This is a genomic window from Verrucosispora sp. WMMD1129 (assembly GCF_029581255.1).
GTDB lineage: Bacteria > Actinomycetota > Actinomycetes > Mycobacteriales > Micromonosporaceae > Micromonospora > Micromonospora sediminimaris.
Map to the genome: position 1 here is coordinate 6411705 of NZ_CP120741.1, position 57671 is coordinate 6469375.

56 protein-coding genes (2 of these 56 cut by a window edge) are annotated in these 57671 nt (G+C 71.8%); 33 read left to right on the forward strand and 23 right to left on the reverse strand.

Annotated features, from left to right (window positions below):
* From O7624_RS29630 to O7624_RS29645, 4 genes are all read left to right on the forward strand, one after another.
* Window positions 1–136, forward strand: partial view of a MerR family transcriptional regulator gene (locus O7624_RS29630; RefSeq protein WP_282238229.1) — the end only. The gene continues 311 nt to the left of window position 1, outside the view; the window shows 136 of its 447 coding nt (coding positions 312–447); the start codon falls outside the window, past its left edge; its stop codon occupies window positions 134–136.
* 243 nt (window positions 137–379) lie between these two features.
* A complete protein-coding gene (locus tag O7624_RS29635; RefSeq protein ID WP_282238230.1) occupies window positions 380–2035 on the forward strand; it encodes a hypothetical protein in 1656 nt (551 codons plus the stop codon).
* Entirely contained in the window at window positions 2035–3120 is a 1086-nt protein-coding gene (locus O7624_RS29640) for a hypothetical protein (RefSeq protein ID WP_282238231.1), read from the forward strand. The genes O7624_RS29635 and O7624_RS29640 overlap by 1 nt, the downstream gene beginning before the upstream one ends.
* A complete protein-coding gene (locus O7624_RS29645; protein WP_282238232.1) occupies window positions 3117–4232 on the forward strand; it encodes a hypothetical protein in 1116 nt (371 codons plus the stop codon). Before O7624_RS29640 ends, O7624_RS29645 begins: the two co-directional genes overlap by 4 nt.
* Here the strand turns inward: O7624_RS29645 and O7624_RS29650 are convergent.
* Window positions 4208–4984, reverse strand: coding sequence for an NAD(P)H-binding protein (locus tag O7624_RS29650; protein ID WP_282238233.1), 777 nt, complete (start codon window positions 4982–4984; stop codon window positions 4208–4210). The genes O7624_RS29645 and O7624_RS29650 overlap by 25 nt on opposite strands.
* Window positions 4985–5056: 72 nt before the next feature.
* Complete coding sequence (locus O7624_RS29655; protein ID WP_282238234.1) at window positions 5057–5746, reverse strand: DUF2306 domain-containing protein; 690 nt, start codon at window positions 5744–5746, stop codon at window positions 5057–5059.
* Window positions 5747–5982: 236 nt separating this feature from the next.
* On the opposite strand from O7624_RS29655, the gene O7624_RS29660 reads away from it, so the two are divergent.
* From O7624_RS29660 to O7624_RS29675, 4 genes are all read left to right on the forward strand, one after another.
* Entirely contained in the window at window positions 5983–6657 is a 675-nt protein-coding gene (locus tag O7624_RS29660) for a response regulator transcription factor (protein WP_093406167.1), read from the forward strand.
* 186 nt (window positions 6658–6843) lie between these two features.
* Window positions 6844–7476 (forward strand): HNH endonuclease family protein, encoded by a 633-nt coding sequence (locus tag O7624_RS29665; RefSeq protein WP_282238235.1) that lies wholly within the window; start codon window positions 6844–6846, stop codon window positions 7474–7476.
* Window positions 7477–7624: 148 nt separating this feature from the next.
* Window positions 7625–8632, forward strand: coding sequence for a 1-aminocyclopropane-1-carboxylate deaminase (locus O7624_RS29670; protein WP_282238236.1), 1008 nt, complete (start codon window positions 7625–7627; stop codon window positions 8630–8632).
* Window positions 8633–8715: 83 nt separating this feature from the next.
* Window positions 8716–9576, forward strand: coding sequence for a methyltransferase domain-containing protein (locus O7624_RS29675; protein ID WP_282240784.1), 861 nt, complete (start codon window positions 8716–8718; stop codon window positions 9574–9576).
* A gap of 62 nt (window positions 9577–9638) precedes the next feature.
* On the opposite strand, the gene O7624_RS29680 is transcribed toward O7624_RS29675, so the two are convergent.
* Both O7624_RS29680 and O7624_RS29685 read right to left on the reverse strand, forming a co-directional pair.
* On the reverse strand, window positions 9639–10877 hold the full coding sequence (locus O7624_RS29680; RefSeq protein WP_282238237.1) for a sigma-70 family RNA polymerase sigma factor: 1239 nt from the start codon (window positions 10875–10877) through the stop codon (window positions 9639–9641).
* Complete coding sequence (locus O7624_RS29685; RefSeq protein ID WP_282240785.1) at window positions 10877–11266, reverse strand: YciI family protein; 390 nt, start codon at window positions 11264–11266, stop codon at window positions 10877–10879. The genes O7624_RS29680 and O7624_RS29685 overlap by 1 nt, the downstream gene beginning before the upstream one ends.
* Before the next feature lie 230 nt (window positions 11267–11496).
* On the opposite strand from O7624_RS29685, the gene O7624_RS29690 reads away from it, so the two are divergent.
* The gene (locus O7624_RS29690) at window positions 11497–12267 is read left to right on the forward strand and encodes a neutral zinc metallopeptidase (protein WP_093406018.1); all 771 of its coding nucleotides are present in this window, start codon (window positions 11497–11499) and stop codon (window positions 12265–12267) included.
* Between the two features lie 101 nt (window positions 12268–12368).
* Window positions 12369–13016 (forward strand): HAD family phosphatase, encoded by a 648-nt coding sequence (locus tag O7624_RS29695; RefSeq protein ID WP_282240786.1) that lies wholly within the window; start codon window positions 12369–12371, stop codon window positions 13014–13016.
* 83 nt (window positions 13017–13099) lie between these two features.
* Here the strand turns inward: O7624_RS29695 and O7624_RS29700 are convergent, their stop codons facing one another.
* The 5 genes from O7624_RS29700 to O7624_RS29720 form a co-directional block, all read right to left on the reverse strand.
* Window positions 13100–15649, reverse strand: coding sequence for an ABC transporter permease (locus tag O7624_RS29700; protein WP_282238238.1), 2550 nt, complete (start codon window positions 15647–15649; stop codon window positions 13100–13102).
* A complete protein-coding gene (locus tag O7624_RS29705; protein ID WP_093406160.1) occupies window positions 15649–16416 on the reverse strand; it encodes an ABC transporter ATP-binding protein in 768 nt (255 codons plus the stop codon). Before O7624_RS29705 ends, O7624_RS29700 begins: the two co-directional genes overlap by 1 nt.
* 282 nt (window positions 16417–16698) lie before the next feature.
* Complete coding sequence (locus O7624_RS29710) at window positions 16699–17385, reverse strand: response regulator transcription factor (RefSeq protein ID WP_282238239.1); 687 nt, start codon at window positions 17383–17385, stop codon at window positions 16699–16701.
* A gap of 40 nt (window positions 17386–17425) precedes the next feature.
* Entirely contained in the window at window positions 17426–18622 is a 1197-nt protein-coding gene (locus tag O7624_RS29715) for a sensor histidine kinase (RefSeq protein WP_282238240.1), read from the reverse strand.
* A 79-nt stretch (window positions 18623–18701) separates the two neighbouring features.
* The gene (locus tag O7624_RS29720) at window positions 18702–19616 is read right to left on the reverse strand and encodes a PD-(D/E)XK nuclease family protein (RefSeq protein ID WP_282238241.1); all 915 of its coding nucleotides are present in this window, start codon (window positions 19614–19616) and stop codon (window positions 18702–18704) included.
* Window positions 19617–19699: 83 nt separating this feature from the next.
* Here O7624_RS29720 and O7624_RS29725 point away from each other — a divergent pair, with 83 nt between their 5' ends.
* The 3 genes from O7624_RS29725 to O7624_RS29735 all read left to right on the forward strand — a co-directional run bounded on the left by O7624_RS29725 (window position 19700) and on the right by O7624_RS29735 (window position 22569).
* Window positions 19700–20863 carry a site-2 protease family protein gene (locus tag O7624_RS29725; RefSeq protein ID WP_282238242.1) on the forward strand — a complete coding sequence of 388 codons (1164 nt, stop codon included), beginning with the start codon at window positions 19700–19702 and terminating at the stop codon, window positions 20861–20863.
* Window positions 20864–20895: 32 nt separating this feature from the next.
* Window positions 20896–21882, forward strand: coding sequence for a tRNA (adenine-N1)-methyltransferase (locus tag O7624_RS29730; RefSeq protein WP_232511299.1), 987 nt, complete (start codon window positions 20896–20898; stop codon window positions 21880–21882).
* A 114-nt stretch (window positions 21883–21996) separates the two neighbouring features.
* Window positions 21997–22569 carry a hypothetical protein gene (locus O7624_RS29735; RefSeq protein ID WP_093406003.1) on the forward strand — a complete coding sequence of 191 codons (573 nt, stop codon included), beginning with the start codon at window positions 21997–21999 and terminating at the stop codon, window positions 22567–22569.
* 29 nt (window positions 22570–22598) lie between these two features.
* Here the strand turns inward: O7624_RS29735 and O7624_RS29740 are convergent, their stop codons facing one another.
* Window positions 22599–22892, reverse strand: a complete 294-nt coding sequence (locus tag O7624_RS29740) for a ferredoxin (RefSeq protein WP_093406155.1) — start codon at window positions 22890–22892, stop codon at window positions 22599–22601.
* A 178-nt stretch (window positions 22893–23070) separates the two neighbouring features.
* On the opposite strand from O7624_RS29740, the gene arc reads away from it, so the two are divergent.
* The 6 genes from arc to prcA all read left to right on the forward strand — a co-directional run bounded on the left by arc (window position 23071) and on the right by prcA (window position 29220).
* Window positions 23071–24852 (forward strand): proteasome ATPase, encoded by a 1782-nt coding sequence (arc, locus tag O7624_RS29745; protein WP_093406000.1) that lies wholly within the window; start codon window positions 23071–23073, stop codon window positions 24850–24852.
* A 190-nt stretch (window positions 24853–25042) separates the two neighbouring features.
* A complete protein-coding gene (gene dop / locus O7624_RS29750) occupies window positions 25043–26560 on the forward strand; it encodes a depupylase/deamidase Dop (protein WP_093405997.1) in 1518 nt (505 codons plus the stop codon).
* Between the two features lie 118 nt (window positions 26561–26678).
* The gene (locus O7624_RS29755) at window positions 26679–26894 is read left to right on the forward strand and encodes a ubiquitin-like protein Pup (RefSeq protein WP_092380345.1); all 216 of its coding nucleotides are present in this window, start codon (window positions 26679–26681) and stop codon (window positions 26892–26894) included.
* A 197-nt stretch (window positions 26895–27091) separates the two neighbouring features.
* Complete coding sequence (locus O7624_RS29760) at window positions 27092–27571, forward strand: endonuclease VII domain-containing protein (RefSeq protein ID WP_282238243.1); 480 nt, start codon at window positions 27092–27094, stop codon at window positions 27569–27571.
* A complete protein-coding gene (gene prcB / locus O7624_RS29765) occupies window positions 27490–28329 on the forward strand; it encodes a proteasome subunit beta (protein WP_282238244.1) in 840 nt (279 codons plus the stop codon). Before O7624_RS29760 ends, prcB begins: the two co-directional genes overlap by 82 nt.
* Window positions 28330–28389: 60 nt before the next feature.
* Window positions 28390–29220: a proteasome subunit alpha gene (prcA, locus tag O7624_RS29770; protein ID WP_282238245.1), complete on the forward strand. Its 831-nt coding sequence runs from the start codon at window positions 28390–28392 to the stop codon at window positions 29218–29220.
* 103 nt (window positions 29221–29323) lie between these two features.
* Here the strand turns inward: prcA and O7624_RS29775 are convergent, their stop codons facing one another.
* The 6 genes from O7624_RS29775 to rfbB are packed head-to-tail and all read right to left on the reverse strand — an operon-like array spanning window position 29324 to window position 34618.
* Window positions 29324–30352 (reverse strand): glycosyltransferase family 2 protein, encoded by a 1029-nt coding sequence (locus O7624_RS29775; protein ID WP_282238246.1) that lies wholly within the window; start codon window positions 30350–30352, stop codon window positions 29324–29326.
* On the reverse strand, window positions 30349–31653 hold the full coding sequence (locus O7624_RS29780; RefSeq protein WP_282238247.1) for a polysaccharide biosynthesis protein: 1305 nt from the start codon (window positions 31651–31653) through the stop codon (window positions 30349–30351). The genes O7624_RS29775 and O7624_RS29780 overlap by 4 nt, the downstream gene beginning before the upstream one ends.
* Entirely contained in the window at window positions 31650–32351 is a 702-nt protein-coding gene (locus O7624_RS29785; RefSeq protein WP_282238248.1) for a glycosyltransferase family 2 protein, read from the reverse strand. The genes O7624_RS29780 and O7624_RS29785 overlap by 4 nt, the downstream gene beginning before the upstream one ends.
* Window positions 32344–32742, reverse strand: a complete 399-nt coding sequence (locus tag O7624_RS29790; protein WP_093405975.1) for a DUF2304 domain-containing protein — start codon at window positions 32740–32742, stop codon at window positions 32344–32346. Before O7624_RS29790 ends, O7624_RS29785 begins: the two co-directional genes overlap by 8 nt.
* Entirely contained in the window at window positions 32739–33623 is an 885-nt protein-coding gene (gene rfbD / locus O7624_RS29795; protein WP_282238249.1) for a dTDP-4-dehydrorhamnose reductase, read from the reverse strand. The genes O7624_RS29790 and rfbD overlap by 4 nt, the downstream gene beginning before the upstream one ends.
* Window positions 33620–34618, reverse strand: a complete 999-nt coding sequence (gene rfbB, locus O7624_RS29800; protein WP_093405973.1) for a dTDP-glucose 4,6-dehydratase — start codon at window positions 34616–34618, stop codon at window positions 33620–33622. The genes rfbD and rfbB overlap by 4 nt, the downstream gene beginning before the upstream one ends.
* Window positions 34619–34703: 85 nt before the next feature.
* Here rfbB and rfbA point away from each other — a divergent pair, with 85 nt between their 5' ends.
* Genes rfbA through O7624_RS29820 form a run of 4 tightly spaced genes read left to right on the forward strand, consistent with a single transcriptional unit; the run spans window position 34704 to window position 37886 of the window.
* On the forward strand, window positions 34704–35618 hold the full coding sequence (rfbA, locus tag O7624_RS29805; RefSeq protein WP_282238250.1) for a glucose-1-phosphate thymidylyltransferase RfbA: 915 nt from the start codon (window positions 34704–34706) through the stop codon (window positions 35616–35618).
* A complete protein-coding gene (gene rfbC, locus O7624_RS29810; RefSeq protein WP_282238251.1) occupies window positions 35615–36232 on the forward strand; it encodes a dTDP-4-dehydrorhamnose 3,5-epimerase in 618 nt (205 codons plus the stop codon). The genes rfbA and rfbC overlap by 4 nt, the downstream gene beginning before the upstream one ends.
* A gap of 56 nt (window positions 36233–36288) precedes the next feature.
* Window positions 36289–37647 (forward strand): Pup--protein ligase, encoded by a 1359-nt coding sequence (gene pafA / locus O7624_RS29815; RefSeq protein WP_093405965.1) that lies wholly within the window; start codon window positions 36289–36291, stop codon window positions 37645–37647.
* Window positions 37648–37700: 53 nt separating this feature from the next.
* Complete coding sequence (locus O7624_RS29820) at window positions 37701–37886, forward strand: hypothetical protein (protein WP_093405963.1); 186 nt, start codon at window positions 37701–37703, stop codon at window positions 37884–37886.
* A 42-nt stretch (window positions 37887–37928) separates the two neighbouring features.
* On the opposite strand, the gene O7624_RS29825 is transcribed toward O7624_RS29820, so the two are convergent.
* Window positions 37929–39041: a DUF3866 family protein gene (locus O7624_RS29825; protein ID WP_282238252.1), complete on the reverse strand. Its 1113-nt coding sequence runs from the start codon at window positions 39039–39041 to the stop codon at window positions 37929–37931.
* A 198-nt stretch (window positions 39042–39239) separates the two neighbouring features.
* Between O7624_RS29825 and O7624_RS29830 the strand changes: the two genes are divergently transcribed.
* From O7624_RS29830 to O7624_RS29865, 8 genes are all read left to right on the forward strand, one after another.
* Window positions 39240–40229 (forward strand): WYL domain-containing protein, encoded by a 990-nt coding sequence (locus O7624_RS29830; RefSeq protein WP_282238253.1) that lies wholly within the window; start codon window positions 39240–39242, stop codon window positions 40227–40229.
* On the forward strand, window positions 40226–41248 hold the full coding sequence (locus tag O7624_RS29835; RefSeq protein WP_282238254.1) for a YafY family protein: 1023 nt from the start codon (window positions 40226–40228) through the stop codon (window positions 41246–41248). Before O7624_RS29830 ends, O7624_RS29835 begins: the two co-directional genes overlap by 4 nt.
* A 10-nt stretch (window positions 41249–41258) precedes the next feature.
* Complete coding sequence (locus O7624_RS29840; protein WP_282238255.1) at window positions 41259–41507, forward strand: hypothetical protein; 249 nt, start codon at window positions 41259–41261, stop codon at window positions 41505–41507.
* A gap of 245 nt (window positions 41508–41752) precedes the next feature.
* Window positions 41753–42046 (forward strand): Sec-independent protein translocase subunit TatA, encoded by a 294-nt coding sequence (gene tatA, locus O7624_RS29845; protein ID WP_093405950.1) that lies wholly within the window; start codon window positions 41753–41755, stop codon window positions 42044–42046.
* 18 nt (window positions 42047–42064) lie between these two features.
* On the forward strand, window positions 42065–43015 hold the full coding sequence (tatC, locus tag O7624_RS29850) for a twin-arginine translocase subunit TatC (RefSeq protein WP_282238256.1): 951 nt from the start codon (window positions 42065–42067) through the stop codon (window positions 43013–43015).
* A 755-nt stretch (window positions 43016–43770) separates the two neighbouring features.
* Window positions 43771–44619 carry a hypothetical protein gene (locus tag O7624_RS29855; RefSeq protein ID WP_282238257.1) on the forward strand — a complete coding sequence of 283 codons (849 nt, stop codon included), beginning with the start codon at window positions 43771–43773 and terminating at the stop codon, window positions 44617–44619.
* Between the two features lie 191 nt (window positions 44620–44810).
* Window positions 44811–45416: a response regulator transcription factor gene (locus O7624_RS29860; protein ID WP_282238258.1), complete on the forward strand. Its 606-nt coding sequence runs from the start codon at window positions 44811–44813 to the stop codon at window positions 45414–45416.
* A gap of 124 nt (window positions 45417–45540) precedes the next feature.
* On the forward strand, window positions 45541–46119 hold the full coding sequence (locus O7624_RS29865) for a response regulator transcription factor (protein WP_282238259.1): 579 nt from the start codon (window positions 45541–45543) through the stop codon (window positions 46117–46119).
* Window positions 46120–46137: 18 nt separating this feature from the next.
* On the opposite strand, the gene O7624_RS29870 is transcribed toward O7624_RS29865, so the two are convergent.
* From O7624_RS29870 to lanKC, 4 genes are all read right to left on the reverse strand, one after another.
* The gene (locus tag O7624_RS29870; RefSeq protein WP_282238260.1) at window positions 46138–47994 is read right to left on the reverse strand and encodes an ABC transporter ATP-binding protein; all 1857 of its coding nucleotides are present in this window, start codon (window positions 47992–47994) and stop codon (window positions 46138–46140) included.
* Entirely contained in the window at window positions 47991–49718 is a 1728-nt protein-coding gene (locus O7624_RS29875) for an ABC transporter ATP-binding protein (protein WP_282238261.1), read from the reverse strand. Before O7624_RS29875 ends, O7624_RS29870 begins: the two co-directional genes overlap by 4 nt.
* A gap of 73 nt (window positions 49719–49791) precedes the next feature.
* Window positions 49792–49911, reverse strand: a complete 120-nt coding sequence (locus O7624_RS29880; RefSeq protein ID WP_093405935.1) for a SapB/AmfS family lanthipeptide — start codon at window positions 49909–49911, stop codon at window positions 49792–49794.
* 6 nt (window positions 49912–49917) lie between these two features.
* Window positions 49918–52512: a class III lanthionine synthetase LanKC gene (lanKC, locus tag O7624_RS29885; protein ID WP_282238262.1), complete on the reverse strand. Its 2595-nt coding sequence runs from the start codon at window positions 52510–52512 to the stop codon at window positions 49918–49920.
* A gap of 231 nt (window positions 52513–52743) precedes the next feature.
* On the opposite strand from lanKC, the gene O7624_RS29890 reads away from it, so the two are divergent.
* Window positions 52744–53679 (forward strand): diacylglycerol kinase family protein, encoded by a 936-nt coding sequence (locus O7624_RS29890; RefSeq protein WP_282240787.1) that lies wholly within the window; start codon window positions 52744–52746, stop codon window positions 53677–53679.
* A gap of 172 nt (window positions 53680–53851) precedes the next feature.
* On the opposite strand, the gene O7624_RS29895 is transcribed toward O7624_RS29890, so the two are convergent.
* Complete coding sequence (locus tag O7624_RS29895; protein WP_282236516.1) at window positions 53852–55153, reverse strand: IS256 family transposase; 1302 nt, start codon at window positions 55151–55153, stop codon at window positions 53852–53854.
* A gap of 63 nt (window positions 55154–55216) precedes the next feature.
* Entirely contained in the window at window positions 55217–55972 is a 756-nt protein-coding gene (locus tag O7624_RS29900; RefSeq protein WP_282238263.1) for an HAD-IA family hydrolase, read from the reverse strand.
* Between the two features lie 86 nt (window positions 55973–56058).
* Here O7624_RS29900 and O7624_RS29905 point away from each other — a divergent pair, with 86 nt between their 5' ends.
* On the forward strand, window positions 56059–57671 hold the 5' portion of the coding sequence (locus tag O7624_RS29905; protein ID WP_282238264.1) for a DEAD/DEAH box helicase. It continues 1168 nt past the right edge of the window; 1613 of the gene's 2781 nt are visible here — the first part of the coding sequence; it begins with the start codon at window positions 56059–56061; its stop codon lies off the right edge, out of view.

The window sequence follows — 57671 nt, forward strand, 5'->3', positions numbered from 1 at the left end:
CCTGCTCGACCGGCTCGCCATGTTCCACACCCTCGCCACCACGCGGGTCGACGCACTCCGCGAACAGCTGGCCACCGCCGAAGGCTTCGCCGACACCCTGCGGCAGCGGATCGACAAGCACACTCGCCCGGACTAGTTGCACTGCCCAGGACGTTTCGGCCACTCGCCCACGGCGGACCCGCGTGTCAGCCTGCTGAGGTTCACTGCTGATGCCGTCCCGGCCACCTGTTGTCCATGCGATGTCAACCTGAACTCTTCTCGGCGCCGGTACCTTGCGGTCTCCGTGAGTCGCGCCGGGCCTGCCGGCGGGTGTCGCGGTGCGCCAAACGAATTCAGACACAGCGCTCAGACGGGTATGCGGGGGAAGGCGGTTCTTCGGGTGTGGCTCGGGGCTGACAAGAAGGAGTTCGAGGCCTTCCTCGATTCCGCTGACGTTTACTGGCGCAAGAACCTCGGCTCCACGACGTCCCAGAACTACCTCGTCGTCGAGGTGTTCCACCAGGACATCAGGGTGGCGATGCGTAACCTGTCGGTCGCCAACGCGATCCGCCGCATCGTCCCGGCTCAACTGGTCGTGGTGACCGGGGTGGAGCAGATGTGGCACGACGCGCTGTGGACCGAGTTCGACGTGAAGCTGGTCGAGCGGATCGCGGCCGCCTACGGCGCCAGCCAGGTCATCGACCTGTACCGCCTGGTGGAGGGGCCGGCCAACTCCGCCACGCCGAGTGCCGTGCCGGTGGAGCTGTTCGGACGGCCGCTGCCTGCCGGCGCGCCGATCAGTGAGGAAACCCTCGCCGAGTTCGTCAGCGCCACCTACTGCCGGGTGACCAAGCGGCCCCGGCCGCCGGAGAACCCCGCCGTCGACCCGCGCTACCGGCGACGGCAGGCGCTGGCCCGGGCCATCTCCTCGGCCTACGACGCCCTGCTCGGCAGCGGCTCGGTGGTCGCGCTTGTCACCAGCCATGTCGACTACGACCACTGGGGGCTCGCGGTGGACTCCGCCCGACGGGCCGGGGTACCCGTGGTGCACACCCAGCAGACCGGCTGTCTCAAGGCGTACGCGCTGTTCCCCGAGAACGACACCGGCGAGCACACCTTCCGTGGTGAACTCACTCACCAGATTGGCGCCTTCTTCGAACAGCGGGTGTGGTCACGACGCAACGACGTGCGGCGCAACGCCGAACTCGTCGCCTGGCGGTCAAAGGTCAACCTGGGCCGGCCCAGCTGGTGGCGGGGCGGCGCCAGCGCCTCCGTCGACATCACCAACAGCGGTGAGCGGGCCCGGCTACGGACGCACTTCGCGGCCCGCCTGGGGTTCGACCCGGCTCGTCCGGTGGTGGCGGTGTTCAACCACGCGGTGTCCGACGCGCCGGGCACGAACCACCAGTCCTTCCCGACGCTGGCCGACTGGTTCGCCGAGACCGCCCAGTTCGCCAGCACCGCCACCGAGGTGCAGTGGCTGTTCCAGGACCATCCGAGCCAGTTCCGCTACGACAGCACCGACTTTTTCGACTCGGTCGCCCGACGGTACGCCCGGCACCGGCACATGGTGTTCCAGCCCAGCAAGGACCTGAGCAAGAACGGGCTGTGGAGCCTCGTCGACCTGGGCGTGACCGTGCGCGGCAGCGTCAGCAACGAGCTGCCCGCGTACGGCATCCCGGTGATCCAGGCCGGCTGGTCCGAGTGGAGCGAGTGTGGTCTGTCCACGGTGGTGAACGATCCCGAGACCTACTGGAAGGCACTCGACGCCGCGATAAGCGCCATGCTCAACGGCGAGGAGATCATCTCCGCCGAGCAGGTCGAGCGCGCCCGCCTGTGGTTGTGGTTCTACCGCAGCGCCACGGACCTGTTCACCCCTCAGGTGCCGCACTGGGAGGTGTGGCCCGCCGACTACCTGCTGCGCGCGGTGCGGACGTCGTTCCGACACATCGAGAGCGACGCGGACCCGGTCTTCGAGGCCGTCGAGCGCATGTGGACCCGGCGTGAGCCGGTGCTGACCCGGACCGACCTCCAGGTGCCGGGAGGTGTCCGGTAGTGGCGATCGGCGCCTGGTTCGCCACCGAGTTCGACGAGCCGATCCCGGCCCGGGAGCTTCCCGCGACGTTCACCTCGGGTGGGGATCCCGAAGTGTTGCTCGCCGACCAGGTCGCCCGGGGCGTGGCGATCGTGGGCCGGGTCCAGGGCGGGTCCGGCGCGGTCGTGCTCAAGGTACGCACCGACGGCCGCCCGGTTCGCGTCCGGGTCGACCTGCACATCGACGGTGCCTCACAGACCGCCTGGTCGCGGGCGGCGGCACCGGCTCGGGGGATGCGCGAGCTGCCGCGACTGGTCATGGTCCGGGCCCAGGGCGCGGACCGGGCCGCCGCTGTCATCAGCCGCCAACGGGGGCGGTTGCGGATGGTGGAGGCCCACGCCTGGGTGGAGTTCGACCTGCGGGCCGACGAGGTGGGGGACGACGGCCTCCTGATCATCGAGGTGGTGGACGGCACGCTGCCGTCGTGGGCGTCGACCGCGCTCAGCCCGCTGGCGGCGATCGGCGTACGGATCAACCAGGTCGAGATCGTCGCGATCGACGCGGCCGAGCAGCGCGGTGATGCCACTCGACTCGCCGGTGCCGCCGCCCAGCTCGCCGGGCTCGTCAGCGCCGGAGGTCTGGTCGGGGCGCGAGGTCGCGGCCAGGGACACCCCCGGTCGCGGTTCATCGTGGTCAACGCCGACGACCCCACCGTACGGTGCCGGCTGCGGATCGCGGCCGCCACCGCCCCACCGGCAGCGGTGCGACAGCCGAGCCAGAAGTGGCTGCGCCGCCAGCAGGGCCAGACCGTGCTGAAGGCGTTCCGGGTGGCGCAGCGTGGGGCGGGATACGCGCTGTTCGAGGCGTCGCCGTTCACCCGGCCGCCGCAACCGGACCGGCTGGTGGTCCGGGGCGTCCATCTGGTCGACGGCACCGAGTGCCGGGTGAGCGCCACGCCGCAGGGCGAGGACACCCTCGACGTGGTGGTCGAGCGTACGGCGCCCGGTCCGGTGCTGGTCGGGCTCGCCGAGCAAGACAACCCGGCGGTACGGCGGCGGGTCGCCGAGACCGTCTGCCAGCTCGTCGAGTTGGAGTGTCACAGGTGACCGAGCACAACCACCACGACCTGACCCTCACTGCTGATCCAGCGGCCAACCGGCGGGCGCTCGAACAGATCCTGGCCTCCGGCACCGGGGGCACCCTGCGGCTGCCGGCGGGCACCTTCACCCTGGACCGGGGAGTGGTGCTCGGCTCGGGTTGGACGCTGACCGGGGCCGCGCACGGCAACGGGCCGGTGACCACGTGGCTGACGTCGTCCTCGTCGGCCGGCGAACCCATCGTCCACGTGCTGGGTTCACGGGTGACCGTCCAGGACATCGGCTTCCGCCCGCCGCCGTGCGCGCCGGGGGAGCACGGCGGCGACCGGGGCACCGCCATCACCATCGGGAACTACCTCTACCCGGCCGAGGCGGAGTGGATCGAGGACATCCAGATCCGGCGCGTCCAGGTCGAGCGCCGCGACGAGCGCGCCGCCAACTGCGTCGCCGTCATGGGCGCGGTACGCGACATCACGATCAGCGACGTCTCCATCGTCGGTGGCTGCACCGGCATCGCCGTGCACTGGGGTGCGGTCGGCGACGGGGTCGACTCGATCGTCGGGCCTTCGTACCATCCGCATCACCTCGAACTCCGTGACCTGCGCGTGTCCGACGCTTTCGAGGGGTTCTACCTCAGCTCGGTGCACGACGTGACGGTCGACCGGGTCCACCTGAGCGAGGTCGAGATCGGCTTCCGGCTGCTGCCCGGCGACAACACGGACCGGTTCCACTCCGCCGGCGACAACCCGGTCGGCGCGCGTATCCACGTCGCGGGGGCCCACGTGGCCTGGAACGGCCCGTTGTACGCGGTCCGGATCGCGGGCTGGGGACGCAGCGAGATCGACCACTCGTTCCGGGTACTCGAATACCGGGACGTGGTGGTCCGGGACTGCACGTTCGTGCCGCTGCCGCTCGCCACGGCCGGGCCCGGCGAGGCGCGGCGTCCTCGGTCGCCCATCGTCGTCGAGCAGGCATCCGGTGTGATCCTGGACGGGATCCGCGTCGAACTGCGAGCGGACCCGGCCGGCCCGCTGCCCGATGACGGGGCGACCGTCGGTCGCCGCCAGCCGGCCGGGTTCCGGTGGCCGGAGGCCGATCAGCGCAACTTCTCGGCCAGGTAATCCTCCCAGGTGCGGGTGCCGACGGTGACGCCGTCGACGGTGAGGTTGTGGCCGTGGCGGTACGCCCTGCCGACCGCCCCGGGCACCGGGACCGGCAGGAAGGGCCGGTTCCCGCCGCGGGCGGCGAGGTAGCTGCGGATCAGTTCGGCCAGCGGGTAGACCTGCGGTCCCGCCAGTTCGGGCACGAGACCGGACGGAACGCCCTGGACCAGGTCGACCAGCCGGTCGGCGACGTCTCGGGAGTCGACCGGCTGGAACCGGATCACCCTCGGGTCGGGCACGATCGGCAGGGCTGCCAGCTTCCGCACGACGGTGAAGACCAGGTCGTGGAACTGCGCGGCCCGCAGCGTCGTCCACGGCACGCCGGACTCGCTTACCGCCCGCTCCGCGCCGTGCTTGGCCTCGAAGTAGCCGATCGGAACCCGGCCGGCACCGATGACCGAGATGTAGACGACGTGCCGTACCCCGGCTCGGACGGCGGCCCGCATCAGGCTGGCGGTGGCCCGGTCGTCGCCCTTCGGGCCGCCGGCCAGGTGCAGCAGCGTGTGGACACCGTCGACAGCAGGCTCGATGCCCTCGTCCCTGAGCAGGTCGCCCGTGACGTACTCGACGCCGTCGACACCTCGGTGGGTCTTGCGGCTGAGTACCCGTACGGTGTGTCCCGCCGCGCTCAGGCGCGGCAGGACGTGCCCGCCGAGTGTGCCGGTGCCGCCGGTGACCAGGACGGGAGCGTTCGTCGGGGCGTCGTTCATGGCTTCTCCGTTCGGATGGGTACAGGTCTTCGACCCCGCCCAGCCGCCGAACGTGACACCCGCTCGGAGGTCTCACACCGGAATCGCCGTGCCCTCGCGGGCGCGGCGCCTGCGCACCGCCGGACGCGCTCCGGCGGTACCGCCGCGCCGCCGGATGATCCATTCCGCCAGCACCACGTTGATCAGCCAGGCGGCGGTCATCGTTCCGGTCCGGCCGAAGGTCGTGAGTGGACCGACAGCGGCGAGCCAGGCCATCTGGGTGAAGAACTGGGTACCTGCGCCCATTCCGATGGCGTAGCCGCGGATCATCCAGGCGCGGTGCCGGGCGAAGTCGCGGCGTCGGACCGCTACGAAGCCGAGGACGATCGAGCCCGCCATGGCGACGCTGACCACCACGCGGACGGCGACCAGCGTGTCACTGTCGAGTGGCCCCCGAGCCGGGACCAGGGTCAGCCACAGGCCACTCACCGCGGTGAGCAGCCCGAAGGGAATCAGCACCCGACCGGCGATCCGGTGCCAACCACGGTGCGGCCGACGCGACCGGGGCGTGAACTGGAAGGCGCCGAGGACGCTGAACACGGTCACCGCGACGATGTGGGCCACCAGCGGCAGCGGGGGTGAGGCGATCCGGTCGCCGTCGGGCAGCACCTGGGCGCCGCCGGCCAGCTCGGCCAGGCGGAGGCCGCCGGCCACCACCGGCACCACGCCGAGCACCAGCAGACCGGCGGGAATGAGCCAGGTCGACCTGGCGGAGGCTGTCACAGCTGTGGCATCCCTTCTCGCGGCGACCAGCCCCCCGCCCACTGCCCGTTGCCCGCCCGACACTGGCCGGACGCGGTTTGCGGGTCAGTCGGGAAGGAACCGGCCGCTCCTGTTTCATCGATCCTGGCAACGCGGCGGACCGTACTCATCGCCGTGCGGGCCGGCGTCGTCTCGGCCGATGGACGGGGAAGCTGGTCGTACTTTGGGCCGGGCCGCCGGCCGTGTTCAATCGTGGGGTGGCCATCCGCGTGATCGTCGCCGACGACCAGGAGATCGTCCGTACCGGCCTGACGATGATCCTCAACGCCCAGCCGGACATCGAGGTGGTGGGCGAGGTGGGCGACGGTCACCGAGCCGTCGGACTCGCCCGGCGACTACGCCCGGACGTGTGTCTGTTCGACATCCGGATGCCCGGCGTGGACGGCATCGAGGCCACCCGTCGCCTCGCCGGCCCGGCCGTGCCCGACCCCTTGGCGGTGGTCGTGATCACCACCTTCGACCTCGACGAGTACGTCTACGCCGCGCTCCGCGCCGGAGCGCGTGGTTTCCTGCTCAAGGACGCCGGCGCGGCGCTGCTCACCCAGGCCGTACGGGCTGCCGCCGCCGGAGACGCGCTCATCGCGCCGAACATCACCACCCGGCTGCTCCGAGCCTTCGCCGACGCGGGTCCGGCCGCGCCGCCGCAGCAGCCGGTCGACGCGCTGACGCTGCGGGAGGAGGAGGTGCTGGTGGCTGTCGCGCGGGGTCGCACCAACACCGAGATCGCCGAGGAGTTGCACATCAGCCTCAGCACCGTGAAGACCCACATCGCCAGCCTCATGGTCAAGCTCGGTGTCCGTAACCGGGTGGAGATCGCGATGTGGGCGTACCGGACCGACCGCGTCCGCAACGGTCCGGAGCGCCCGGCGTAGCGCCGCGCCCGGTCCGACGCACGAAGCACCGCAGGGACGCGGCGGGTCTTCATGTGGCGTTCACGGTGCTTGTAGCACGATGACATTTATTGATCGCGATTTCTGCGAGAATCCTGATGTCGCCTGCCGCGCCCCCAAGCCGGGTTCCCCCACCCGCCGTCGCAGGAGACAGTCAGGAGTCGTCCCGTGGCTCACCTACGCAAGGTGGCGATCGTCTCGGTGGTCGCCGTCGCCCTGTCGGTGGTACTCGTGCCGCCGGCCGCCCATGCCACACCCCCCAACATCCCCTCGTACAGCACGGCGGTGAGCCGGCTGAACTCGCTCACCGTCGCGGCCGAGTCCCACCAGTCCAGCTACAACCGCGACCTCTTCCCGCACTGGATCACCATCACCGGCGCCTGCAACACCCGGGAGCAGGTGCTCAAGCGGGACGGCAGCAACGTCGTGGTGAACTCCAGCTGTTATCCGACCTCCGGGTCCTGGTACAGCCCGTACGACGGGGTGACCCGCACGAACCCCGCCGAGATCTCCATCGACCACGTGGTGCCGCTGGCCGAGGCGTGGCGTTCGGGCGCCTGGGCCTGGAGCACCTCGCGTCGCCAGACCTACGCCAACGACCTGGGCGGGCCGGAACTGTGGGCGGTCACCGGCACCGTCAACTCGTCCAAGGGCGACAAGGACCCGGCCGCCTGGAAGCCGCCGCGCGCGGCCTTCCACTGCACCTACGCCCGGGCCTGGGTCCAGGTGAAGTGGTACTACGGCCTCACCGTGAACAGCGCGGAGAAGTCGGCGCTGAGCACGATGCTCAACACCTGCTGAGATCCCGCCGGCCAGGGCGGCACCGGTGACCGGGGGCGTGACGTCGACGGACGTCACGCCCCCGTTGCCGTCGTCGTACCGCGTCGGGCCGCCCACCGTACGCGACGAGGGCTTGACACGCGAAGGCATGCAACGTGCAATATGTTGCATGTCTCTCGACGCGTTCGACCGCTACCCGTTGCTCTTCGGTCCCAGCCCGGTCCATCCGCTGGACCGGCTGAGTCGCCATCTGGGCGGCGCCCGGATCTGGGCCAAGCGGGAAGACTGCAACAGCGGCCTGGCCTTCGGCGGAAACAAGACCCGCAAGCTGGAGTACCTGCTGCCCGACGCCCTGGCCCTTGGCGCGGACACCCTGGTCAGCATCGGTGGCGTGCAGTCCAATCACACCCGTCAGGTGGCCGCCGTCGCGGCCCGGGCCGGCCTGAAGGCCGTCCTGGTGCAGGAGAGCTGGGTGGACTGGCCGGACCCGGTCAACGACAAGGTCGGCAACATTCTGCTGTCGCGCGTGATGGGGGCCGAGGTGCGCCTCGCGCCGGACGGCTTCGGCATCGGCATCAAGGAGAGCTGGCAGCGGGCGCTGGAGGAGGTCCGGGCCGGCGGTGGCGTGCCGTACGCGATCCCCGCCGGGGCGTCCGACCACCCGCTGGGTGGGCTCGGCTTCGCCAACTGGGCCTACGAGGTCCAGCAACAGGAGCGGGAGCTGGGGATCTTCTTCGACACCATCGTCGTGTGCAGCGTCACCGGCAGCACCCAGGCGGGGATGATCGCCGGTTTCGCCGGCCAGGACCGGCCCCGGCGGGTGCTCGGCATCGACGCCTCGGCGAAGCTCGACGAGACCCGGGCCCAGGTGGAGAAGATCGCCCGTGACACCGCTGGACTCATTGGCCTCGGGCGGGATCTGCGCGACGACGAGATCACCGTGCTGGCGGGCTGGGCCGGGGAGCGGTACGGCCTTCCGGTCCAGTCCACCCTGGACGCGATCCGGCTCACCGGTGAGCTGGAAGGCATGATCATCGACCCGGTGTACGAGGGCAAGTCGATGGCGGCGCTGATCGACCTCGTCCGTGCCCGGGACATCCCCGCCGACGCCAACGTTCTCTACGCCCATCTGGGTGGCCAACCCGCGCTGAACGCCTATCACACGCTCTTCGCCTGACCGGACCGCAGCGCCGGCAGGGGTGCTACCCGGCACCCCTGCCGGTTAGGGTTTTCATGTCCGACAAGATGGAGGGGGCGTCGATGACGGGCAGTGCCCGGCCAAGTGGGGCCGCAGAGGTGTTCGAACAGGCCGCGCCGAACTACGACCGCACCGGAGTCTCCTTCTTCGGTCCGTTCGGTGCCGAGCTCGTCCGGCGCGCCGCCATCCGGCCGGGTGAGCGTGTTCTCGACGTCGGTTGCGGTCGCGGCGCGGTGCTGTTCCCGGCGGCGCACGCCACCGGGCCGACCGGGCACGTCACCGGGATCGACCTGGCTCCGGCCATGGTCGCCCTCACCGCCGAGGACGTCACCCGCGCCGGTCTGACCCACGTCGACGTCCGGGTCGACGACGCGCAGCAGCCCGACTTCCCGCCACGCAGCCTCGACGCCGTCCTGGCCGGGCTGGTCGTCTTCCTGCTCCCGCAGCCGCACCAGGCACTGCGGGCGTACGCTCGGCTGTTGCGGTCGTCCGGCCGCCTGGTGATCAGCACCTTCGGTGCCCAGGATCCGGCCTTCGTCGCCGCCACCGACGCCTTGGCGGCGCATCTGCCGACCGACCAGGCCCGACCGGCGCGGCCGGCCGGCCCGTTCGCCGACGAGCAGGCGATCACCGCCACCATGGACGGTGCCGGCCTCGCCGTCACCTCGATCGTCGCGCACCGGATCGAGAGCCGGTTCGACGACGTCGACCACTGGGTGCGGTGGATGTGGTCACACGGCGGACGGGCGTTGCTGCAACACCTACCGGCGGACCGCCTGCCCGCCGCGACCGCCGACGCCGCGCAGGCGCTGGACGCCGCCCGCGATGCTGGCGGCGGCTTGTCGCTGACCACCGAAATCCGGATCACCGTGGCGGTACCCGCCGACCGGACGGGTGACCTACCCCCGCCGTCGCACGTCTGATGCCCCAGCCGCCGCGGCGATGGCGGTCCGGCTGCCGAAGCCGTCGGTGCCGCCCCGGTGGGTCAGCCGTCGGTGAGGCGGTCGGCGCGAGCGTTGAGGTAACGCTGCTGCGCCAGGTTGGCGGCCCGCGCGGCGGCTGTCCGGTACTCGGCGCGGGCCGCCGCCGGGTCGCCGCGCCGCTCCAGCAGGTGCGCGCGTACGGCGGGCAGCCTCGGATCCCGGGCCAGCCGACCGTCGGCGGCCACCCGGTCGACAAGCGCCAGTCCCGCGTCGGGACCGTCCGTCATGGCCACCGCGACGGCGTGGTTCAGCGCGACCAGGGGGTTGCTGTCCATCTCCGTCAGCACCTCGTACAGCGCCGCGATCTGCGGCCAGTCGGTCTCGTCCGGGCTCGGCGCCTCGTCGTGCAGGGCAGCGATGGCGGCCTGGACCTGGTACGGCCCGGGGCGTCCCCGGCGCAGCGCCTCGACCACAAGCGCTGTGCCCTCGGTGATCTGCTCGGCCCGCCAGCGGGAACGGTCCTGCTCGGCCATCGGCACCAGCGCGCCGTGCGGCCCGGTGCGTGCCGGCGCGCGGGCGTCGGTGAGCAGCAGCAACGCCAGCAGCCCGGTCACCTCCGCGGCGTCGGGCAGCATCCGACGCAGCAGCCGGGTCAGCCGGATCGCCTCGGCACACAGGTCAGCGCGGAGCAGTCCGGGCCCGGAGGTGCTCGCGTACCCCTCGTTGAAGATCAGGTAGAGCACCCGGAGCACGGCCCTGAGGCGCGTCGGAACCTCGGCCGGGTCGGGCATCGCGAAGGGCAGGCCACTGTCGCGGATCCGCTGCTTGCCCCGGCTGATCCGCCGGGTCATGGTCTGCTCCGGCACCAGGAACGCCCGGGCCACCTCCGCCGTGCTCAGCCCGCCGACCGCCCGGAGGGTCAACGCGATCTGCGCGGGCGGGGGCAGCGACGGATGGCAGCACAGGAACAGCAGGATCAGGGTGTCGTCGGAATCCGCGATCCGCTCACCCGGCGGTGGTAGCCGCCATTCGGCCAGCACCCGCCGGCCGACGAGGTCCTCCCGTTGGCGTCGCGCCTGATCGGCCCGGAGCAGGTCGGTGAGTCGCCGCGACGCCACCGTGATCAGCCAGGCCCGGGGGTTGGCCGGTACGCCGTCGCGGGGCCAGGCGGTGGCCGCGGCGATCAGCGCCTCCTGGGTGGCGTCCTCGGCGGTGTCGAAGTGCCCGTAGCGGCGCACGAGCGCGCCGAGGACCTGCGGCGCCAGCCGGCGCAGCAGGTCCTCGACGGTCGGCTCACCCATCAGACGAGATCGTCGACGCCCTCGGCGATCGGGCGGACATCGACGTACTCGCCCGGGTTGTCGGGGTTCACCAGCATGGCGGCGATCTCGGCGGCCCGGTCGAAGCTGGCGCACTCGACCACCGTGTAGCCGGCGAGGACCTCCTGCGTCTCCGGGTACGGACCGTCGGTGACCATCGCAGCGCCGTCGCGCATCTGGACCCGGCGGGCGTGCACCGGTGCGGTCAGCCCCTGAGCGTCCACCAGCTCACCGGAGTCGGCAAGATCCTGGTGCACCCTGCCCATGTGCTCGTGCATCGCGGCCACCTGCTCGGCCGACATCGCCGGTCGGTCGGAGCCGTTCCCGGCCATCGCGTCGTAGTCCCGCTGCGAGCCGTACAGCATGATCATGTATTTCACGGGGTCTCCCTCTCGCGTCCGCCACCATCGCCGGTGCCGGTTCACCGGGGACGTCGGAGCCGGGCGTCCGTTCCGGACACCGACCACCGCACCCTAGGCGTTGGTTGATCCGACCGGCCGGAGTGAGCCGGATGAACACGCCGGCAGACGGGCAACTGAACCGGACGGGGCGGTAAGGCGTACCTGACGGCAACGGGCGTGACGGTCGTACCGTCGGGGTACTGGACCGGCGACGTCGAGGCGGGAGGAGCACGGTGGCGGCAGGTGGGCGAGGGCGACGCCGGGGCAGGCTCGCCGGCCTGGCGGTAGCGCTGGTGGCGGCGGCCGCCTGCATGGTGGAGCCGGTCGGTGGACCGGCGGACCCGGGCGGGCAGCGGCAGCCGGCCGAGCCGACGGCCGAGGTGACCCGTGCCGACGGCACCGACACGGTGGAGGAGTTCCGGCAGGACGTGGCCGACGCGCAGCGGCTGGCCGAGGTGTACTGGGCCGACCAGTTCGAGGCGTCGGAGCAGTCCTTCCGGCCGATCCGGCAGGTCATCCCGTACCAGCGCGACGGTGAGGTTTCCTGCGGCGGGCAGGAGGTGCCCCGCAACAACGCGGTCTACTGCACCATCGACGACTACATCGCGTACGACATCAACTGGTCCTTCGGCGCCTTCCGGCAGATCGGTGACGCGTTCGTGTTCTATCTGCTCGGCCACGAGTACGCGCACGGCATCCAGACCCGGCTGGGCATCCGGTACAACTTCACCATCCAGCAGGAGTTGCAGGCCGACTGCATGGCCGGGGCGTTCCTCGGCGACTCGGTGCGGGCCGGCCGGCTCACCCTGGAGGAAGGCGACCTCGACGAGTTCAACGAGGGACTGCTGGCCGTCGGCGACGACCCCGGCCAACCATGGTTCGCCGAGGGCTCCCACGGCACCCCCGAGCAGCGGACCGAGGCGTTCTTCCGCGGCTACGAACGATCCCTGGCCGCCTGCGACCTCGGTTGAGAAAGGTCACTGTGCCGGGCGCGGAAGCACCGTCGGCTGACAGGATTCACCGGTTACCCGAGCCCGAGGAGGATCCGGTGAGCAGCAACCGTCCAGCCGCCGTGCTCTTCGACATGGACGGCACCCTGGTCGACAGCGAGCGGTTGTGGGACGTCGCGTTGGCCGAACTCGCCCAGCACTACGGCGGTGCCCTCTCCGCCGACGCCCGTCGGGCGATCGTCGGCACGGGCATGGCCGACTCGATGCGCATCCTGCACGACGACCTGGGGCAGCCGCACCGGGATCCGCAGACCAGCGCGGAGTGGATCAACGCGCGGATCCTGGAGCTGTTCCGCACCGGGCTGCAGTGGCGGCCGGGGGCGCTGGCGCTGCTCGGCGCGGTCCGGCAGGCGCGGATCCCGACGGCCCTGGTCACCTCCAGCGGGCGGGCACTTGTCGAGATCGCCCTGGACACCCTCGGCCGGGACAGCTTCGACGTGGTGGTCTGCGGTGACGAGGTCGACTCGACCAAGCCACACCCGGAGCCCTACCTGACGGCCGCCCGGCTGCTCGGAGTGCCCATCGACAGGTGCGTGGCGATCGAGGACTCGGCGACCGGGGTGGCCAGCGCGGTCGCCGCCGGGGCCGCGGTGCTGGCCGTACCCGCCGAGGTGCCGCTGGCGCCGGCCGACGGCGTACACCAGTTGGAGAGCCTGCTGCTGGCGGATCTGGACCTGCTGGCGGGGCTGCTGCGCCGAACCCCCGCCTGACACCGTCCGGCTGATCTGCTGGACGCGCAGCGCAAGGCCCCTGCCACCGGATCGGTGACAGGGGCCGTTGCTTCGGCGGTGCCTCAGTCGTGGGCGATGGCGCCCAGCACGTTGATCCGGGCGGCCCGGATCGCCGGCAGCGCCGCCGCGATCACGCCGATGATCGCGGCCAGGCCGAGGAAGACACCCATCTGGCCCCACGGCAGCACCAGCTTGGTGATTCCCTCGTCGCGCAGGGCCTCCACCACCGCGGCACCCAGGCCGGCACCGACCACGACGCCGAGCAGCGCGCCGAACACCGAGATCACCACCGCCTCCACGGTGATCATCCCCATGGTCTGCGACCGGCGCAGGCCGATGGCGCGCAACAGACCCAGCTCCCGGGTCCGCTCCAGCACCGACAGGGCAAGGGTGTTGATGATGCCGAGCACCGCGATAACGATGGCCAGCGCCAGCATGATCTGGATCATCTGGAGCAGCCCGTCGAGCTGCCCGGCCTGCTGCTCGATGAACGCGTCCCGGTCGGCCACCGACACCTCCGGACTGTCCGTCAGCAGCGCCTCCACCTGGGGCAGCACGTCGGCCGCCCGTACTCCGGGCTCCAGCTGGATGTAGCCCTGGATGGGCTGCGGGATGGCGAAGTCACGCGCCGCCTCGGCGGGCAACGTCACGCCGCCGAACAGCGGGGTGCTCTCGTAGATGCCGGTGACCGTGTAGGTGCGTTCCTCGCCGCGGGCCAACTGCACCGGCACCGTCGAGCCGACCGACAGGCCACGCGACTCCGCCGCGTCAGAACTGATCAACATCTGGCCCGGCCCCAGCCGCCCGATGTCCCCAGCGGTGGCGGTGGCGCCGAACATATCCACCAGCGCGCTCGGTTCGCTGCTGGCACCTACCCAGGTACGCTCGCCGCCGACCAGCGCCATGTCGCCGTACTCGCCGTCGACGAGGCGGACACCGGGGATCGCCTTCGCCTCGTCCAGGACCGCCGGGTCGAACGTCGGCGGGCGCGGACCCGACTGCGCCCCGGCGATCACCAGCTCGGCGCTGATGCTGTCCTGCGCCAGCCCGCTGATGCTGCTCTTGGCCGAGTCCAGGATCACCGTGATGCCGGTGACCAGGGCGATCCCCACCATCAACGCGGCGGCGGTGATCGCGGTACGGCGCGGGTTGCGACCAGAGTTGAGCCGACCCAGCTTGCCCGGCACCCAGCCGGAGAAAACCGTGCCCAGCGCCGCCACCACCGGACGACTGATCAGCGGCGTCAGCAGGGCCACCCCGATGAACGAGAACAGCACGCCACCGAGAATTGTGGCCAGCGTGCTGCCACCGGCGTACCCGCCCAGGCCGAGGAAGAGCAGGGTGGCGCCGATCGCGGTGACCAGTGCGCCGCCGACGGTCACCTTTGTCAACGGCCGGTCCGGCGTGGCCACGTCCTGCATCGCCGCGATCGGTGGGATCCGCGCGGCCCGCAGCGCCGGCAGCAGCGCCGCCAGCACCGTGATCACCAGACCGACGCCGAACGCGCCGATCACCGCCGACGCCGGCACCGCGACCCCGGCCAGGGCCAGCCCACCGGCGAGGTTGCCGAACAGGTACGCCAGCAGCGCGCCGATGCCGATGCCGGCGGCCAGGCCGAACACCGAGGCGATCAACCCGACGGCGACCGCCTCCAGCACCACCGAGCCGATGATCTGCTTGCCGCTGGCGCCGACGGCCCGCAGCAACGCCAGCTCACGGGTGCGCTGCGCCACGATGATCGAGAAGGTGTTGAGGATCAGGAACGTCCCGACCAGCAGGGCCACCGCGGCGAAGCCGAGCAGGATCCGGTTGAAGAAGGACAGCCCTTCCTTCAGGCCGGCGGCGGCGTCGGCGGAGAGCTGCTCGCCGGTCTTGACCACATAGTCGTCGCCGACCGCCGTGGCCACCGCGTCGCGCAGCTGGTCGTCGGAGACGCCGTCGGCGGCGGTGACCACGATGTTGCTGAACACGTCCGTCTCGCCGAGCATCAGCTGCTGCGCCACGGGGGTGGTGAACATGACCTCGTTGGCGCCGCCGAGGGAGTCGCGGTCGCCGCTGTAGCCGAAGATGCCGACGATTGTGAAATCCTGGCGCGGCTGGAGGGTGAGCACCCCCACCCGGTCGCCGAGCGCCACCCGGCCGGCGTCCGCCAGCCCCTTGTTGATCACGATCTCGTCGTCGGCCTGCGGTGCCCGACCCTCCCGCAACCGCACCAGGTCGCTCTCACCGGTCCAGTTGCCGCCCAACTGCGGCGGCCCGAAGGAGGTGACGGCCTTGCCGTTGCTGCCGATCAACCGGGCCCCGTCGACGCCGACCACGCCGGTGGCCTCGGCCACCCCGTCCACCGCGCGCACCGTCTCCAAGGTGGCGGCCGGGAACGGGGTGGCGAGCTGCTCGCCCTCCATCTCGCCGAGTTCCAGCTTCGGCTTGGCGGCCACGTTGACGTCGACCTCGGCGTACGCGTCGGCGAACAGCGAGTCGAAGGAGCGGCCCAGGGTGTCGGTGAGGACGAAGGCGCCGGAGACGAACATCACGCCGAGCACCACGGCCAGGCCGGACAGGATCAGCCGGACCTTGCGGGCCAGCAGACTCTTCAAGGTTGCCCGGAACATCAGCCGGCCACCTCGGCGGGCGTGTCCAGCTTCTTCATCGTGTCCAGCACCGTGTCCGCGGTCGGCTCGATCAACTCCGAGACGATCTGGCCGTCGGCGAGGAACACCACCCGGTCGGCGTACGCGGCGGCCGTCGGATCGTGGGTGACCATGACGATGGTCTGCCCGTGCTGGCGTACCGAGTTGCGCAGGAAGTTCAACACCTCCGCGCCGGAACGCGAGTCGAGGTTGCCGGTCGGCTCGTCCGCGAAGATCACCTCGGGGCGGGCGACCAGGGCACGGGCACACGCCACCCGCTGCTGCTGGCCGCCGGACAACTGCGCCGGCCGGTGACCCAGCCGGTCCCGCAGGCCCACCGTGTCGATCACGACGTCGAACCAGGCCGGGTCCGGCTTGCGCCCGGCGATCGAGAGCGGGAGCAGGATGTTCTCCTTGGCGGTCAACGTCGGCAGCAGGTTGAACTGCTGGAAGATGAAGCCGACCTTGTCGCGGCGCAGCTTCGTCAGACCCGCGTCACCGAGCCCGGTGACGGTGGTGTCGCCGATCGCCACCGTGCCCCGGGTGACCGAGTCCAACCCGGCCAGGCAGTGCATCAACGTCGACTTGCCGGAACCCGACGGGCCCATGATCGCTGTGAACCGTCCGCGCTCGAACTCCGCGCTGACCCCCCGCAGGGCGATGACCTGCGCCTCGCCGCTGCCGTACACCTTCCACACGTCGCTCGCCCGGGCTGCGGCCGATGCCGGCTGGCCTGTGGTAGCGGTCACGTCACGTACCTCTCCGTCGCGGTCTGCTCGCACCGCCCCCGCTGGTCCGGTGCGAGTCCATCATCTGTGCTGCCCACCGCCGATCCGTCCGACTCCGGGCGGAGCCGAAGCGGATTTCCGGCTGCGGGTACCCCCCAACCGAAGTCAGGGTTGTCCCCGACTCCGGCAGCTGTCGCTCATCTGCCGTCGGTGGTCATGGTCATCCTGGACGTTGCCGTCGCGTGAGGGTCAACCGATTTCCGCCGCAGGTCGTCACGGTAGGTGACGGATGCAACGACGGCGTTAACCCCCAGGTCGGACCAGGCCCGACTCGTACGCCAGCACCACCGCCTGCACCCGGTCGCGTAGCCCGAGCTTGGTCAGCACATGTCCGACGTGCGTCTTGATGGTGGTCTCGCTCACCGACAGCGCCCGGGCGATCTCGGCGTTCGACAGGCCGCGGGCGACCTGCACGAGCACCTCCCGCTCCCGTTCGGTGAGCGCGCCCAACGCCTTCGGCGGCGTCGCGGACGGATCCGGCAGCACGTCGGCGAAGCGGTCCAGCAGCCGACGCAGGATCCGTGGCGCCACCACCGCGTCGCCGGCGGCCACCGTGTGGATCGCGGTGACCAGATCCTCCGCCGGCACGTCCTTGGCCAGGAATCCGCTCGCTCCGGCGCGCAGCGCACCCACCACGTACTCGTCGAGGTCGAAGGTGGTCAGAATGAGCACCCGCACCGGCAGCCGGGCGTCCACGATCGCCCGGGTGGCGCTCACCCCGTCCATCCTCGGCATCCGAATGTCCATCAGCACCACGTCCGGCAGCAACCGACGGGACAGCTCCACCGCCTCCACCCCGTCGCCGGCCTCCGCGACGATGTCCAGGTCGGTCTCCGCGCCCAGGACCATCCGGAAGCCGGTACGCAGCAGCGGCTGGTCGTCGGCGAGCAGGATCCGCACCGGCCGGGCCTGCCCCGTCGAATCGACCATCTGGTCCTCCCTGTCGACTGCACCGCTCACCAGGCCCACCTCACCGCCGGCTCGTCTCGGGCAGCGGCTCGACCGGAATCCGGGCGTACACCCGGTAGCCGCCGCCGCTGCGCGCGCCGGTGCGCAGGACCCCACCGTAGAGGCCGACCCGTTCCCGCATCCCGACCAGGCCGTGTCCGATTCGATCGGTGTCCGGTGACGGCCCGCGACCGGTGTCGGTGACCTCGACCTCCACCGCATCGCCACCGAAACCCACCCGCACCTGCGCGGTCGCCGACCCGGCATGCTTGAGGGCGTTCGTCAGCGCCTCCTGCACGATCCGGTACACGGTCAGCGCCACCCCCTCCTCCAACTGCCCCGGCGTTCCCGCCACGGTCAACGTCACCGGCAGCCCGGCCTCCCGAACCTGATCGGCGAGCGTCGCGATACCGGCCAGACCCGGCTGCGGCGCCAGCTCCGCCGCCGGCTCGGCCTCGGTACGCAGCACGTCCAGCAGCCGGCGCAGCTCCCGCAGCGTCGCCCGGCTGGTCTCCTCGATCGTGGCCATCGCCTCGTCGGCGCTGTCCGGGTCGCGGCGCAGTACCCGCCGCACCCCGGTCGCCAACACCCCCATCACGCTGACGTGGTGGGCCACCACGTCGTGCAACTCCCGGGCGATCCGGCGCCGCTCGTCCGCGACCGCCTGTTCGGCAAGCGCCCGCTGGTTGGCCTCGGCGACCCGGGCCCGTTCCCGCAGCGCCTCGGTGGAGGCGCGGCGCGCGTGCACCGTCCGGCCCACCGAGAACGACACGATCCCCACAAGGATGTTGTTCGCGATCAGGAACGCCGTACCGACCTGCGGAACACCGTCCGGCGGCACCACCGTGTTCACGACGGCCACCGGAAGCCACAGCCCCACCGCCGCCACCAGCGCCGGCCGCACCGGGCGGTAGGCCGCCATCGTGTAGGTGAGCACCACGAAGGTGAGGCTCTGCGTCGTCGGCGCCACCTCGATGACGACCGGCAGCAGCAACGTGGCCAACGCGGCCAGCAGCGCCGGCCAGGGCGCCACCCGGCGCAGCACCACCGGCGTCGCGCACAACACGCTCCATCCCAGCGCCGACGGCAACGGTCGAGGCCAGAACTCCCGGGGAGTGAGCAGGGTGAACACGACCTCGCCCAGCACCAGGCCGACGGCCAGCAGCGCGTCACCGGCCGCCGGATTGCGACGCAGCCACTGCCTCAGCGCGTTACCCACGCCCCGACGCTAGCCGCCTGCGCCGCTGAAAGATCGTCTTGTGTGGTGACTCGTCCCTCATCCCCGGGAAGGAGAACGGCTACTCGTCGGCGCCGGGTGGCGCGGGGGTGGACCGGGCGTCGCGCAGCGGATCGGGCGTCGCAGTCGGCTCCGGGAAGGGCGGCGGCGTCCCCCCGTAGCTGGGGCAACGGGCCTGGTGACTGCACCAGTCGCACAGCCGGCTCGGCCGGGGCCGGAAATCGCGGGCGGCGGTGGCCTGCTCGATCGCCCGCCACAACGCCACCACCGTCCGCTCGAAGCGCACCAGCTCCTCGGCCTCGGGGGCGTAGTCGCACACCTCGGCGTCCTTGAGGTAGAGCAGGCGCAGCACCCGGGGTACCACGCCCCGGGTGCGCCACAGGACCAGGGCGTAGAACTTCAACTGGAACAGGGCCCGCGCCTCGAACGCCTCCCGTGGGGCGCCGCCGGTCTTGTAGTCCACCACCCGCAGCGCACCGTCAGGAGCCACGTCGAGCCGGTCGAGATAGCCGCGAATCAGCAGCTCGTCGTCGACCACGGCGGAGATCAGGCTCTCCCGCTCCGCCGGCTCCAGCCGGCGCGGATCCTCCACCGCGAAGTAGCCGCCCAGCAGGGCCGACGCCGAACGGAGGAACTCCGCCACGGCGGCCGGGTCGTCATCGGGGAACAGCCCGGCCAGCTCCGGCTGCTCGGTGACCAGGCGGTCCCACTGGCCGGGGACGAGATCACCGGCGGCCTCCGGCGTACGGGCGGCCGGCGCCAGGTCGAACAACCGCTCCAACACCGCGTGCACAAGCGTGCCGCGAGCCTGCTCCACGCTGGGCCGCTCGGGCAGCCGGTCGATGCTGCGGAACCGGTAGAGCAGCGGGCAGGTCTTGAAATCCGCCGCCCGCGACGGTGACAGCGAGGCCCGCACCGTCGCCGGCAGCTCGGTCGGGGTCGGGGCCTGCTGAGTGATCACCGGATCCGCCGTCATGCCCCGGAAGGTTAGGCCACCGGTATGACAGGCCGACCGCCGCCGCTCCGGTACGTGATCTCCCGCCGCGTAGCATCAGCCCGATGGAACAGCGCAGGCGACCACGGGCCGGCCAGCGCCCCGGCATGCGGGTGGGCCGGATTCTCGGGGTGCCGCTCTACCTGAACGGCTCGATCCTGCTGCTCGCCCTCCTGATCACGGTCCTGTACGGCGAACTGGCCGGCCAACGACTGCAACTGTCCCCGCTCGGCGGCTACCTCGTCGGCGCCGGGTTCGTCATCGCCCTGCTCGGCTCGGTGCTGGCCCACGAACTCGGCCACGCCCTCACCGCCCGCCGCTTCGGCATCGGGGTGCGCGGAATCACCCTGGAACTGCTCGGCGGCTACACCGAGATGGACCGCGACGCACCCTCGCCACGAGTGGACCTGCTGGTGTCGCTGGCCGGGCCGGCCGTCTCCGCCGTACTCGGCGCGGCCGCCGTCGCCGCGACGCTGGCCCTGCCCGACCGTACCGTGGCCGACCAGCTCGCCTTTCAACTCGCGGCGAGCAACGTCATCGTCGCGCTGTTCAACATCCTGCCCGGGTTGCCGCTGGACGGCGGTCGGGCGCTGCGCGCGGTGGTCTGGGCGCTGACCCGGGACCGGCACCGGGCCACCGAGGTCGCCGGTTGGGCCGGACGGATCCTCGCCGTCGGCACCGCGTTGCTGGTGGCCGCGCTCTACGCGATCGACGTGCTGAGCCTGCTGGCCCTGCCGCTGACGGCACTTGTCGCCCTCACGCTCTGGCACGGCGCCGGACAGTCGATCCGGATGTCCCGCATCGGCCGGCGGCTTCCGCTGGTCGATCTGGCCACCCTCGCCCGTCCGGTGCACACCGTGCCCACCGGCACCCCGCTGGCCGAGGCGCAGCGCCGTGCCGCGCAGACGCACCCGACCACCGAGCCGCAGCACCCGGCCGCGTTGCTGGTCACCGACTCCACCGGCCGGCCGGTGGCCCTGGTCGACCCGGCCGCCGCCGCGGCGGTGCCGGAGGCCCGCCGCCCCTGGCTGGCCGTGGACGCGGTCGCCCGCACCCTCGCCGACCTGCCGGCCATGCCGGTGGACACGGACGGCGAACGGGTGCTGGAGACCGTGCAGACCCACCCGGGCGCACAGTACGTCGTGACGGCAGGCGAAGATGTCGTCGGCGTTCTGCACATCGCGGATCTGGCTCAACTGCTCGAACCTCACCGGAAGATGAACACGTGACCGTCACCCACTCCGCCCACCCGGCCAGCGACCTGCCCGAGCAGAAGGTGGAGCCGCCCGCCGTGCGGCGTGGGCCGTTCCAACCCGGTGACCGGGTGCAGCTGACCGACCCCAAGGGGCGGATGCACACGGTGACCCTGGAGCCGGGCAAGGAGTTCCACACCCACCGCGGCATCCTGGCGCACGATGCGCTGATCGGCCTGCCCGACGGCAGCGTGGTCACCACCTCCGGCGGCGGCACCGCATTCCTGGCGTTGCGCCCGCTGCTGTCGGACTACGTGCTTTCCATGCCCCGGGGCGCCCAGGTGATCTATCCCAAGGACGCCGCGCAGATCGTCGCCATGGGTGACATTTTCCCCGGGGCCAAGGTCCTCGAGGCCGGCGCCGGCTCCGGAGCGCTGAGCTGCTCGCTGCTGCGCGCGGTCGGCACCGCCGGAGAACTGCACTCCTACGAGCTCCGCGAGGACTTCGCCCAGATCGCCCGACGAAACGTCGAGTCGTTCTTCCACGGCTCGCACCCCGCCTGGCACCTGCACGTCGGTGATGTCGCCGAGTGCCGCGAGACCGGTTTCGACCGAATCATCCTGGACATGCTCACCCCCTGGGAGAACCTCGACATGGTCGAGCGCGCGCTGCTGCCCGGCGGCGTGTTCATCGGCTACGTGGCCACCACCCCGCAGCTGTCCGAGCTGGTGGAGGCCCTGCGCGAGCGCGGCGGCTGGACCGAGCCGCGGGCCTGGGAGTCACTGGTCCGGGACTGGCACGCCGAAGGGCTGGCGGTCCGCCCCGACCACCGGATGATCGCCCACACGGCCTTCCTCGTCTCCGCGCGTAAGCTCGCCCCGGGAGTCACCGCCCCGCCCCGGCGTCGCAAACCCAGCAAGGGCACCGAGGCGTACGCGCAACGCCGCCAGGCGCTACGCGAGGTGGAGGCGGCCCGGCAGGCGGCCGTACCGCCCCACGAGGCGTCCGCCGAGCAGACAAGACCCGACGTGGCGCAGGAGACGGACAGGCCGTGACGGCGGAGGTGATCCGATGAGTGAGCGTCAGCGAGCGAATCATCAACTCAGCGCCTCAGTGCCTCATGCTGGTCCGCAGCGCAATGTCAGCCCGCAGCGCAGCGGAGGGCCGGCATGAGCCGTCCCGGATTCGGCGGTGGCGACCTGCCCGCGGTCTTCCCCGACTGGTCTCCGTACACCGACCTGGAATCCGCGGCGCGCGCCTACCTGCGTGACCCCGACGTCGCCCTGGAAGCGCTCGGCGGCGTCCTGCGCGGGGCGTCGGTGCTCGGCTTCACCCTGGAACGCTTCGTCAACGAGGTGAACGGCGTGTGGCAGGAGGTCGTCGTCTGCGACGGCAGCCGCCTGGTGCTCTGGCACGGCGAGGACGTGCCACCGGGGGAGGGGCCGCCCGGCTCGATGACCTCCTCGCTGCGGGTGGTGCCGGTCTCCTCGGTCACCGAGGTCGGCTGCCGACGCCGGCTGTTCCGCCACGACAACGGGGAGATCCGGGTCGACAGCATCGACGTCTACCTGCTGCTGACCTCGCTCGACGAGTCGCCGCCGGGCGAGGAGAGCGCAGGCGGCCCGCGGCACGACGCACTGCGCTTCGGCAAGACGCTCGACGACGGCGGCGCCGGACAGATCGCCCGGTTGGAGGAGTTTGCCCGGCTGGTCGCCTCGGTGGTCGGTCGCCCGTTGCTGTAGCCCGACCGGGTGACTCCGGGATCAGCGGGTCAGTCCTCGGCCTCCGGTCCGGCGACCTCGACGCCGTCGCTGCCGCGTACGACGTGAATGCACTCGCCCGGGCACTCCTTCGCCGAGTCGATCACCTCGAGGCGCAGGTGCTCCGGCACGTCCACCCGGCCGCCCGGTGCCTGCACCAGCTCACCGTCGGGACCCTTGACGTAAGCCAACCCGTCGACGTCGAACTCGAAGACCTCCGGCGCGTACTGCACGCACAGCCCGTCGCCCGTGCACAGATCCTGGTCGACCCAGACCTGCAGCTGGTCGGTCGCGACCTCGGCCACCGGTGCACCCCCCATGTTCTCCCGTCCCACCCCTCGACGGTACCCGAATGCCCGTATGCGCCCGTCGACCCACCCTTGGCGATCAAGCTTCGGTGACGGGCGCGTTGCGGAGGACCGAATCGGGCTCATAGCGGCTAGTGTTAGGTCAGAACGTTCAAGCCCCCCGGGGAGGTGGGACGTGGCACGCAGCGACGACGCGGACTCGCGCGCCGCACGGTGGGAGAAGGAGGCCCACGATCTCTCCACGCAGGTCGCGTTCCTTCAAGAGGAACTCGCTCTGGTGCGGCGCAAGTTGACCGAGAGCCCCCGACACGTCCGGCAGCTCGAAGAGCGGCTGGCCGCCACCCAGGCGCAGTTGGCGCGGCTGACCGAGAACAACGAACGGCTCGTGAGCACCCTCAAGGAAGCTCGCGCGCAGATCGTGACGCTCAAGGAGGAGATCGACCGGCTCGCTCAACCCCCAAGTGGCTACGGCGTCTTCCTGGCCAAGCACGACGACGGCACGGTTGACGTCTTCACCGGCGGACGGAAACTGCGCGTGGCCGTCTCGCCCTCGCTCGACGTCGACGAGCTTCGGCGCGGCCAGGAGGTCCTGCTCAACGACGCGCTCAACATCGTCGACGCGTTCGGCTACGAGCGGGTCGGCGAGGTGGTCATGCTCAAGGAGATCCTCGCCGGTCCCGAAGGCGCGCCGGGCGATCGGGCGCTGGTGGTCTCGCACTCCGACGAGGAACGCATCGTGCACCTGGCCGAGACCCTGATCGGCAGTCCGATCCGGGCCGGCGACTCGCTCATGATCGAACCTCGCTCGGCGTACGCGTACGAGCGGATTCCGAAGAGTGAGGTCGAGGAACTCGTGCTGGAGGAGGTGCCGGACGTCGACTACACCGACATCGGCGGCCTGCACTCCCAGATCGAGCAGATCCGCGACGCGGTGGAGTTGCCGTTCCTGCACGCGGACCTGTTCCGGGAGCACCAGCTGCGTCCGCCGAAGGGCATCCTGCTGTACGGCCCGCCCGGCTGCGGAAAGACCCTGATCGCCAAGGCGGTCGCCAACTCGCTCGCCAAGAAGATCGCCGAGCGGCGGGGCGAGGAGAAGCACACCAGCTTCTTCCTCAACATCAAGGGCCCCGAGCTGCTCAACAAGTACGTCGGCGAGACCGAGCGGCACATCCGTCTGATCTTCCAGCGGGCTCGGGAGAAGGCCGGCGAAGGCACGCCGGTCATCGTTTTCTTCGACGAGATGGACTCGGTCTTCCGCACCCGCGGCTCCGGTGTCTCCTCCGACGTGGAGAACACCATCGTGCCGCAGCTGCTCAGCGAGATCGACGGTGTCGAAGGGCTGGAGAACGTCATCGTCATCGGCGCCTCCAACCGGGAAGACATGATCGACCCGGCGATCCTGCGTCCTGGACGACTCGACGTGAAAATCAAGATCGAGCGTCCGGACGCCGAGGCGGCCAAGGACATCTTCTCCAAGTACATCCTCCCCGGCCTGCCGCTGCACGCCGACGACCTGGCCGAACACGGCAGCGACCCCCAGGCCACCGTCGCCGCCATGATCGACGCGGTGGTGCTGCGGATGTACTCGGAGACGGAGGAGAACCGCTTCCTGGAGGTCACCTACGCCAACGGTGACAAGGAAGTCCTGTACTTCAAGGACTTCAACTCCGGCGCGATGATCCAGAACATCGTCGACCGGGGCAAGAAGATGGCCATCAAGGAGTTCCTCACCTCCGGACGCAAGGGACTGCGCCTGCAGCACCTGCTCGACGCCTGCGTCGACGAGTTCCGCGAGAACGAGGACCTGCCCAACACCACGAACCCGGACGACTGGGCCCGCATCTCCGGCAAGAAGGGCGAGCGGATCGTCTACATCCGCACGCTCGTCTCCGGCGGCAAGGGCACCGAGGCCGGACGCTCCATCGAGACCGCCAGCAACACCGGTCAGTATCTCTGACCGGCCGGCGCCACCGGGGCCCGCGACGCACCACGTCGCGGGCCCCGTCGTACTCCCGGACCGTGTCGCACAAGGCCCGCCACCCCGGTCCCGGGGGCGGACCCGCCCCACCGCCACGCCCCCGGTTGGCGAAGTGGCGACTACGCTCGACATGACGGGGACCGGTCGGGCAAACGAAGCGGGTAGGTCGATGAGCGTTAGACGAATCATGGGCACCGAGGTCGAGTACGGCATCTCCGTGCCCGGCCAGGCCGGCGCCAACCCGATGGTCACCTCCTCCCAGGTGGTCAACGCCTACGGCGCCCGACCGGAACTGAACCGCGGTGGCCGGGCCCGGTGGGACTACGAAGAGGAGTCACCGCTGCGGGACGCCCGGGGTTTCACCTACTCCGGCGCGGCCTACGACCCGGCCGAGGCGCTCGCCGACGAGGACCTCGGCCTGGCCAACGTGATCCTGACAAACGGGGCACGGCTGTACGTCGACCACGCCCACCCGGAGTACTCCACCCCCGAGGTGACCAACCCCCGCGACGTCGTCCGCTGGGACAAGGCGGGGGAGCGGGTGATGGCGGAGGCGGCGCGGCGGGCCGCCACGATCCCCGGCACGGCACCGATCCACCTTTACAAGAACAACACCGACAACAAGGGCGCCAGCTACGGCGCGCACGAGAACTACCTCATGCGCCGGCAGACGCCGTTCGCCGACATCGTGGCGTACCTGACGCCGTTCTTCGTGACCCGGCAGGTCGTCTGCGGCGCCGGCCGCGTCGGCATCGGCCAGGACGGTGGCCAGAGCGGCTTCCAGATCTCGCAGCGGGCCGACTTCTTCGAGGTCGAGGTCGGCCTCGAGACCACGCTCAAGCGGCCGATCATCAACACTCGCGACGAGCCGCACGCCGACGCGGACAAGTACCGCCGGCTGCACGTCATCATCGGAGACGCGAACCTCTCGGAGATCTCCACCTACCTCAAGGTGGGCACCACCGCGTTGATCCTCACGATGATCGAGGAGAAGGCACTCGGCCCCGACCTCGGCATCGCCGACCCGGTCGGCGAACTGCGCGCGGTCAGTCACGACCCGTCGCTGTCGCACCTGATGCGGCTGCGCGACGGACGCCGGCTGACCGCCATGGACGTGCAGTGGGCCTACCTGGAGCGGGTGCGCGCGTTCGTCGACGACCGCTACGGCAACGACGTCGACGAGCAGACCGCCGACGTGTTGGACCGGTGGGAAGACGTGCTCGACCGGCTGGGGCGCGATGTGATGCTCTGCGCCGACGAGCTGGACTGGGTGGCGAAGCTGCGGCTGCTGGAGGGCTACCGGGAGCGGGAGAAGCTCGGCTGGGGCTCGCACAAGCTCCAACTGGTCGACCTGCAGTATTCCGACGTACGCCCGGAGAAGGGCCTCTACCACCGGCTGGTCTCCCGCGGGTCGATGAAGACGCTGCTCAGCGACGAGGAGAGCCGTACGGCGATGACGGAGCCGCCCGAGGACACCCGGGCCTACTTCCGGGGGCGCTGCCTGGCCCAGTACGCCTCCGAAGTGGTCGCCGCCAGCTGGGATTCAGTGATCTTCGATGTTGGTCGCGAGTCGTTGGTGCGGGTGCCGATGATGGAGCCGGAGCGCGGCACCAGGCGGCATGTCGGTGAGTTGTTCGACCGCTGTGCCAGCGCCAAGGATCTGCTGGAGACCCTGACCGGCGGCTGACCCACCGGCTCACGTCCATCAGCTGTTCGTTCCCCGCGCGCCGGTACCGGCGCGCGGGGAACGTTTCGTCGCTCCCGCGAGGTAAGTTCATCGCAGGGAGATCGTGGAGGAGGCAACGATGGCCACTCGTGACAGCGGCGGTCAGTCGCAGTCGGGCAAGTCCCGTCAGGGCGAAGAGGTCGAGGACGTCACCGTCGAGGCGAACCCGGAGGTCGCCGAGCGGCACGCCGAGATCACCGAGGACGTCGACGACCTGCTCGACGAGATCGACTCCGTCCTCGAAGAAAACGCCGAAGAATTCGTGAGGGGCTATGTCCAGAAAGGGGGTGAATGAGGTATATGTCCGATTCGCCCATCGGGTCGGACAAGATTTGCCCACAGTGCCAACGCACGCTGCCCCTCACCGAGTTTCACCGTAACAGCCGCCGGGTCGACGGTCGCGCCTGCTACTGCAAGGCGTGTGCGACAGCCCGTTCGGAGGCCAGTCGCCGCAAGCGTGGCGTCGCCCCCGCACGGAGGTCGGCAACGCCGGTGAGCCAGGGTCTGAAGTGGTGCCCGGACTGCGAGCAGATCAAGCCGTTGGGTGACTTCCCGAGCACCACTCGGAAGGCCAGCGGACGGCACAGTTACTGCAAGCCCTGCCACAACGCACGGGGTAAGGAGACCGCCCAGCGGTTGTACGGCGGCACGCGCGAGTACCACCTGCGGCGGCGGTACGGCATCGGGCAACAGGAGTTCGACGAGCTGCTGGCCGAGCAGGGCGGTGTCTGCGCGGTCTGCGGTGACCCCGATCCGGAACATGTGGACCACGATCATCGCACCGGGTGGGTGCGCGGGATACTCTGCTTCAACTGCAACGGTGGTCTTGGCCAGTTCCGTGACAGTCCGACGAGGCTGGCCAGGGCCATCACGTACCTGAGAGGAACCACGTGGCAGCGGGTTTTGATCCATCCGGGCGTCTTCCAGATGTGTTCACCAACGCGGGGACGTCCTCCTTCACGGCATTCCTGAGCAAGGTGGCCCCCGAGCTGCTGCCGGGCCGTCGGGCGCTGCCCCCGGGCATGGCCGCCGATCTGGCCCCGCACGCCACCACGATCGTGGCCATCGCCGCGTCCGGTGGCGTCGTGATGGCCGGTGACCGGCGGGCCACCATGGGCAACCTGATCGCCCAGCGGGACATCGAGAAGGTGCACCCCGCCGACGCGTACTCGCTGGTGGGCATCGCCGGCACCGCCGGGATTGGCATCGAGCTGATGCGGCTGTTCCAGGTGGAGCTGGAGCACTACGAGAAGATCGAGGGCGCGATGCTCTCCCTCGACGGCAAGGCGAACCGGCTCGCCTCGATGATTCGCGGCAATCTGGGTGCGGCTATGCAGGGGCTGGCGGTGATTCCGCTCTTCGCCGGTATCGACCTGGCGGCCAGCGATCCGGCGCGGGCCGGGCGGATCTTCAGTTTCGACGTCACCGGCGGCCCGTACGAGGAGACCGGCTACGACGCCATCGGCTCGGGTTCGCTGTTCGCCAAGTCGGCGTTGAAGAAGCGGTACCGGACCGGGCTGTCCGTGGACGACGCGGTGCGGTTGGCGGTCGAGGCGCTCTACGACGCCGCGGACGACGACACCGCGACCGGCGGTCCCGACCTGACGCGGCGGATCTACCCGGTGGTGATGACCGCGACGGCGGAGGGCACGCACCGGCTGACCGACGCGGAGACCTCGGCGATCGCGGAGAGCGTCGTCGCCGGTCGGATGGAGAATCCGGGCGGCTGAGCCGCCAGCGCCCGCAGCTGATCCCGTTTCCCGAGTACCGCCCGAAGGAGAGCCGCCGCCGTGGCCATGCAGTTCTACGCCTCGCCCGAACAGATCATGCGCGACCGTTCCGAGTTGGCCCGCAAGGGCATCGCTCGGGGACGCAGCTCGGTGGTCGTCAGTTACACCGGCGGGGTGCTCTTCGTTGCCGAGAATCTCTCCAGCACGCTGCACAAGGTCAGCGAGATCTACGACCGGATCGGTTTCGCCGCCGTGGGGCGGTACAACGAGTTCGAGAACCTGCGCCGGGCGGGTGTGCGGATGGCCGATCTGAACGGTCTGAGCTACGACCGCCGGGACGTGACCGGTCTGGCACTGGCCAACTCGTACGCGCAGATTCTCGGTGCCATCTTCACCGAGCAGTCGAAGCCGTTCGAGGTGGAGATCTGCGTGGCGGAGGTGGGTGCCACGCCGGAGGAGGACTCGCTGTACCGGTGCACCTATGACGGGTCGGTGACCGACGAGCCGGGCCGGATGGCGATGGGCGGTCAGGCCGAGGCGATCTCCGGGGTGCTGAAGTCGAACCATCGGCCGGACATGTCGCTCGCCGACGCGGTCAAGGTGGCGGTGCAGGCGCTGGGCAGCGTCGGCGGCGAGGGCGGTGCCGCCCGTACGATCGCCGGCGACCAGTTGGAGGTCGCGATCCTGGACCGTAGCCGGGTGGGTCGTACCTTCCGGCGGATCACCGGGGCCGCGTTGACCGCTCTGCTGGACGGCGATGCGGCCGGCGGGTCGGCGCAGGGTGATCGGGCGCAGACCCCGACCACGCCGACCGAGGAGGGGCACAAGCCGACCACCTCGGCTGGCTCCGCTGATCTGGAGGACAAGCCGGGCGACAACTCCGGCACCTGATCTTCACCCCGAACGATGGTGGCGCCCGAGCGGTTTCGACCGTGTCGGGCGCTGTCTCGTTCGGGGTCGACGGTCGGCTTACGGTGGGCGGTTTCGGGGCGGGTCAGCGGCGGGCGAGCAGTGGCCGGGCGGCTGCCCACCACGCGGCGGCGACCGCGTTGAAGACACCCATCCCGGGTGGGACCGGCACGTTCGACGGGGCGACGCGGGCGGTCATCAGGTCGGCGAGGGCGCCGTCGCCGACGGTGCGCTCGGCCTGGAGGCGGCGTCGACGGGCGCGGATCCAGTTCCGGTGACGCCACAGCCACGCCCAGCCGCGGGTCTTCTGGCGTCCCCAGCCGCCCACCAGCGCGGTGGCGAGCATGGCGAGTTCGGTGAGCAGCAGCATCGGTGCCAGCAGCGCCAGGGTCCGGCCCTGGTACGCGGTGAGCAGGGTGAGCAGGCGGTTGCGTTCGACCAGGTAGAGCTTGAGGTCGTTGCGGGAGAACTCGTAGTGGTGCAGGACGACGGCGTCGGGCACGTACTCCAGCCGTAGGCCGCGCTGCCACAGCCGCAGGCTGAGTTCGGTGTCCTCGTGGTAGGCGAAGTACGCGTCGGGGAAGCCGTCGAGTTCTTCCCAGCGGTGGCGGCTGATGACGAAGCAGCAGCCGCTCAGCGAGGGTACGGCGGTGCGCTTCGCGTGGGCGCTGGCCGGTTCGCCGTTGCCGCCGGCCCAGGACAGGCCGGTGAAGTGCAGCGGGTTGCCCGAGGTGTTGATCAGGTCGGGGTCGTGGGCGAGCCGGATGGAGGCCATGGCGGCGCCGATCCCTGGCTCGGCGGCCACCGCGACGACCTGGGCGAGGGCGTCGGGGGCCACGATGGCGTCGGAGTTGACGAAGGCCAGCCACTCGCCGGTGGCGTCGGCGGCACCGACGTTGCAGCCGCCGGAGTAGCCGGTGTTCACCTCCGGCCGGATGACTCGTACGCCGGGCAGGCCCTTGACCACGTCGATGCCGTGGCCGGTGCAGCCGTTGTCGACCACGACCAGCTCGACGTCGACGCCGGTGCTGGCCAGTACGGCCCGTGCGGCGTCAACCAGCCAGGGCTCGGCGCCGTAGGCGAGCATCACGGCGGTGACGCGGGGCGGTCTCATGGGGTTCCTCCGCTGGTGGTGGCGGGCATCGGCGCGGCGACCGGTGGGGCGGGTGGGGTGGCCCGGCGACGGCGCAGCAGGGTGATCATGGCGGCGGCGGCCACCACGGAACCGACGGTGTAGCCGAGTTCGACGCGCAGCGCGACGGGAAGCGGAGGCAGGGTCGCGAGGACCAGCGCGGCGACGCCGATGGTCCAGGCCAGGGCCTGGGCGCGGTGCCGGGCGCGGGCCAGCAGGGCCTGACCGAGCACCATCGCCCACAGGTACGCCAGGGTGGCCACCGAGAGCCAGGCGAAGTCGCCGTGGCCGAGGACGTCGGGGGTGTCGAAGAGAGCTCGCACGAGCGCCGGGCCGAACAGGGCGGCGAGGATGCCGCCGAGGGCCCCGAGGGCGGTGACGACGGCCAGGGATCGGCGGAGCAGGGCACGGAAGGCCGGTTCGTCGCCGGTGGCGGCGGCGGTGGACAGGCCGGGGAGCAGCGCGGCCTGCATCGAGCCGAAGACGAACAGTGGTATGCGGACCAGCACCAGCGCGGAGAGCAGCGCGCCGGCGGTGGCGACCTCGGCCGGGTCGAGCAGCCGTACGTTGATCACTCCGACGTTGACGACCACCTGGGCGAGCAGGCTGGAGACGGTGAGCAGCGCGAGTCCGCGTAGCAGCGGCGGCCACGGGACCGTCGGTCCACGGCCGGCCGTCCGGGCGACCGGCGCGACGGTCAGCGCGACGGCGGCCAGCGGTGCCGCGACCAGGACCAGCGCGTAGGCGACGGGGGAGTCCACGCCGGCGACCGCGAGGGCGGCGACCAGGCCGATGCGCAGTCCGCCGTCGAGGCCGAGTTGGGTGCCGTACCAGCCGAAGCGGCGCAGGCCGGCGAGCACACCTCGGCTGGTGTGTGCGACGGCGAGTGCGGCGAGTGCGCCACCGAGGGCGGGCACCATCGCCGGGTCGCCGTCGAAGAGCCGATCGGTGAGAAAGTCTGCGCCACCGACGGTGAGCACCAGGAGCAGGCCGAGCACGGCGGCGGCGACGGCGGCGCCGCGGGCCAGTACCGGCCCGGGTTGCAGGTCGCGGGTGCGCCGGGCCGCGACGAGGCGGGCGACTTCCTGCTCGACGGGGAAGAACACGCCGATGCCGAGGGTGAACACGACGGACCAGAGCACCGACAGTGAGGAGTAGTCGGCGGCGTCGAGGTTGTGCCCGGCCACGGCGAGGTGGACGTACGAGGCCAGTCCGACCACGGCGAGGCCGATGCCGACGCCGACCGTGCCGGGTGGGACGAAGCGGAGCAGGCGGCGGATCACCGGCGGATGAGGGCGAGCGTGAGGACGGCCAGGGCCCGGCCGAGGTAGATCATCGCCCGGGTGGGGGAGTGGCTGGGGGTGCCGGCCATCCGACGGCGCATGGCGACCGGGACCTGCTGGATCCGGTAGCCGCGCCGGGCGGCGTGCACAAGCGTCTCGACGGTGTCGCCCAGGTACTCGACGGGGTACCAGTGGGCGAACATCTCGATCATCCGTCGGTTTGCGGCCCGGAAGCCGCTTGTGGTGTCGGTCAGTGTGGTGCCGGCCAGGCCGGACAGCACCAGCGACAGCACGGCCATCGCCCAGCGGCGGGGGCCGCGTACGGTGTATTCGCCCTCGCCGGCGAACCGGGCCCCGATGACCAGGTCGTGGTCGCCGAGCAGGTCGACAAGCTTCGGCACGTACCGGGGGTCGTGTTGCCCGTCGGCGTCGACCTGCACGGCGGCGTCGTAGTCGTGTTCGTGGGCGTAGCGGTAGCCGAGCCGCATGGCGCCACCGACGCCGAGGTTGTAGGGCAGCCGGGCGACGCGGGCACCGGCGGTGATGGCGACGGCGGCGGTGTGGTCGGTGGAGCCGTCGTCGACGACGAGCACGTCCGCTGTGGGTAGTTCGCCGCGGATCTCGCCGACGACGTCGCCGATGGAGGCGGCCTCGTTGAACGCCGGAATGATGATGAGGAGTCGTTCGCCGTCAACCATCGCGGGAGACCACTTCCGTCCGGTCCAAGCGTCGGGTCCACTCCGCCCGTTCCGTCCGTTCGGCTTCGACTTCGGCGCGGAGCAGGGCGAACTCCTCGGCGAGGGTGCGGGTCTCCTCCTCCAGCGCGCTGACCTCCCAGCTGAGATGGATGCAGACCAGCAGGAGGAAGACGATGCCGAGGAACAGCACCAGGCTGACGCCGGAGGCGACGCCGAGCAGGTCGGCGACGCCGTCGAGCAGCCGGGGGAACAGCGACAGCGGGATCACCACGAACAGCAGGCCGAGCCAGAGCATGCCGTACTTCTCGCGTAGTTGGCGGCGGCGCAGCAGCTCGACGATCGTGGCCAGCAGAAGCAGGCCGGTCAGGCCGGTGACCAGGGTGAGCTTCATACGACCCTCCGCGGGAAGCGTGGGGCGGTGGGGATGAACGCGTCGACCAGGGCGGCGTGCCAGTCGGGCAGCGGCGGCAGCCCGGCCTCGGCCCACCGGCCGTGCGCCAGCACACTGTACGTCGGCCTGGGGGCGGGTCGCACGAACCGGGAACTGGTGGTGGGGCGGATCCGGTCCGGGTCGAGGCCGTGCCGGGCGAACACGGCGCGGGCCAGGTCGAACCAGGTGGTCTCGCCGGCGCAGGTGCCGTGGTAGATCCCGGGTGCGGCGTGTCCGCTGTGGGCGGCCTCGGCGAGCCTGACCAGGTGGCGGGCGAGGGCGTGGGACCAGGTTGGCTGGCCGTGCTGGTCGTCGACGACGTCGAGGGTGTCGCGTCGGTCGGCCAGGTCGAGCATGGTGGTGACGAAGTTGCGGCCGTGGGTGCCGTAGAGCCAGGCGGTACGCACCACGTATCCGGTGTCGGGCAGCAGCCGGGTGACGGCCTGTTCCCCGATGAGCTTGCCGCGACCGTACGCGTTGAGCGGGGCGGTCGGCGCGTCCTCGGGGTAGGGGGTGGTGGCGGTGCCGTCGAAGACGTAGTCGGTGGACAGTTGCAGCAGGCGGGCGCCGTGCGCGGCGCACGCGGTGGCGAGGTGGACGACAGCGTCGCCGTTGACGGCGGTGGCCGCCGACTCGTGCGCCTCGGCGCCGTCGACGTCGGTCCAGGCGGCGGTGTTGACCACCACGTCGTGCCCGTCGACGGCGGCGTGCACGGCGACGCTGTCGGTGATGTCCAGTTCGGTGCGGGTGACCGCGGTGAGACGGTGTTCCGGTCGCGCGGCGAGGACGTCGACCAGGTCGCGTCCGAGCATCCCGCCGGCCCCGGTCACCAGGAATCTCACGCGTTCGCTGCTTTCAGTGGCTCCCACCAGTCGCGGTTGTCCCGGTACCAGCGGACGGTCTCGGCGAGACCGGTGTCGAGGGTGATGCTGGGGGCGTACCCTAGCTCTTTGCTGATCTTGGTGATGTCGAGGGCGTAGCGGCGGTCGTGTCCCTTGCGGTCGGCGACGGGTGTCACGCGGTCCCAGCCGGCGCCGCAGGCGTCGAGGAGCCGGGCGGTCAGTTCCTTGTTTGTCAGTTCGGTGCCGCCACCGATGTGGTAGATCTCGCCGGCGCGACCTTTGTCCTGCACGAGGGCGATGCCGCGGCAGTGGTCGTGCACGTGCAGCCAGTCGCGTACGTTGCCGCCGTCGCCGTAGAGCGGGACGCGGTGTCCGTCGAGGAGGTTGGTGACGAACAGCGGGATGACCTTCTCCGGGTACTGGTAGGGCCCGTAGTTGTTGGAGCAGCGGGTCACCACCACGTCGAGGCCGTGGGTGCGGTGGTAGGACAGAGCGAGCAGGTCGGAGCCGGCCTTCGACGCCGAGTAGGGGGAGTTGGGGGCCAGCGGCCAGTCCTCGGTCCAGGCGCCGTCGGCGATGGAGCCGTAGACCTCGTCGGTGGAGACGTGCACGAACCGGGCGACGCCGTGGCGCAGCGCGGCGTCGAGCAGGTTCTGGGTACCGAGGACGTTCGTGGTGACGAAGGGCGCGGCGCCGGCGATCGAACGGTCGACATGGGACTCGGCGGCGAAGTGCACGACGACGTCCTGCCCGGCGACAGCCCGGTCGACGACGTCGTGGTCACGGATGTCGCCCTGCACGAAGCGCAACCGGGGGTCGTCGGCCACCGGCGCGAGGTTGGCCACGTTGCCGGAGTAGGTGAGCGCGTCGAGCACGGTGACCTGGGGCGGTTTCCACGCCGGCACGCCCGCCGCGCCGCCACCGGGGACGCCGAGCAGCGTCCGGACGTATTCCGAACCGATGAAGCCGGCGCCGCCGGTGACCAGGATCCTCACGGGTCCGAAAGTCTACGCGAAACGGCCACATCGACAGTGCAGGCGAGGCGGGGCTGCGCGTCCGATTGCCGGTAGGCTGCCGCGGGTGCGTGGAATCCTGCTCGCCGGTGGCACCGGGTCCCGGCTGTGGCCGATCACCCGGGCGGTGTCGAAACAGCTGATGCCGGTCTTCGACAAGCCGATGATCTACTACCCGCTCTCCACCCTGGTGATGGCCGGGATACACGAGATCCTGGTGATCACTACGCCGGAGGAGCAGGGCCAGTTCCAGCGGCTGCTCGGCGACGGCGCTCAGTTCGGGCTCCGGTTGGAGTACGTCGCCCAGCCTCGCCCGGAGGGCATCGCGCAGGCGTTCCTGCTCGGCGCGGACTTCATCGGCGACGAGTCGGTGGCGTTGATCCTCGGCGACAACATCTTCCACGGGGTGGGCCTGGGCCGGCAGCTGGCGGCGGCGGGCGAGCCGGTGGGTGGCCGGATCTTCGCCTACCCGGTGGCCAATCCGCAGGCGTACGGCGTGGTGCACTTCGACGCCGAGGGTCGGGTGCTGTCGATCGAGGAGAAACCGCAGCGCCCGACGTCCCGGTACGCGGTGCCCGGCCTGTACTTCTACGACAACCGGGTGGTGGAGATCGCCCGGGGGCTCACCCCCAGCGCCCGGGGCGAGTTGGAGATCACGGCGGTGAACGAGGCGTACCGGCGGTGGGGTGAGCTGTCGGTCACCGTGCTGGACCGGGGGACCGCCTGGCTGGACACGGGCACGTTCGCCTCGCTGGTGCAGGCCGCGGAGTTCGTCCGGGTGATCGAGGAACGACAGGGCATGAAGATCGGCTGTGTCGAGGAGGCCGTCTGGCGGGCCGGGCTGATCGACGACGCGCAGTTGCGTGCCCTGGCCGAGCCGCTGACCCGCAGCGGCTATGGCGACTACCTGCTCGATCTGCTCGCCGGTGGGGGGCGGCAGGAACCGACCGGTGAGTTCCGTGGGGCGGGTGCGGTCCGATGAAGCTGCGGCCGTTGAGCGTCGAGGGTGCCTGGGAGATCACCCCGCGGCAGCACGGCGACCCGCGCGGGCTGTTCCTGGAGTGGTACCGCTTCGACCGGTTGGTCGAGGCGGTCGGGCATCCGCTGCGGCTGGCCCAGGGCAACCTGTCCATCTCGGCCCGTGACGTGGTGCGCGGTATCCACTTCGCCGACGTGCCACCGGGGCAGGCGAAGTACGTCACCTGTGTGCGGGGGGCCGTGCTGGACGTGATCGTCGACCTGCGGCTCGGCTCGCCCACCTTCGGCCGGTGGGAGGGGGTGCGCCTGGACGACGTCGACCGGCGCGCGGTCTACCTGGCCGAGGGGCTCGGCCACGGGTTCTGCGCGTTGACCGACGACGCCACCCTGACCTACCTCTGCTCGACCACGTACAACCCGTCGGCCGAGCACACCGTGCACCCGCTGGACCGGGAGTTGGGCATCGAATGGCCGACCACCGGGGCGCAGCTGTCCGCCCGCGACGCCGCCGCGCCCACCCTGGCGCAGGCTCGGGCGGCCGGGCTGCTGCCGGAGTACGACACGTGCCGTCGGTACGTCGAGACTCTCTCCGCCATGGCCGGTTCCACCGACGGCTGAGGCCGGCACGTCCCCGACAGTGACGAACAGGGCCTCCGTACGGCTAATGTCTCATCATGGAACGGCGAATCTTCGGTCTGGAGACCGAGTACGGCGTCACCTGTACCTACCGCGGACAGCGGCGGCTGTCCCCTGACGAGGTGGCCCGGTACCTCTTCCGCCGGGTCGTGTCCTGGGGCCGGTCGAGCAACGTTTTCCTGCGCAACGGCGCCCGGCTCTACCTGGATGTCGGCTCACACCCCGAGTACGCCACCCCGGAGTGCGACTCGGTGGTCGACCTGGTCGCCCACGACCGGGCCGGTGAGCGGATCCTGGAGGGGCTGCTCATCGACGCGGAGAAGCGGCTGCACGACGAGGGCATCGCCGGGGAGATCTATCTGTTCAAGAACAACACCGACTCGGCCGGCAACTCGTACGGCTGCCACGAGAACTACCTGGTGTCCCGGCACGGTGAGTTCGGCCGGCTCGCCGACGTGCTGATCCCGTTCCTGGTCACCCGGCAGCTGATCTGCGGTGCCGGCAAGGTGTTGCAGACGCCGCGCGGCGCGGTCTACTGCCTGTCGCAGCGGGCCGAGCACATCTGGGAGGGCGTCTCCTCGGCGACCACCCGCAGCCGCCCGATCATCAACACCCGCGACGAGCCGCACGCTGACGCGGAACGCTACCGCCGGCTGCACGTCATCGTCGGCGACTCCAACATGAACGAGGTCACCACGCTGCTCAAGGTCGGCACCGCCGACATCGTGCTGCGGATGATCGAGGGTGGCGTGGTGATGCGCGACCTCACCCTGGAGAATCCGATCCGGGCGATCCGGGAGGTGTCGCACGACATCACCGGCCGGCGGAAGGTGCGGCTGGCCTCGGGCAAGGAGATCAGCGCCCTGGAGATCCAGCAGGAGTACCTCGCCAAGGCCACCGAGTTCGTCGAGCGCCGGGGCGGCGACCAGACCGCCAAGCGGGTGGTCGAGCTGTGGGGTCGGGTGCTGCGGGCGGTGGAGACCGGTGACCTGGAACCGGTCTCCCGGGAGATCGACTGGGTGACGAAGCTGCGGCTGATCGAGCGTTACCAGCGCAAGCACGACCTGCCGCTGTCGCACCCCCGGGTGGCGCAGATGGATCTGGCGTACCACGACCTGCGTCGGGGTCGGGGCCTCTACGCGCTGCTGGAGCGGCGCGGCGACGTGGACCGAGTGGCCACCGATCCGGAGATCTTCGAGGCCAAGGAGACGCCGCCGCAGACCACCCGGGCCCGGCTGCGCGGTGAGTTCATCCGGCACGCCCAGGAGAAGCGGCGGGACTTCACCGTCGACTGGGTGCACCTGAAGCTCAACGACCAGGCGCAGCGGACCGTGCTCTGCAAGGACCCGTTCCGGGCGTACGACGAGCGGGTGGAACGGCTGATCGCCAGCATGTGACCGGTCGACCGGGGCCGTGCCGACCGGCCGGCCCCGGGTAGGCTGGTGGGGTCATGATTCCTCCGGAACCTCCTTCCCCGGGCGCTCAGCGGCAGGGCTGGCTCGAACGCCGCCGCGACAAGATCCGCGCCGAGATCGAGCGTAACCGCCGCGGCGAGTACACCGTGCCCACCTGGGTGCTGGCCGTCGCCCTGGCGCTGATCGTGGGCGCCTGGGCCGCGCTGATCATCTTCGCCTGAGGCGCAGCCAGGGGCCCCGGCGGCAGCAGCGCGGGCCCCCGGTCAGCGCCCGGCCGGTGCCGGGGGCGGCTCCGCCGCCAGCCGGGCGGCGTGCCGACCGGCCGCGGCGGCGGCCAGGAAGTAGGCGTGGTCGGCGTCCAGCCCGCGCCCCATCGTCGACAGCGGTACCGGGCTGCGTCGCAGCGCCGCGTCCAGCCCGGTGGTGTCCACCCGCACCAGGGTGTGCCGCTCGGCGAGCGGTTTCAGCGCGGCGTCGACCTCGGCGGCCAGCAGCGGCTCCAGGTCCGCCGGCACCACCAGCTCCGCACGGGCCAGCGCCACCCGGCCGTACGCGGTGAGGCTGTGGTGCGACACGCCACGGTGCCGGGGTCGCGGGTCGGCGGCGGAGATCCGCAGCGAGCCGATCGGGCGGCCGCCGAGGGCGGCGACGGCGTTCACCGCCTCACCGACGGCCACCCCGGAGAAGCCCCAGCGGGTGCCGGTGCCGAGATTGCCCGGGCCCTGCGCCACCACCACCACGTCGGCGTCGAGCACGTGCCGGGCGGCGAGCAGCCCGCTGTGCAGCGTCGAGGCCTCCAGGTCGCCGCCGAACGCCTGCCCGACGCTGATCGTGCCGACCAGTTCGTCGCTCAGCCCGGCGAGGGTGCGGGAGAACCAGGCGGGCAACGCCCCGCCGTCGGTGAGCAGGTACGCCACCCGCGCCTGTGGCGCGTCGACCCGAACGCCGGCCAGGATCGCCGGCAGCGCGGAGTGCAGGTCGGCGGTGACCACCGGCAGACCGGCCAGGTCGTCGGCCGCGGCCAGCACCTCCCGATGTGGTGACGCCTCCTCGTCGACACCGAGCAGGATCGGCTGCAACGGGGTGTAGCGGGCCTTGACCAGATGACCCGCGTCGCGGGAGTCGAGGGCCTGCGGCGGGTCCGGCGGCAGCCGCTCCGGCAGCGCGACGACCAGGGCGTACCCGCCGGTGCCCAGGCCCATCAGCAGCGCCCCGGCGTTGAGCAGCACCCGATCGCCCGGCTCGGGCTCACCGACCAGTGCCGGATAGGCCAGCGCCCGCATCGAGCCGCCGCCGTCCACCTCGACGTCCAGCTCCACCGCTCCGGCCCACCGCCGACGCACCCCGACCACCGCACCTGCCCGCCACCGCACCACCCCCGCACGCTAACCCCCATCCCACCCCACCCCGCACCCACCCCACCCCGCGATCTTGCACTTTCTGCCCCCGCGTAGCACCTCAAAAGACGCATATCGACGACCACAAGTGCAAGATCGACGAGAGGGGGAACGGGGAGTGAAGGTGGGGGGCGTGGGGTGCCTGCGTGGGAGGTCAGGGCTGCTAGCGTCTACGGGGTGTCGCGCAGCCGCACCGAACGCCTGGTCAACCTGGTGATCTGCCTGCTGTCAACGCGGCGGTTCCTGACCGCCGCGCAGATCGCCGCGACCGTACCCGGCTATGAGCACGATCCGGACGACGCCCGTGAGCACGAGGCTTTCCAGCGCAAGTTCGAGCGGGACAAGGCCGAGTTGCGGGAGCTGGGGGTACCGCTGGAGACCGGGACGGCGAGCGCCTTCGACGCCGAGCCCGGGTACCGGATCGCCCGCCGGGAGTACGCGCTGCCCGACATTCCCCTCCAGCCGGACGAGGCCGCCGCGGTCGGCATCGCCGCGCGGCTGTGGCAACACGCCGGCCTGGCCGCTGCCGCCTCGTCGGGGCTGGCGAAGCTGCGCGCCGCGGGCGTGGACGTGGACCCGCAGGCCACCCTCGGGCTGGAGCCGATGGTCACGGTCGATCCGGCGTTCGCGCCACTGACCGCGGCCGCCCGCGACCGGCGGGAGGTCCGCTTCGACTACCGGATTCCGGACCGCGACGCGCCCGCGCGGCGCCGGCTGCAACCGTGGGGTGTGGTGTGCTGGCGGGGCCGGTGGTACGTGGTCGGCCACGACCTGGATCGCGACGCCACCCGCTGTTTCCGGTTGTCGCGGGTGGTGGGTGCGGTGCGGGCCACCGGCGAGCCGGGCGCCTACCAGCCCCCGACCGGAGTCGACCTGATCAGTCACGTGGCCCGCTGGTCCGGCCCGGTCGAGCGATCTGGCCGGGCGACCGTGCTGGTCACCCCCGGGCGCGCCGCCGGGTTGCGTCGCTGGGCGGTCGAGGTCACCGCCGGGTCGGACGCGGACCGGCTGGTCCTGCCGTACGGCGACGCCTGCTCGCTGGCCGGCCACCTCGTCGGCTACGGGCCGGACGTGCGGGTGGTCGACCCGCCCGAGGTCCGGGAGGCGGTCATCCAGCGGCTGAAGGAGATCGCCGCCCGACACGACACCCTGGCGGTGGTGCCATGAGCAGCCCGACCCGTCCGGCGGCGCGTGCTGGTTCCCGGGCCTCGGCGGACCGGCTGGCCCGGCTGCTGAACCTGGTGCCGTACCTGCTCGCCCGGCCCGGGATCGAGATCGCCGAGGCGGCCGGTGACCTGGGCGTCACCGAGCGGCAGTTGCGGGAGGATCTGGAGCTGCTCTGGGTCTGCGGGCTGCCCGGGTACGGCCCGGGTGACCTGATCGACATGGCCTTCGACGGTGACCGGGTGACAATCACCTACGACGCGGGCATCGACCGGCCGCTGCGGCTCACTCCGGACGAGGCGCTGGCGCTGGTGGTGGCGTTGTGCATGCTCGCCGAGACGCCCGGGGTGGCCAACCGGGAGGCGGTCGAGCGGGCCCTCGCGAAGATCGAGGACGCGGCCGGCGACCTGGTCGCCGCGCCGGTGGAGGTGCGGCTGCCCGGGGACACCGGGCGGGTGGAGCAGTTGCGCGCCGCGGTGGAGGGTGGTCGCGCGCTGCGCATCACGTACTACACGGCGACCCGCGACGAGACCACCGAGCGGGTCATCGACCCGCTGCGGGTGCTGATGGTCGGCGGCCGGACGTACGTGGAGGCGTGGTGCCGTCGCGCCGAGGCGGTGCGGCTGTTCCGGGCCGACCGGATCGACGCCGTCACCGAGCTGGCCGAGCCGGCCGTGGTGCCGCCGCAGGCCCGACCGCAGGATCTACGCGACGGGGCGTTCCGGCCCTCGCCCGACCTGCCGCTGATCACGTTGCGGATCGGCCGGGGTGAGCGGTGGATCACCGAGTACTACCCCTGCGAGCGGGTCGAGTCCGACGGCGAACGGTGGGTGGTGTCGCTGCGGGTCAGTGATCTCGGCTGGGCCCGTCGGTTCGTGCTGGGTCTCGGCCCGGACGTCGAGGTCGTCGCGCCGGCCGAGCTGGCCGGGCAGATCCACGAGTCGGCGGTGGCGGCCCTGGAGGCGTACGCCCGGCCGGTGCCGGCCGGCGCGGACCCGGCGGCGGCCGGCGACAGGCAGTAGGCTGGCCGGCGTGCTGAAGTGGATCGTGCTCGCGCTGGTGCTGGTGCCGTTGGTTCTGCTCGCCCTGGCGGTACGACCCGTGTTGGCGCGACTGCCCCGGCTGCGTCGGGCGGCGCTGGCGTTGCAGCGGCGTGCCGACGAGGCGACGGCGCTGCGTGAGGCGGCGGAGAGCCTCCAGCAGCGGGCGGAGGGGTTGCAGAGCCGGCTGGAGACGACCCAGCGGCGGCTCACCGTGATCAAAGCCCGCCGCGGCGACTGAAGCCGCCGGTCCACCGGCGGAGAACGCGCGGTGCGCGTTTCTGCCCGTACGGTGCGTCCTCCTGCACGCGGCGAGCCGACTTCGCGCAGAATGATCCAGCCGCCTGGTTGACGGGACACTCGCGGTTGGCCGAGACTTCACCCGCCGGGACGAACCACCACCGCCCCGGCGGGTGGCAACGGCCCTCGTCGCACGTACGATGGGCTGCGGAACACCCCCGTTGGCACAAGCGACTGGAGCTTCACATGGGTGCCCTCAAGCCGTGGCACATCGCCGTACTCGTGGTCGTGCTGATCCTGCTCTTCGGCGCGAAGCGGCTTCCCGACGCCGCCCGGTCCCTCGGTCGCTCGCTGCGGATCATCAAGGCCGAGACGAAGAGCCTTGCTGACGACGACCGCGACCTCGCCGGCAAGGCCGACGCGCAGGCCGGCTACCAGCCGTACCCGCCGCAGCAGGCGGCGCCACCGCAGCAGCAGCCCTACCAGGGCACCGTGCAGCAGCCGGTCGTCGACCCGGTGCAGCGCGTCCGCGAGAACTGATCCGCGGGTCCGGTAACCGTGGCCTTCGGACTCCGCAAGCGCGGACCGAGCAACTTCGAGCGGGCCGCCGACGGCTCGATGACCCTCGTCGAGCACATCCGCGAGCTACGCGATCGGCTGTTTCGCGCCTCGCTGGCGATCGTCGTCGGGCTGATCGGGGGCTACCTGCTCGCCCAGCCGGCGTTCGACCTGCTCAAACAGCCGTACTGCCGGCTGCCGGGAATGATGGTCGACGGCGAGTGCCAGCAGTTCCTGATGCTCGCCCCCGCCGACGGTTTCATCCTCAAGCTCAAGCTGGCGCTCTGGATCGGTCTGATCCTCGGTGCCCCGGTCTGGCTGTACCAGTTGTGGGCGTTCATCGCGCCGGGGCTGCACCGGCATGAGCGCAAGTGGGCGTACGTCTTCGTGACGATCGCGGCGCCGCTGTTCGCCGCCGGCGCGGTGCTCGCCTTCCTGGTCGTCGACAAGGGCCTGGCGTTCCTGCTCGAAGCCGGTGTCACCGGCACCGACTCGCAGCTGGAAGTCACCCGCTACATCAGCTTCGTCACCACCATGATCCTGCTCTTCGGGGTGGCGTTCGAGTTCCCCCTCACCCTGCTGATGCTCAACTTCACCGGCGTGGTGAGCGCCCGGCGGCTGCTCAGCTGGTGGCGGATCGTGGTCTTCGTCTGCTTCGCGTTCGCGGCGGTGGCCACGCCCGACCCGGGGCCGTTCGGCATGACGTTGCTGGCGCTGTGCCTGTCGCTGCTCTACTTCATCGCGGTCGGGGTCGCGTTCCTCAACGATCGGCGGAAGGGACGCGGCAAGGAGCTGTACGCCGACACCGCCGACGACGAGGCGTCACCGCTGGAGTTCGACCGGGAGCCGGTGGAGGCGGGACAGCCGGTCGGCGGGGTCAGTCCGATCGACGCCCCCGATCCGGTGGCCCGGCCCCTGTCGATCGAGCGACGCTACGACGACGTGACCTGACCCGCACCGCTTCGCGGCACCAGAGCGACAAGCCTTCCACGTCTGGAAGGCTTGTCGCTCTTTGTGTGGGGAGCGAACCGCGCGGCTATCTGACGGCCGTGCCGCCGTCAGCCGGACAGTCGGCAATCCGTCACCGCGTTGTTCACGGTCAGCGACTGGGTACGGGACTGAATACGATGAGTCGACGTTCTCGGCGAGAGAGAGGCTCCGTGCGCCGTCCGACGTTCCGCCGTCCACCCGCCGCCCGGCGGGGGCCCGACGCCTCGGCAGCGCGTCTGGGGGCCACCATCGCCCGTTTCGCCTTTATGGGAGCCGCCGCCGTCGGCGTCGGGTTCCTCCTCGGTGCCCTGTCGAGCGACCCGGCCAGCGCGGACACCGCAGCTGTGCCGTCGGTCGGCGCCGACGAGCGCAAACTCGAACGGATCCGGTCCACCTCGCCCATCGATGATCTGATCAACGACCTCGTCGAACGCCCGGAGGCCCGGCATCCCGGTGCGGGCCGGAGCGCGACGCCGGGTTCCCCGGACGCCGGTCGGCAGGATGACCGGCGGGGTGCGCGAAGGGGCACGGCGCGGAGCGGCCGACCGGCTGGGGACCGCCCGGCGGCGCCACCAGCGCGTGGCAGCCGAGAGCCTGCGCCCGATGGTCCGTCCGCCGGCCCGTCAGCGGGCAACCGTTCACCGGCTGACCGATCACTGACTGACCGCTCACCGGCTGACCGGCCGCTCCCCGGCCGTGCACCGGGTGACCGTCCGATGGGCGACCAATCGTTGGGCGAGCGTTCGGCAGCGGACCCCGCGTCGGTCGGGCGCGCGCTCGCGGCGCCGCCGGCCCGGTCGACCGTACCGGTCGTCGGCGACCGGACTCCGGTCCCGGCCGATGGGGCGGAGCTGCCGCTACTGCCGGAGGCGACCCGGGCCGCGACCGGCGTGGCATCCCCGCCCACGACGGCCCTGGCGTCCCTGCCCACCACGGGCGCAGACTCGCTGCTGGCGGCGAGCCTCGCGGCCTTGCCCGCCACGGAAGCCGTCATCGGGCGAACCGAGGCTGTCGTACGGCCGGTGCTGGTCACGGTCGTCGCGGCGGTCTCGTCCGGCGTGGCAACGGTGACGACGCCGGTCACGCAGCTGACGGAACTGGTCACCCCCACGCTTCCGGTGCTGCCGGGACGGTCCGCCACCGACCCGTACACAATGGACAGATCGACGTCGTGGGCACCGACCAGCGACGCTGTCGCGGGTGTGACCCCGCCGGCCCGGCCGCTGGCGCCCGATCCGCCGCCCGCCGCAGCACCACGGGCCGCACCACCGGGGGAGGTGACGTCGGCCGCGACCGTGGCCGGGGTGGCGGTCGGGTGGCATCGGCCCTCGACCGGCACGTCGGGTGCTGGATCCGGGTCTACGCCGGCACCGACCGGTTTTCCGCAGCGCCCTCACCCGCCCGGTGGCGACGGTGTCGCCGGTGCCGATGGCGGTCCCGGGCCGCTGCGGGCGGTGATCCTCGACGGGTGCCAGGTGCCGGCGACGGCCAGCGTCCGGGCCGATGTCTGTTCGCCCCGCCGGCACGCGGGCCGTTTCCCCGGGGTGGCCGCCCGACCCGGCTGAGTCCGCCCTGACCCGCCCGCGCCGCCGGGAATCACCGGCTGGTCGCCCGGCGTGGTCGTACGGGTGCCCGGGGTCGTCCAGTCGACGTCCCACGGGCCGGGCCCAGTCCGTTCGCGTCTGGCCGACCTGCGCAGTCCCGTCCAGGGGACCGGGAGACGGCCGTGGCGCGTACCTCAGATCGGAGCTACGTGGTGATCCGCGTTGTGGTTGGCGAAAGTATGGGTCTGCTGCGCAGTGCGTTGTGCGCGGCACTGGCCGGTGAGGAGGACATCGAGGTCGTCGCCGAGGTGACGGGTATCGGTGAGTTGCCCGCGATGGTGCGCCGGCACCTGCCGGACGTGGTGCTTGTCGACCTGGCGTCGGGCGTGCCCGAGCCGGTGGCGGTGATCACCGAGATCACCGAGGCGGCACCCGCGACGGCGGTTCTGGCCTTGAGTGACCGGTGGGGCCGGTGCCTGGTGGAGGAGGCGCTGACGGCGGGAGCGAAAGGACTGGTCGGTAAGGACGAGCCGCTGCACGAGCTGGTCCGGGCCGTACGGGCGCTCGCGGCAGGGGAGCGGGTCATCGACGTGGCCGCCGCCGCGACGGCGTTGCGGCCCGCCACGGGCCCGCTGACGCCTCGGGAGGCCGAGGTGCTGCGGATGGCGGCCGAGGGGCTGCCGCTCAAGGAGATCGCCCATCGGCTGTTCCTGGCGCATGGCACGGTGCGTAACCACCTGTCGGCGATCATGCGCAAGACGGGTGCCCGCAACCGGATGGAGGCGGTCCTGCTCGCGCGCCGTGACGGCTGGATGTGACAGTGGCCGGGGCCGCCACCCGGCGGCCCCGGCCGGCCGCCGTCCGTCGACGGGCGAAACCGGCCAGGGCGTGTTTGAATGCTGACGTTCCGTGATCCAGCTGACGATGCTCGGGGAGCCTACGGTGATCCGTACCCTGCTCGCTATCGATGGTGCCCTGGTCCGTGGCGCCCTGTCCCTCGTGCTCGCCGCGGAGGACGACATAAACGTGGTGGCGGAGGTGGACCGCGGTGACGTGGTCACGTGGACGATCCGTACGCGCCGTCCGGACGTGGCAGTGGTCGACCTCGACCTCGTCGAGGGGCTGCCGGCGACCGACTCCTGTCCGCTGTTGGTGCTCGCCGAGCCGCGCCGGGCCGGGAGTCTGCATCGGATGCTCACCCCGTCCCGGACCGTCGGCGTCCTCGGCAGCGACGTCCCGCCGCAGCGGGTGGTGGACGGGATCCGCCGGCTGTCCCGTGGCGAGCCGGTGGTCGACGCGGATCTGGTGCTGGCGGCGCTGCACCGGGACAGCCCACTGACCCAGCGTGAGGCGCAGATTCTCAGCCTGACCGCAGGCGGCGCGCCGGTCTCGGAGGTGGCCGGCTCGCTCGGTCTCGCCCCTGGCACCGTCCGCAATCATCTCGGCCGGATCATCCGGAAGACGGGCGGGCGCACCAGAGTGGAGGCGGTCCAGGTGGCCCGGGACGCGGGCTGGATCTGACCAGGCTGCCGCGCCGGATCAGCCGAGACGCGGCAACCCACCGGCAGCCGCGGCGCGCTCCGCGACGGCGGCACGCTCGGTGGTGACGACACGATCCGCGCCGACCGGACGGTCGCCGTCGGCGGCGCGATCCGGGTCGGCGGCCGGCGGTGCCGACCCGTCGCCGTCCCAGTGGCCTACGAGTTCCCGGTAGGCCGGTGAGCGGGCGAGCAACTCGTGGTGGCTGCCCGTCAACGGTCCGTCGTCGTCGAACACCAACACCCGTCGGGCGCGGACGGCGGAACTGATCCGGTGGGCGATGATGACTAGGGTGCCCGGTCGTCGAGCGAACGCGGACTCGACGGTGGCCTCCAACGTCGGGTCCAGGTGACAGGTGGCCTCGTCCAGGATGACCAGCGGGGCGGGGGCAAGGTAGGCGCGCACGGCGGCGATCAGTTGTCGCTCACCGGCGGAGAGCGTGGCCGGGTCGACGGTGGCGGCGAGGCCGCCCAGCCGCCGGGCGAGAGCGTCGGCACCGAGCCTGGCCAGCGCGGTCTCGACGACGGTGTCGTCCGCGTCCGGGCAGAGGTAGCGGAGGTTGTCGGCCAGGGAACCGGTGAAGACGTACGCCTCCTGCGGCACGAGCACCCGCAGCGCGGCCCGGTCGGCGGGGGCGACGGCGGCCACCGGCCGACCGGCGAGGTGGACTGTGCCGCGTTCCGGCTCGACCAGGCCGGCGACCAGCGCGGCCAGGGTGGACTTGCCGGTGCCGCTGGGCCCCACCACCGCGAGATGCGCCCCCTGGGGCAGGTCCATCGAGAAGTCGTCCAGGATCGGTCGGGCGCGGGGGCCGTACCGGAAGGTCAGGCCGGCCAGCCGAACCGCCGGAGGGTCAGCCTCAGGTTCCGGGGTGGGCGTGGCCGCGGAACCGCTGTGCGAAGGGGTGCGGCAGGTGGCCAGGATCCGCTCCAGGGTCACGGCGTAGCGCAGCCCTCCGCCACCGAGCCCCTGCACCAGTGCGTGCAGCGCGGGTTGCAGGCTGGTGGTGACGTACACCAGTGCGCCGAGCACCGCGCCGGTGCTCAGCCCGCGGCGCACCAGCCATGGCGCGGCGAGCAGCAGGACCACCACCGGCAGCCAGCCGCCCAGGCCGAGGCTGAGGCTGCGTAGCGCGGACATCCGGGCCAGCGTCCGCTCGGCGTCGGCGTGGTCGCTGACCCTGCGGTCGACCTCGGCCACCGTGCGTTCCTCGGCGCCGCAGGCGAGCACGTCGCGGTGGCCGGTGAGCGCGGTCGCCGCCGACCGGCCGAGCGCCTCACCGGCCTGTACCTGGGTGCGCTGGTGCGCCAGCATCGCCGGGAGCGCGGCGGCGAAGACGACCAGCCCGGTGAGCAGCGGGGCCGCCACCAGCGCCGCGACGGTCGGATCCAGTGCCAGCAGGCCGAGCAGGGCCGCCCCGGCGGTGAACAGGAAGCCGCGTACCACCATGACCAGGCCACCGAAGGTGTCCCGGACGATCTCCACGTGATGGGTCAGGCGGGCCACCGGGGCGCTGTCCGGGTGACCACCGGCCCGGGTGGCGTCGTGCAGCGCGCCGTGGACCACCAGCCGGGCCAGCTCGTCGCGGAACGGTTCCACCACGGCACCCAGGCTCCGGTAGACCCGGCCGGTCGCCACCGCGCCGAGCAGGATGGCCACGGCGAGTCCGCCCAGCCAGGCCAGGCCGGTGGCGAACCGGCCGGCGAGGAAACCCTGGTCGACGGCGCGGGCGACGAGCAGTCCGGCGAGCAGCGCCGGCAGGGACTCGACCACCGACCACGCGGCGAGCCGGCCGACCTCCCGGCGACGCGCCCGCAGCGCCCGCCACGTCGTCCGACCGACGTCGGGGCGGCTCATCGGGGGACACCGTCGCCCGCGAACACCGCCCGGTAGTCCGGGTCCGCCCAGAGCCGCCGGTGCGGTGCCAGGGCGCGCAGCCGACCGGCATCGAGCCAGGCGACCAGGTCGGCCGCGGCGGCCGTCGTCACCCGGTGGGTGACCACCAGGCGGGTACGTCCCGAATTCCGGCCGGTCAGCGCGCGGGTGATCCGATGTTCGGTGGCGGTGTCCAGGCTGGACGTCGCGTCGTCGAGGATGAGCAGCCGCTCGGCGTGGAATGCGCGAGCCAGCCCGAGCCGTTGTGCCTCACCACCGGAGAGCGGTGCGTCCACGGTGCGGGTGCGGAATCCGTCGGGCAACTGGGCGACGACCCCGTCGACCTGCGCGGCCCGGGCCGCCGCCAGCACGGCGGCGGTGGCCGGCGCACCGGTCGACGGCGGCCGGGCCGCCCGTTCGGGCAGACCGAGGCCGATCGCGTCGTGCACCGTCTCGCCGACCAGCACCGGGCGGTCGAAGGCGTGACCCACCGCCCGCCGCAGCGCGGCCCGGTCGAGGCGGGTCAGCGGCACCCCGTCCAGCAGCACCTCGCCGGTGTCCGGGTCGTACAACCGACCGGCCACGGCGGCGAGGGCGGACTTGCCGGCGCCGGAACGCCCGACGACGGCCACCGTGCAGCCGGCGGGCACGTCCAGGTCGACCGCGTCCAGGACCGGCCGGTCGTCGGCGTGCACACCGACCCCGCGCAGCCGCAGGTGGCCGCCGCCGGGCGGCAGCGGCTCGTCGCCGCCGGGGCGGACCGGACACGACAGGGGCTCGGCGATCCTGCGGGCCGCGGCCCGGCTGCGGACCAGCCGGTTGAGGGTGGCCAGCACCGCACCCAGCCCGGCCCCGAGCGCGGCGTACTGCACCGCGGCGACAAGTTGCCCGGGAGTCAGCCAGCCGACGCTCAGCGCGTACCCGCCGACGGCGACCACCGCGACCTGGAGCAGCGGCGCCACGGCCGCGACCCGGGCGTTGGCCCGGGCCAGCAACCGCCAGCCGAGCCGCCCGTGGTCGCGCAGCTGGGGCAGCGCCGCCAGCACCCGGTCGCCCTCGGCGTCGGTGGTGCCGGCCGCGGCGACGGTGCGGGACCCGCCGAGCGCCTCCTGGAGCCGGCCGGCGATCGTCCCGAGCACCCGCTGGTACGCGGTGATCACTGCCGAGGCGTCGGTGACGAAGGTGGCCATGAGGACGGTCAGCACGGCCAGTCCGGTGAGGAGGGTGAGCCCGAGCACGGGCTCCAGCAGGAACAGTGCCACCACGCTGCCCAGCGGCGGCAGGACCGCGATCCCGCCAAGCGCCACGGCGGTGCCGGCCTGCCCGGTGTCGGCGGCCTGCCCGGCCAGCCGGCCGACCAGGTCACCGACTGGAAAGCGGCGCACGGCCCGGACGTCCAGCGCGAACAGGTGCCGCAGCAGCCGCCGGCGGAGCCGGGCGGTGGCCCGGGCGGCTCCGTACCCGCCGGCCAGGTCGCCGAGGACGTCGGTGACCAGCAGGATGACGACCAGGGCGCAGGCGACCACGGGCCACCGGGGGGAGGCGTCACCACCGACGGCGGCATCGACGGCCAGCCCCAGTACCGCGGGCAGTGCCAACTCGGCGGCGGCACCGCCCAGCGCCACCACCACGAGCGTGACGGTCCAGCCGCCACCGTCGCGGACCACCCGGAACAGCAGGCGGTCCTCGCCGGCCAGCGTTCGCATCGGTCCTCCCGGTCGTACGGCGTGGCCCTGGACGGTCAGGTCACCGTCCAGGGCCTCGCGTGGTGCGGTCCGATCAGTTGCAGGTCGTCACGGACAGCGAGCTGTCGCCGCAGAGCAGCAGGCTCGCCCGGCTACCACCGCCGGTACGGTCGGCCGGAGCCGCCTCCAGTCCCTGAAGGTCGAGGAGCGCCATGTCGTGTCACCTCCTATCGGGCGTCGGGGTCAGGGTCGCCCCCGCCGTCGCGGGGGAGTCGGGTGCGCCGGTGAGGGGCGCGAGGAAGGGCAGGGTGGCCGGGGCGTTCGGCCGGGCGGTGGCCAGGGCCAGCAGTACGCCCGCGGTGCCGGTGGCGAGGTCCATGGACAGCCGCAGCAGCTGCTCGCCGGGGAAGGCGGTGCCGTCCCGGTACGGCAGGGCGTGCCAGCCCAGCCGCCGGATCTGCCGATCCAGCTCGCCGCGTAGCTCCGGATCGCCGGGTTGGGCGGCGAGGTAGGCGATGATGCCGGCCCGCCCGGCGAAGAGGCCGGACTGCGCGTAGAACGGCGACCGGGCGGCGCGACGCACCCCGGCGCTCGCCTCGGCGAACTGCTCGTCGCTGCGGTGGCGCAGGTACTCGTCGAGGACGAGCCCGATGCCGACGCTGCCCTGCCCCAGGTAGGGCATGGTCCGCCAGCCCTCGTTGACCTCCAGCGCGCCGTCGGGGCGTACCACGCAGCGGCGCAGGTCCTGTCGTAGCGCGGTGGCGGCGTGGTCGAGCAGGTCCGTCTCGCCGGTCAGCTCGTACAGGCGCACCAGCAGCAGCGCCGCTCCGGTCCGGCCGCGTAGCAGCCCGGCGTAGGGGTGCCGCCCGCCGCTGACGTCGCCGCCGGGGTCGTCGGCGAGTCGGTCCACCAACTCTCCGGTGACCTGCCAGGCCGCCTCCCGCAGCGCCGGTTCCCCGGTGCGCCCACCCAGCTCGGCCAGGTTGAGGGCGATCCCCGCCAGCCCGCCGGCCAGGCTGTGGTCCAGCCCGGTGGTCGACTCGCGTAGGCAGATGTCGAGCACGTCGAGTGCGTCCTGCCGGCGACCGAGCACTTCCAGGGCGTACGCGACGCCGTGCAGGCCGTCGTAGAAGCCGCACCGGGTGCCCGACGGGGGCGAGGTGGCCTGGCGGACCAGCCACTGCTCATGTTCCGGCCACCGGCCGGCGCCGCCCTGGTGCAAGGCGTACAGCACGCCGGCCGCCCCGTGGGCGAGGTTGAGCCCGCCGCTGCGGAACTGTTCGATGTCGCCGGGGAACAGCCGGTCGGTGCGTGCGGGCGTGGCGCTGGTGAGGATGGCGTGGGCCAGCCTGTCCCGGTCGACGGGTGGGACGTCGGCGGTGGGCGGGACGCGGTCCCCGGACTCGGCGTCCGCAGCGGTGATCTCGGCTACCGCCGCGTCGAGGAAGTCTCTCGGCACCGGGAAGGTGTCGGCGATGATGTCGGCCAGGTGCGCCGCCTTCGCCGGGGCGAGGCGGACCAGTTGGGTCAGCGGCAGGAACAGGGCCAGCCGCAGGCAGGCCAGGGCGTAGTGGTCGACGGCCACGCCGGTCCGTCCCCGGGGCGCGGCGAAGCCCTGGTTGCGCAGGCCCGGCCGGCGGTGCCCGTCGATCGGGGCGGCCACCTCGAAGTCGACGAGCGCGATCCGGTCGTCCGGGCGCAGCATGATGTTGAACAGGTGCAGGTCGCCGTAGACCAGGCCGCGTGCGTGGATCGCCCGGACGACCTCGTCGACCTGGCGGTGGACGTCCAGCGCCCAGCTCGCGTACGCGGCGCGGTCCTCGTCGGTGGCGTCGGCGTCGATAAGCGGGTAGCGGTCGACCAGGACCTTGTTCAGTGGGCGGCCCTCGATGAACTCCAGGGCGAGGAACCGGTGGTCGCTCAGGGCGAACTCGTCGTGCACCCGGGGCACCTGCGGCAGGTCGGCGAGTTGGCGCAGGACGGCGGCCTCCCGAGCCAGCCGGGTGACGGCGTCGGTGCCGTCGGCGTCCAGGCCGGCGTGCGGCCGAGCCTCCTTGAACACGAGCTGGGTGTCGGTGCGCCTGTCGCGTCCGACGTACAGGCCGCCGCCGTTGGAGAAGTGGATGACCTTCTCGATCCGGTAGGGGACCTCGTCGGTGCTTGTCGCGTTGCGGGCGGCCAGGTGGGGCGCGAGGAAGTCGGGCAGCGTCACCCAGGACGGCACGTGGAAGACCGGGTCGCGGCGGTCCGGGACGAGGGTGCCGGTGTCGTCCTCGACTGCCGGGACCACCTGGCCGTCGGGGGAGTGGCAGTACCGGGCGGCGAAGCCGCCGTAGCGGACGTACACCGGGCCGGCCGCGTACCGCAGGTCGCTGAGGATGTACGGGCCGGCCTCGCCGGAGAGCAGCTCGTCGAGTTCCTTGCAGACCAGTTCGAGCTCGGCGTCGTCGCGCGGGTAGACGGTCACGAACTTGCCGCTGGCGGCGCGAGCGGCGTACTTGGAGTTGCGTAGCAGCAGGGTGCGGGGGCCGCGCAGGAACTTGAAGGAAAGCCCCCGGGGTACGCAGTAGTCCCAGACGGTGTCCAGCACCCGGTCGGCGTTGGCGACCGTGGCCGACACGTGCACCTTCCAGCCCTGCTGCGGCAGGCGTTCGCCGTCCGGCGCGTGGATGAGCCAGTCGTCGAGCGGCTCCCGACGCCAGCCCGTCGGCAGCGGCCGGCTCGCCGCGGCGAAGGCGGGCTGTGCGACGGCGCTGCCGAGGGAGTCGTAGAACAGCGGGTCGGCGGCGCAGTAGCTGTCGTAGCGCTCGTCCACTGTGTCGCCTCCCATCCGCCTGCCGGCTGCGGTCCTGTTGATGGATACGAGTCTGTCCGTTCGGCCTATGGCGTCCCTAGTGTTTTCAGTCATGGAGATGAATGCGTGCCGCACGACCGGTCGTGACAAATGACAGTTGCGACGCAGACGGTGGGACTGTCCGGTTCTCGTGCCGGCGCGGGTCGGTGCCGGGTCGGCACCGGCACGCCCGGACCGGTCCGGGCAGGTACGGTGCTCGCCGTGACCTCAGACGATCACCCTTCGGTGCCTGGTGGGCCCGTCGCCGTACTGGCCAACCCGACCGCCGGCCGTGGCCGGCACCGGGGGCTGCTGCCGGACCTGCTGGACGGGCTCGCGGCGGCCGACCGGCCGGTGCGGCTGTTGCGGGCCGGTAGCGCCGCCGAGGCCGAGGCGGCCTGCCGGGCCGCCGTCGCCGAAGGAGCCGGTGCCCTGATCGCGGTGGGTGGCGACGGCACTGTGCACCGGGCGATGCAGGCCGTCGCCGGCACCTCGGTGCCGTTCGGGCCGGTGCCGGCGGGCACCGGCAACGACTTCGCGGTGGAGACCGGGTTTCCGGCCGACCCGCGGGCCGCGGTCGACGTCATCGCGGCGGCCCTGCGCGAGGGGCGCAGTCGGCCGGTCGACCTGGCCCGGATGACCGGCGCCGACGGCACGGTCCGCTGGTACGGCGCGGTGCTGGCGGCCGGGTTCGACGCGATCGTCAACGAGCGGGCCAACCGGATGCGCTGGCCGCGTGGACCACGCCGCTACGACCTGGCCATCCTGGTGGAGTTGGCCCGGCTACGTCCCCGCCGGTACACCCTCACCCTCGACGGCGAGCGGATCGAGGTCGACGCGGTCCTGGTGGCGGTCGGCAACGGAGCCAGCTACGGCGGCGGGATGCGCATCTGCCCCGACGCGGACCCGACCGACGGCCTGCTCGACGTGGTGGTCGGCGGCCGGTTCGACCGATGCACCCTGATCCGGGTCAAGCCGCGCATCTACGCCGGCACCCACGTCACCCATCCCCTGGTGCACACCTACCGCGCCCGTACCGTCACCCTCGCCGCGGAGGGCAGCATCACCACCTACGCCGACGGCGAGCGCTCCCTCTCCCTCCCACTCACCGTCACCGCCACCCCGCACGCCCTCCACCTCCTCCGCTGACCGCCCGCACACCCTCACCACCCGCGATCTTGCACTTTCGGTCGGGAAATAACTACCCAAAGGCGGCATACCGGCGACCACAAGGCTCTTCTGCTTGATGTGTGGGTGGTTGGTGGGTCGTTGACGGGCGCAGGGTCTGTCAAACGAACGGTGTAACTCGGGTTGTTGACGGCTACTTGCGGCCTGCGGACAGGCGTCCTTCGAAGGCGATGTCGAAGGCGTTGAGGGCTGGCTTCCAGCGGATGGTCCAGCGCCGGCGGCCCTGCCCGGTGGGGTCGAGGCTCATCACGGCCAGGTAGACGCATTTCAGCGCGGCGGCCTCGTTGGGGAAGTGGCCGCGGGCGCGGACGGCGCGGCGGATGCGGGCGTTGACGCTCTCGATGGCGTTGGTGGAGCAGACGACGGTGCGGATCTCGGCGTCGAAGGCCAGGAACGGCACGAACTCCGCCCACGCCTGCTCCCACAGCCGCACGATCGCCGGATACTTGCCGCCCCACGCCTCGGTGAACTCGGCGAACCGGGCCCTGGCAGCCGGCTCGGTGGGCGCGGTGTAGACCGGCCGCAGGGCTTTGGCGATGGCGTCCCAGTGCTGCCGGCCGGCATACCGGAACGAGGCACGCAGCAGATGGATCACGCAGGTCTGCACCACCGCTTCGGGCCACACCTCGCCGATCGCGTCGGGCAGCCCTTTGAGTCCGTCACAGACCACCATGCACGCGTCCGCGACACCGCGGTTCTTCAGCTCGGTGAGGACCTGCAGCCAGAACTTGGCGCCCTCACCGCCGTCACCGGCCCACAGCCCGAGGATGTCCCGGGTGCCGTCAACGGTGACGGCCAGGGCCAGGTAGATGGGCCGGTTGGCGACCTTCCCGTCACGGATCTTCACGTGCACCGCGTCCAGGAAGATCACCGGGTAGACCGGGTCCAAAGGCCGGTTCTGCCACTCGGTCATGCCCTCGACAACCTTGTCAGTGATCGTCGAGATCGTCTGCCGTGACACGTCGGCACCGTAGACCTCGGCGAGGTGGGCCTGGATCTCCCCGGTGGTCAGGCCCTTGGCGGACAGCGAGATGACCATGTCGTCCACACCGGACAACCGACGCTGCCGCTTGCGGACGATCTGCGGCGCGAACGACCCATCCCGGTCGCGCGGCACGTCAATCTCGACCGGGCCGACATCGGTGAGCACCGTCTTGGCCCGCACACCGTTGCGGGAGTTCCCGCCGTTCCTGCCCGCCGGCTCGCCCTTGTCATAGCCCAAGTGATCGGTGATTTCGCCCTCAAGCGCTGATTCCAGGACTCGCTTCGTGAGCTGCTGCAACAGACCGCCGTCGCCGGTCAGCTGCAGACCCGCCGCACGGGCCTGCTCCACGATCTGGGCGACGAGTTCCCCGTCGAGACCCTCCGCCGGTTGTCCCGGCCCGTTCTTCGCCACCGCGGCAGTATCCACGGCGGCCATCGATCCATCAGACATCAGGTGCTGCTCCTTGATCAGGAGTTACACCGTTCGTCTTACAGTCCCGCAAGATCGCGGAAGTCAGGGGGTGTGCAGGAGGTTGAGGACGGAGCCGAGGGCGTTGGGGCGGCCGGGGTCGGCGGCGGGAAGGATCAGCGCGGCGCATCCGGCGGCGACGGCACCGGCGTCGGCGGGAGTGTCGCCGACCATGAGTGACTCCTCCGGGTCGACGCCGAGCAGGCCGCAGGCCCGCCAGAAGATCGCCGGGTCGGGCTTGCAGCGGCCCACCTCGTACGACAGCACGTGGGCGTCGACCAGGTCGGCCAGTCCCCAGGCGTCGAAGAGGGGCCGGATGTCGAAACCGATGTTGCTGACCACGGCCACCCGCACGTCGGCGGCCCGCAACGCGGCGAGGGTCGGCGCGGTGTCCGGGTAGGGCACCCACCCCTGCGGCGTGAGCACCCGCTCGTACAGCGCCTCGGCGAAGCCGTCGATGCCGGTGTCGACCGTGGCGGCCAGCCCGGTGTAGGCACCACGGTGGGCGTGCTCGTAGAGATCCCGGTCGGCCCACAACTCGGCCAGGTGAGGCGGCACCCGGGCGGGCAGCGGCCCACCGGCGCGGCCGGCGGTGAGCAGCCGGTCGGCCAGGGCGGTCGCCCGGACGCGGTCCAGATCCACCCCGCACGCCGACGCGGCGGCCAGCACCCACTGGCTGGGCTCCTCCACCTGCGCCAGGGTGCCGTGGAAGTCGAACAGGACCGCCCGCACCTGCCGACGGGACGGACCCCGACCGTCGACGTCGGGCACGGGGCTGGTCGGTTCGGCATGATCCGGCACGTCGTGCACCCTACCGACCCACTCCGACCGCCCCGGCGGTCGGCCTTGCCGGGTACTCGTCGTGGGCACGCACTAATCTTGGTGACATGTCGAGCCCCGCCGAGCGGTACGCCGCGGCGCGCCGCCGGGCCGCCCAGGCCTCACAGTTCCCGGCGCTTGAAGAGTTCACCGCTGACCTGGGGTTCGACCTCGACGACTTTCAGCGGGAATCGTGTCAGGCCCTGGAGCGGGGCAGCGGCGTGCTGGTCTGCGCCCCGACCGGGGCCGGCAAGACGGTGGTCGGCGAGTTCGCCGTACACCTGGCGTTGCGGGGTGCGCCCGGGCGGCCGACGCCGGTCGACGGGGCCCGGCGCAAGTGCTTCTACACGACGCCGATCAAGGCGCTGTCGAACCAGAAGTACCACGACCTGGTCGACCGCTACGGTGCGGAGCAGGTCGGGCTGCTGACCGGCGACAACGCCATCAACGGCGACGCCCCGGTGGTGGTGATGACCACCGAGGTGCTGCGCAACATGCTGTACGCCGGCTCGGCCACCCTCGAGGGCCTGGCGTACGTCGTGATGGACGAGGTCCACTACCTGGCCGACCGGTTCCGTGGCGGGGTGTGGGAGGAAGTCATCATCCACCTGCCCGCCTCGGTGACCCTGGTGTCGCTGTCGGCGACGGTCTCCAACGCCGAGGAGTTCGCCGACTGGCTGATCACGGTTCGGGGCGAGACCACCGTGGTGGTCAGCGAGCACCGGCCGGTGCCGCTGTGGCAGCACATGTTGGTCGGCAAGCGGATGTTCGACCTGTTCCACGACGCCGCGGCGGCCCGCAAGCACGACGTGCATCCGGAGCTGCTGCGCTACACCCGGGACACGATGCGCCGGCTGGATCTCAGTGAGGGACGCTCCGCCGGCTTCGGCGCCGGCCGGCGCGGCCCCCGCTGGCGTGGGCCGCTGCGCCCGGACATCGTCGACCGGCTGGACCGCGAGGGCCTGCTGCCGGCGATCCTGTTCATCTTCAGCCGGGCCGGCTGCGACGCGGCGGTGCAGCAGTGCCTCGCCGCCGGGCTGCGGCTCACCTCACCGGAGGAGCGGGCGGAGATCCGCCGCGTGGTGGAGTCCCGGGTGACCGCGATCCCCGGCGAGGACCTGTCGGTGCTCGGCTACTGGGAGTGGCTCGACGGGCTGGAGCGCGGGCTGGCCGCGCACCACGCCGGGATGCTGCCGGCGTTCAAGGAGGTCGTGGAGGAGCTGTTCGTCCGTGGGCTGGTCAAGGCGGTCTTCGCCACCGAGACCCTCGCCCTGGGCATCAACATGCCGGCCCGGTGCGTGGTGCTGGAACGCCTGGTCAAGTACAACGGCGAGGCGCACGTCGACCTGACCCCGGGGGAGTACACCCAGCTCACCGGGCGGGCCGGTCGCCGAGGCATCGACGTGGAGGGGCACGCCGTGGTGGTGTGGTCCCCGGAGACCGACCCCCGGCACGTGGCGGGTCTGGCCTCCACCCGGACATACCCGCTGCGCTCCAGCTTCCGGCCCTCGTACAACATGGCGGTGAACCTGGTCGGCAGCGTCGGCGCCGAGCCGGCCCGGGCGCTGCTGGAGTCGTCGTTCGCGCAGTTCCAGGCGGACCGCTCGGTGGTCGGCCTGGCCCGGCAGGTGCAACGCAACACCGAGACCATCGAGGCGTACGGCGTGGAGGCGGAGTGCCA

Bases quoted from the DNA above. Each gene is read 5' to 3' on its own strand.
- O7624_RS29725 (WP_282238242.1), top strand. From the start codon at position 19,700: ATGGAACAGCGCAGGCGACCACGGGCCGGCCAGCGCCCCGGCATGCGG.
- O7624_RS29685 (WP_282240785.1), bottom strand. From the start codon at position 11,266: ATGATCATGCTGTACGGCTCGCAGCGGGACTACGACGCGATGGCCGGG.
- O7624_RS29870 (WP_282238260.1), bottom strand. From the start codon at position 47,994: ATGAGCCGCCCCGACGTCGGTCGGACGACGTGGCGGGCGCTGCGGGCG.
- O7624_RS29755 (WP_092380345.1), top strand. From the start codon at position 26,679: ATGGCCACTCGTGACAGCGGCGGTCAGTCGCAGTCGGGCAAGTCCCGT.
- O7624_RS29670 (WP_282238236.1), top strand. From the start codon at position 7,625: ATGTCTCTCGACGCGTTCGACCGCTACCCGTTGCTCTTCGGTCCCAGC.
- O7624_RS29785 (WP_282238248.1), bottom strand. From the start codon at position 32,351: ATGGTTGACGGCGAACGACTCCTCATCATCATTCCGGCGTTCAACGAG.
- O7624_RS29880 (WP_093405935.1), bottom strand. From the start codon at position 49,911: ATGGCGCTCCTCGACCTTCAGGGACTGGAGGCGGCTCCGGCCGACCGT.
- O7624_RS29680 (WP_282238237.1), bottom strand. From the start codon at position 10,877: ATGGGTGAGCCGACCGTCGAGGACCTGCTGCGCCGGCTGGCGCCGCAG.
- O7624_RS29675 (WP_282240784.1), top strand. From the start codon at position 8,716: ATGACGGGCAGTGCCCGGCCAAGTGGGGCCGCAGAGGTGTTCGAACAG.
- O7624_RS29735 (WP_093406003.1), top strand. From the start codon at position 21,997: ATGAGCCGTCCCGGATTCGGCGGTGGCGACCTGCCCGCGGTCTTCCCC.
- O7624_RS29835 (WP_282238254.1), top strand. From the start codon at position 40,226: ATGAGCAGCCCGACCCGTCCGGCGGCGCGTGCTGGTTCCCGGGCCTCG.
- O7624_RS29790 (WP_093405975.1), bottom strand. From the start codon at position 32,742: ATGAAGCTCACCCTGGTCACCGGCCTGACCGGCCTGCTTCTGCTGGCC.
- O7624_RS29720 (WP_282238241.1), bottom strand. From the start codon at position 19,616: ATGACGGCGGATCCGGTGATCACTCAGCAGGCCCCGACCCCGACCGAG.
- O7624_RS29775 (WP_282238246.1), bottom strand. From the start codon at position 30,352: ATGAGACCGCCCCGCGTCACCGCCGTGATGCTCGCCTACGGCGCCGAG.
- O7624_RS29820 (WP_093405963.1), top strand. From the start codon at position 37,701: ATGATTCCTCCGGAACCTCCTTCCCCGGGCGCTCAGCGGCAGGGCTGG.
- O7624_RS29710 (WP_282238239.1), bottom strand. From the start codon at position 17,385: ATGGTCGATTCGACGGGGCAGGCCCGGCCGGTGCGGATCCTGCTCGCC.
- O7624_RS29650 (WP_282238233.1), bottom strand. From the start codon at position 4,984: ATGAACGACGCCCCGACGAACGCTCCCGTCCTGGTCACCGGCGGCACC.
- rfbC (WP_282238251.1), top strand. From the start codon at position 35,615: ATGAAGCTGCGGCCGTTGAGCGTCGAGGGTGCCTGGGAGATCACCCCG.
- O7624_RS29855 (WP_282238257.1), top strand. From the start codon at position 43,771: ATGGGCGACCAATCGTTGGGCGAGCGTTCGGCAGCGGACCCCGCGTCG.
- O7624_RS29875 (WP_282238261.1), bottom strand. From the start codon at position 49,718: ATGCGAACGCTGGCCGGCGAGGACCGCCTGCTGTTCCGGGTGGTCCGC.
- pafA (WP_093405965.1), top strand. From the start codon at position 36,289: ATGGAACGGCGAATCTTCGGTCTGGAGACCGAGTACGGCGTCACCTGT.
- tatA (WP_093405950.1), top strand. From the start codon at position 41,753: ATGGGTGCCCTCAAGCCGTGGCACATCGCCGTACTCGTGGTCGTGCTG.
- dop (WP_093405997.1), top strand. From the start codon at position 25,043: ATGAGCGTTAGACGAATCATGGGCACCGAGGTCGAGTACGGCATCTCC.
- O7624_RS29700 (WP_282238238.1), bottom strand. From the start codon at position 15,649: ATGTTCCGGGCAACCTTGAAGAGTCTGCTGGCCCGCAAGGTCCGGCTG.
- O7624_RS29895 (WP_282236516.1), bottom strand. From the start codon at position 55,153: ATGTCTGATGGATCGATGGCCGCCGTGGATACTGCCGCGGTGGCGAAG.